The 46,194-nt window shown below is 73.3% G+C and carries 44 protein-coding genes and 1 pseudogene; 24 read left to right on the forward strand and 21 right to left on the reverse strand.

The window, feature by feature from the left end:
• From ABD067_RS21100 to ABD067_RS21110, 3 genes are all read left to right on the forward strand, one after another.
• Positions 1-469 (forward strand): creatininase family protein (locus tag ABD067_RS21100; protein WP_343897376.1); only part of this gene is annotated, 469 nt, incomplete at its 5' end.
• The gene (locus ABD067_RS21105) at positions 466-1,464 is read left to right on the forward strand and encodes a ketopantoate reductase family protein (RefSeq protein ID WP_343897377.1); all 999 of its coding nucleotides are present in this window, start codon (positions 466-468) and stop codon (positions 1,462-1,464) included. The genes ABD067_RS21100 and ABD067_RS21105, both read left to right, overlap by 4 nt.
• 256 nt (positions 1,465-1,720) lie before the next feature.
• Positions 1,721-1,990: a hypothetical protein gene (locus ABD067_RS21110; protein WP_343897378.1), complete on the forward strand. Its 270-nt coding sequence runs from the start codon at positions 1,721-1,723 to the stop codon at positions 1,988-1,990.
• A gap of 65 nt (positions 1,991-2,055) precedes the next feature.
• Here the strand turns inward: ABD067_RS21110 and ABD067_RS21115 are convergent, their stop codons facing one another.
• On the reverse strand, positions 2,056-2,976 hold the full coding sequence (locus ABD067_RS21115; RefSeq protein WP_343897379.1) for a hypothetical protein: 921 nt from the start codon (positions 2,974-2,976) through the stop codon (positions 2,056-2,058).
• Positions 2,977-3,007: 31 nt separating this feature from the next.
• On the opposite strand from ABD067_RS21115, the gene ABD067_RS21120 reads away from it, so the two are divergent.
• The 21 genes from ABD067_RS21120 (at position 3,008) to ABD067_RS21220 (ending at position 21,695) form a co-directional block, all read left to right on the forward strand.
• The gene (locus ABD067_RS21120; RefSeq protein WP_343897380.1) at positions 3,008-3,574 is read left to right on the forward strand and encodes a cytochrome b; all 567 of its coding nucleotides are present in this window, start codon (positions 3,008-3,010) and stop codon (positions 3,572-3,574) included.
• A gap of 67 nt (positions 3,575-3,641) precedes the next feature.
• A complete protein-coding gene (locus ABD067_RS21125; protein WP_343897381.1) occupies positions 3,642-4,103 on the forward strand; it encodes a DUF427 domain-containing protein in 462 nt (153 codons plus the stop codon).
• Between the two features lie 70 nt (positions 4,104-4,173).
• On the forward strand, positions 4,174-5,580 hold the full coding sequence (locus tag ABD067_RS21130; protein WP_343897382.1) for an FAD-binding oxidoreductase: 1,407 nt from the start codon (positions 4,174-4,176) through the stop codon (positions 5,578-5,580).
• A complete protein-coding gene (locus ABD067_RS21135; protein WP_343897383.1) occupies positions 5,577-6,590 on the forward strand; it encodes an NAD(P)-dependent oxidoreductase in 1,014 nt (337 codons plus the stop codon). Before ABD067_RS21130 ends, ABD067_RS21135 begins: the two co-directional genes overlap by 4 nt.
• Before the next feature lie 48 nt (positions 6,591-6,638).
• Positions 6,639-7,715, forward strand: a complete 1,077-nt coding sequence (locus ABD067_RS21140) for an amidohydrolase family protein (RefSeq protein ID WP_343897384.1) — start codon at positions 6,639-6,641, stop codon at positions 7,713-7,715.
• Positions 7,712-8,836 carry an amidohydrolase family protein gene (locus ABD067_RS21145; RefSeq protein ID WP_343897385.1) on the forward strand — a complete coding sequence of 375 codons (1,125 nt, stop codon included), beginning with the start codon at positions 7,712-7,714 and terminating at the stop codon, positions 8,834-8,836. The genes ABD067_RS21140 and ABD067_RS21145 overlap by 4 nt, the downstream gene beginning before the upstream one ends.
• Positions 8,833-9,273 (forward strand): Rieske (2Fe-2S) protein, encoded by a 441-nt coding sequence (locus ABD067_RS21150; protein ID WP_343897386.1) that lies wholly within the window; start codon positions 8,833-8,835, stop codon positions 9,271-9,273. Before ABD067_RS21145 ends, ABD067_RS21150 begins: the two co-directional genes overlap by 4 nt.
• Positions 9,274-9,425: 152 nt before the next feature.
• Complete coding sequence (gene rfbC, locus ABD067_RS21155; protein ID WP_343897387.1) at positions 9,426-9,992, forward strand: dTDP-4-dehydrorhamnose 3,5-epimerase; 567 nt, start codon at positions 9,426-9,428, stop codon at positions 9,990-9,992.
• A 68-nt stretch (positions 9,993-10,060) separates the two neighbouring features.
• A complete protein-coding gene (locus ABD067_RS21160; protein WP_343897388.1) occupies positions 10,061-11,377 on the forward strand; it encodes an NAD(P)H-dependent oxidoreductase in 1,317 nt (438 codons plus the stop codon).
• 89 nt (positions 11,378-11,466) lie between these two features.
• On the forward strand, positions 11,467-11,814 hold the full coding sequence (locus ABD067_RS21165) for a hypothetical protein (RefSeq protein ID WP_343897389.1): 348 nt from the start codon (positions 11,467-11,469) through the stop codon (positions 11,812-11,814).
• A 91-nt stretch (positions 11,815-11,905) separates the two neighbouring features.
• Complete coding sequence (locus ABD067_RS21170) at positions 11,906-12,208, forward strand: putative quinol monooxygenase (protein WP_343897390.1); 303 nt, start codon at positions 11,906-11,908, stop codon at positions 12,206-12,208.
• Between the two features lie 88 nt (positions 12,209-12,296).
• Entirely contained in the window at positions 12,297-12,848 is a 552-nt protein-coding gene (locus tag ABD067_RS21175) for a YcbK family protein (protein WP_343897392.1), read from the forward strand.
• A gap of 91 nt (positions 12,849-12,939) precedes the next feature.
• Positions 12,940-13,272 (forward strand): preprotein translocase subunit SecG, encoded by a 333-nt coding sequence (secG, locus tag ABD067_RS21180; RefSeq protein WP_343897393.1) that lies wholly within the window; start codon positions 12,940-12,942, stop codon positions 13,270-13,272.
• 189 nt (positions 13,273-13,461) lie between these two features.
• Positions 13,462-14,745: an SLC13 family permease gene (locus ABD067_RS21185; RefSeq protein ID WP_343897394.1), complete on the forward strand. Its 1,284-nt coding sequence runs from the start codon at positions 13,462-13,464 to the stop codon at positions 14,743-14,745.
• Positions 14,746-14,844: 99 nt separating this feature from the next.
• Positions 14,845-16,479, forward strand: a complete 1,635-nt coding sequence (locus tag ABD067_RS21190; RefSeq protein ID WP_343897395.1) for a CTP synthase — start codon at positions 14,845-14,847, stop codon at positions 16,477-16,479.
• Complete coding sequence (kdsA, locus tag ABD067_RS21195) at positions 16,476-17,318, forward strand: 3-deoxy-8-phosphooctulonate synthase (RefSeq protein WP_343897396.1); 843 nt, start codon at positions 16,476-16,478, stop codon at positions 17,316-17,318. The genes ABD067_RS21190 and kdsA overlap by 4 nt, the downstream gene beginning before the upstream one ends.
• Before the next feature lie 74 nt (positions 17,319-17,392).
• Positions 17,393-18,463, forward strand: a complete 1,071-nt coding sequence (locus ABD067_RS21200; protein ID WP_343897397.1) for an alpha/beta fold hydrolase — start codon at positions 17,393-17,395, stop codon at positions 18,461-18,463.
• Positions 18,464-18,619: 156 nt separating this feature from the next.
• Entirely contained in the window at positions 18,620-19,597 is a 978-nt protein-coding gene (locus ABD067_RS21205) for a hypothetical protein (protein WP_343897398.1), read from the forward strand.
• Positions 19,594-19,857, forward strand: coding sequence for a hypothetical protein (locus tag ABD067_RS21210; RefSeq protein ID WP_343897399.1), 264 nt, complete (start codon positions 19,594-19,596; stop codon positions 19,855-19,857). The genes ABD067_RS21205 and ABD067_RS21210 overlap by 4 nt, the downstream gene beginning before the upstream one ends.
• 108 nt (positions 19,858-19,965) lie before the next feature.
• Positions 19,966-21,243 (forward strand): phosphopyruvate hydratase, encoded by a 1,278-nt coding sequence (gene eno, locus ABD067_RS21215; protein ID WP_343897400.1) that lies wholly within the window; start codon positions 19,966-19,968, stop codon positions 21,241-21,243.
• A 122-nt stretch (positions 21,244-21,365) separates the two neighbouring features.
• Positions 21,366-21,695, forward strand: a complete 330-nt coding sequence (locus tag ABD067_RS21220) for an FtsB family cell division protein (RefSeq protein ID WP_343897401.1) — start codon at positions 21,366-21,368, stop codon at positions 21,693-21,695.
• 335 nt (positions 21,696-22,030) lie between these two features.
• Here the strand turns inward: ABD067_RS21220 and ligA are convergent, their stop codons facing one another.
• From ligA to ABD067_RS21320, 20 genes and pseudogenes are all read right to left on the reverse strand, one after another.
• Complete coding sequence (gene ligA / locus ABD067_RS21225) at positions 22,031-24,199, reverse strand: NAD-dependent DNA ligase LigA (protein WP_343897402.1); 2,169 nt, start codon at positions 24,197-24,199, stop codon at positions 22,031-22,033.
• Positions 24,196-24,642 carry a GNAT family N-acetyltransferase gene (locus ABD067_RS21230; RefSeq protein ID WP_343897403.1) on the reverse strand — a complete coding sequence of 149 codons (447 nt, stop codon included), beginning with the start codon at positions 24,640-24,642 and terminating at the stop codon, positions 24,196-24,198. Before ABD067_RS21230 ends, ligA begins: the two co-directional genes overlap by 4 nt.
• Positions 24,643-24,695: 53 nt before the next feature.
• Entirely contained in the window at positions 24,696-25,190 is a 495-nt protein-coding gene (locus ABD067_RS21235; RefSeq protein WP_343897404.1) for a GNAT family N-acetyltransferase, read from the reverse strand.
• A 26-nt stretch (positions 25,191-25,216) separates the two neighbouring features.
• Complete coding sequence (recN, locus tag ABD067_RS21240; protein WP_343897405.1) at positions 25,217-26,899, reverse strand: DNA repair protein RecN; 1,683 nt, start codon at positions 26,897-26,899, stop codon at positions 25,217-25,219.
• Positions 26,900-26,945: 46 nt separating this feature from the next.
• Entirely contained in the window at positions 26,946-27,797 is an 852-nt protein-coding gene (locus tag ABD067_RS21245) for an outer membrane protein assembly factor BamD (RefSeq protein ID WP_343897406.1), read from the reverse strand.
• Between the two features lie 100 nt (positions 27,798-27,897).
• A complete protein-coding gene (gene lpxC / locus ABD067_RS21250) occupies positions 27,898-28,857 on the reverse strand; it encodes a UDP-3-O-acyl-N-acetylglucosamine deacetylase (protein ID WP_343897407.1) in 960 nt (319 codons plus the stop codon).
• A gap of 149 nt (positions 28,858-29,006) precedes the next feature.
• The gene (gene ftsZ / locus ABD067_RS21255; RefSeq protein WP_343897408.1) at positions 29,007-30,596 is read right to left on the reverse strand and encodes a cell division protein FtsZ; all 1,590 of its coding nucleotides are present in this window, start codon (positions 30,594-30,596) and stop codon (positions 29,007-29,009) included.
• Positions 30,597-30,695: 99 nt separating this feature from the next.
• Positions 30,696-32,003, reverse strand: a complete 1,308-nt coding sequence (gene ftsA / locus ABD067_RS21260; RefSeq protein WP_343897409.1) for a cell division protein FtsA — start codon at positions 32,001-32,003, stop codon at positions 30,696-30,698.
• A complete protein-coding gene (locus ABD067_RS21265) occupies positions 32,000-32,935 on the reverse strand; it encodes a cell division protein FtsQ/DivIB (protein WP_343897410.1) in 936 nt (311 codons plus the stop codon). Before ABD067_RS21265 ends, ftsA begins: the two co-directional genes overlap by 4 nt.
• Positions 32,925-33,851 carry a D-alanine--D-alanine ligase gene (locus tag ABD067_RS21270; protein WP_343897411.1) on the reverse strand — a complete coding sequence of 309 codons (927 nt, stop codon included), beginning with the start codon at positions 33,849-33,851 and terminating at the stop codon, positions 32,925-32,927. Before ABD067_RS21270 ends, ABD067_RS21265 begins: the two co-directional genes overlap by 11 nt.
• Positions 33,848-34,765 (reverse strand): UDP-N-acetylmuramate dehydrogenase, encoded by a 918-nt coding sequence (gene murB, locus ABD067_RS21275; RefSeq protein WP_343897412.1) that lies wholly within the window; start codon positions 34,763-34,765, stop codon positions 33,848-33,850. The genes ABD067_RS21270 and murB overlap by 4 nt, the downstream gene beginning before the upstream one ends.
• A complete protein-coding gene (gene murC, locus ABD067_RS21280; RefSeq protein ID WP_343897413.1) occupies positions 34,762-36,225 on the reverse strand; it encodes a UDP-N-acetylmuramate--L-alanine ligase in 1,464 nt (487 codons plus the stop codon). Before murC ends, murB begins: the two co-directional genes overlap by 4 nt.
• The gene (gene murG / locus ABD067_RS21285; protein ID WP_343897414.1) at positions 36,225-37,358 is read right to left on the reverse strand and encodes an undecaprenyldiphospho-muramoylpentapeptide beta-N-acetylglucosaminyltransferase; all 1,134 of its coding nucleotides are present in this window, start codon (positions 37,356-37,358) and stop codon (positions 36,225-36,227) included. The genes murC and murG overlap by 1 nt, the downstream gene beginning before the upstream one ends.
• Complete coding sequence (locus ABD067_RS21290) at positions 37,355-38,542, reverse strand: FtsW/RodA/SpoVE family cell cycle protein (protein WP_343897415.1); 1,188 nt, start codon at positions 38,540-38,542, stop codon at positions 37,355-37,357. Before ABD067_RS21290 ends, murG begins: the two co-directional genes overlap by 4 nt.
• A complete protein-coding gene (gene murD / locus ABD067_RS21295) occupies positions 38,539-39,933 on the reverse strand; it encodes a UDP-N-acetylmuramoyl-L-alanine--D-glutamate ligase (RefSeq protein WP_343897416.1) in 1,395 nt (464 codons plus the stop codon). Before murD ends, ABD067_RS21290 begins: the two co-directional genes overlap by 4 nt.
• Before the next feature lie 2 nt (positions 39,934-39,935).
• A complete protein-coding gene (gene mraY, locus ABD067_RS21300; RefSeq protein ID WP_343897417.1) occupies positions 39,936-41,024 on the reverse strand; it encodes a phospho-N-acetylmuramoyl-pentapeptide-transferase in 1,089 nt (362 codons plus the stop codon).
• A complete protein-coding gene (locus ABD067_RS21305; protein ID WP_343897418.1) occupies positions 41,021-42,394 on the reverse strand; it encodes a UDP-N-acetylmuramoyl-tripeptide--D-alanyl-D-alanine ligase in 1,374 nt (457 codons plus the stop codon). The genes mraY and ABD067_RS21305 overlap by 4 nt, the downstream gene beginning before the upstream one ends.
• Positions 42,391-43,869 (reverse strand): UDP-N-acetylmuramoyl-L-alanyl-D-glutamate--2,6-diaminopimelate ligase, encoded by a 1,479-nt coding sequence (locus ABD067_RS21310; RefSeq protein WP_408871583.1) that lies wholly within the window; start codon positions 43,867-43,869, stop codon positions 42,391-42,393. Before ABD067_RS21310 ends, ABD067_RS21305 begins: the two co-directional genes overlap by 4 nt.
• Positions 43,856-45,847 carry a peptidoglycan D,D-transpeptidase FtsI family protein gene (locus ABD067_RS21315; RefSeq protein ID WP_343897419.1) on the reverse strand — a complete coding sequence of 664 codons (1,992 nt, stop codon included), beginning with the start codon at positions 45,845-45,847 and terminating at the stop codon, positions 43,856-43,858. The genes ABD067_RS21310 and ABD067_RS21315 overlap by 14 nt, the downstream gene beginning before the upstream one ends.
• Positions 45,844-46,194: pseudogene (locus tag ABD067_RS21320) on the reverse strand (hypothetical protein); the annotation flags it as partial. The pseudogene ABD067_RS21320 and the gene ABD067_RS21315, both read right to left, overlap by 4 nt.

Below are 46,194 nucleotides of genomic sequence, written 5' to 3' on the forward strand. Positions count from 1 at the left end.
CGCCGGCGGCCTCGCCGGGGGCGATGCGCTGCGGCAGGAGGTGGCGTTGGAAGCGGCCGCGCGGGCGCTGCGCCGCCGGCGCGGCGTCGTGGTGCCGGCCTTGCACCTCTGGCGCGCCGCCGCCGCCTTCCACGCCGGCCTCGGCGGGGACACTGCCAGCCTCGGGCACGGCGGCGACCCCGTGTGGTCGGTGGCGCTCCACCTGCGCCCGGACCTCTGCCGCCCGGAGCGCGCCCGGCCGACCGAACGCGCTCGGTCCGTCCTCGGCCTGCCCATATCCGGCTTCGGCCAGGTGCGGTGCGGCGGCGCGGAGTTCGCCGTGCCGACGGACGTGGAGGAGGCCGCCCCCGGCGGCGTTTCCGCGGCCGACCCGCGCGGCGGCGGCGCCGAGCACGGCGCGCGCCTCGTCGAAGAACTGGTCGCGGCCGGCGCGGCCATGCTGGTCCACCTGCGGGAGAACGTCGCGTGAAGGTCTGCGTCTACGGCGCCGGCGCCATCGGTGGCTACCTGGCGGGACGGCTGGCGAAGGGCGGCGCCGAGTTGTCCGTGGTGGCCCGCGGCCCGCACCTGGACGCTATCCGGGCGGAGGGCCTCACCGTGCGGACGGCGGAGGGCGCGCTGCACAGCCGCCCCGCCGCCTCCGACCGGCCCGCCGACCTCGGCCCGCAGGACGCCGTCGTGGTCTGCACCAAGGTCCCGGCGCTCCCGGACGTGGCGGAGGGCATAGGCCCGCTGCTCGGCCCGGGCACCGCCGTCGCCTTCGTGACCAACGGCATCCCCTGGTGGTACTTCGACCGCCACGGCGGCGAAGCCGAAGGCACGCGCCTGCCGGAACTCGATCCGGGCGACAACATCCGCCGCGCCGTCGGCGTCGAACGGACCCTGGGCGGCGTGGTCTACGCCGCGTGTTCGGTCGCGTCGCCCGGCGTGGTCGAGGTGTCCAGCCGAACCACCAAGCTGATCCTCGGCGAGCCGGACGGCGAACGCAGCCCCCGCGCGGTCGCCCTCGCCACCGCCTTCAAGGCCGGCAGCCTCCCGTGCAGCGTCAGCCCGGACATCCGCAGCGAGGTCTGGGGCAAGCTGCTCAACAACCTGGCGAACGGCCCGCTCTGCCTCCTGACCCGGCGCAACATCCGCGACACCTTCGCCGACCCGGTGGTGAACGAGGCGGCCTTGCGGGCGGTGGAAGAGGGGCTGGCGATCGCCCGCGCGATGGGCCGGCAGGTGTCTTCCACCGCGCAGGAGCGCATTGCCCTGTCGGCGCAGATCCCGCACAAGCCCTCCATCCTCCAGGACCTCGAACTCGGCCGCCCAATGGAGATCGACGCCCTCTTCACCGTGCCGCTCCGCTTGGCGCGGGGGCGGGGCGTGCCGACGCCGACGCTCTCGCTCCTGGTGGCTCTGGCGACGCAGGCGGCCGAGGCGGCGGGGCTGTACCGGCGGGGCGGGCCAGGAATCGCTTGACGACAGAGCGCCGGATTAGGAATATTGTCCGGGTAAACTCCTGGACCCGTGCCCGCCGCGCCGCTGGCGCCGCACCCCTTTCGTCCGGAAAGCGCCGGCGGACCCATGGTAGCCCACGACGTACAGCGCGCCGTCCCGTTGCCGCTCAGACGAGAGGCTTGCAACAGCGCTTGAAGAGGTCCGGAGCCAAGTCGTCGGCGCCGGTCGATGGCGCAAAAAGGCCCTTCAACGAAACAAAATTTTGGTATGAAGGGCTATGCCGATCCGTACCGCTGCGCTGCTTGTATGCTTCGTTGCCGCCTTGGTTCTGGCCCGTTCGCTGGGGTACAAGACGCTGGCCTCGTTGCTTCCGTTCTGCTTTCTGGGCGGCATGTCTGCATGGACCTTATGGAAGCACTATCGGTGGGGAGAGCCTCAAAAAGCGGTCAAGCAACACAAATTTCTTATTGCAATGTCAATGATCGCAGTGTTCGTTCTGTTTTATATTGATGACATTCTCGATTTGATTGAAGGCAAGTACGATTAAATATTCCAGTGAGGCGGTAAGATGGTAAAGAAGTAGACGGGCCGGAGCGCTCGGTCCGCGCCTCCTCAACCGCGCGGCAACGCCGTTTGCCCCAGCACCCAACCTTCCCAACGCCGCACCCAAGGGTCGTCCGGCACGAAGTCCGGCCGCGCCCCGTCCAGCACGCCGACCAAGCCGAGCAGCCCAACCACCGAGTCGAACCGGTCCTCGCCCGCCGCGTCCGCGCCGAACCCGTCGGCGACGGCCGCCGCCAGCGCGGGGGAGGACAGCACCCGCCGCGCATCCATCGCCGCGCGCAACGCCGGCGCCAGCGCCCTTCGCGGCCCCTGCGCCCGCTTGCTGCCGGGGAGGCGCAGCCCGCACTGGCGCAACGCCTCCGCCGGGTAGACCTCCGCCAGCGCCGCCCGCCCCGGCGCGAGCAGCGCGCGCAGCCCGCCCTCGAACGGCCAGAGCGACACGGGCAGGCCCGCGCCGAGCGCCGGCAGCAGCCAGTCCCGCCACGCCGCGATGGCCGCCTTGCCCGACTGGTTGGCGCCGAGCGTCCAGAACAGCGGCGCCCCCGCCGGCCGCTCCGCCGTCGCGCGGTCGCACAGGCGCGACAGGCCGAGTGGCCCGTCCATCCCGAGCGCCGCCGCGTGCGCCGCCCGCGTCATGCCCCGGACCCCGCGCGCCGGGTAGAAGGGCCGCTCCCGACTGACGGTGTCGAGGCCCGCGCTCACCGCGAAGAAGCCCGGCCGCGCCGCCAAGCCGCGCAGGAAGGCGGGGAAGTCCGGTTCGGGCAGGTGCCGCGCGTACTCCCGCGGCAGGCCGAGCGGCAGATCCAGCCCCAGCGCGACCGGCCCCCCGCCCTTCAGCAACCGCGGCAGCAGCGCCGCCACGTCGCCGACCGGGACCGGCGCCTCCGCCCGCCACGCTCCGCCGGACAGGCGGGCGACGGAGATCCAGCGCTTGCGCGGGTCCAGGCTCCAATCGGCGTGGGCGGCCACTGTCCCATCCGGGAGCGGCGCCGGATGTGCCATGGTGGTCGGGGACGACGGGAAGGGCGGGGCGATGGCGGCGGAGTCCTACAACAGCGTGTCCAAGTGGTTCCATTGGGTCACGGTCGGCTTGATGGCGGTGGCGCTGCCGCTCGGGTTCCTCATCAAGTACATCAAAGACAGCGACAAGATGCCCTTCTACGCCATCCACGAATCGGCCGGGCTGACCATCTTCCTCGTGGCCATCGCCCGCCTCGCGTGGCGGTGGACGCACCCGCCACCGCCCCTGCCGGACAGCGTCCCGCTGGCGATGCGGCGCGCGGCCGCCGCGAACCACTGGCTGCTCTACGCCGCGATGATCGTGCAGCCGACCCTCGGCTTCATCGCCACCAACGCCCAAGGCTTTCCGCTGCGGGGGGAGACCGCCTACCTCGGCTTCATAGACTTCCCCAAGTTCATGGAGGCGAACAAGGCGCTGGCCGACCCGGTCCAGGCCGCGCACACCGTGGTGGGAATCTCCATCGCGGTGCTCTTGGCGATCCACATCGCCGCCGCGATTTACCACCAGGCGATCCGCCGCGACGGCACGCTGCTGCGGATGGTGTAGCGGCCCGTCTGCGCGTCCGGCGCATCGCGGCCGCGGGCGGCCCGTCGAACGATGGAGGAGCAGCGTCGTGGAAAGCGTCTGGGACTACCCGCGGCCGCCCGCCCTGGAGCCGGTCGCGCGGCCGATCCGCATCGTCTTCGCCGGCCGCGTCGTCGCGGAGACGTCGGCGGCCTTCCGCGTGCTGGAGACCTCGCACCCGCCGGTCTACTACCTGCCCCGGGCCGCGTTCACCGGCTGCGACCTCGAACCCGCGCCCGGCCGCAGCGTCTGCGAGTGGAAGGGCGAGGCCCGGTATTGGACCATCCGCGCCGGCGGGCTGGTGGCGGAGCGCGCGGCCTGGGGCTACCCGGACCCGACGCCCCCCTTCGCCGCCATCCGCGACCACTTGGCGGTGTATGCCGGCGCGATGGACCGGTGCTTCGTCGGCGACGAGGCGGTCACGCCGCAGCCCGGCGGCTTCTACGGCGGCTGGATCACCGGCGACCTCGTCGGGCCGTTCAAGGGCGGACCCGGCAGCATGGGCTGGTGACGCCCCTGGCCCGTCCCGCCGCCGCCGCCCGGCCTTGAAGGGTCGCGGCGCCGGGCGGACACTGGCCGGCATGACGCACCTGCAAGCCCTGGCCGACGCGATCGGCGCCCGCAACGTGCTGCGCGACCCGCCGGACGTGGCGCCCTACGCCGTGGACTGGCGCGGCGCCTACCGCGGCGCGCCGCTGGCGGTGCTCCGGCCCGGCACGGTGGAGGAGGTTTCGGCCGCCGTGCGCGCCTGCGCGGCGGAAGGCGTCGCGGTGGTGCCGGCCGGCGGGCGCACGGGCCTGTGCGGCGGCGCCGTCGTCCCGGAGAACGGCCCGCCCGCCGTGGTGCTGAGCCTGGAGCGGCTGAACCGCATCCGCGACGTGGACGCGCGCGACTTCTCCCTCGTGGCCGAGGCGGGCTGCGTGGTGCAGCAGGTGCAGGAGGCCGCCACCGCCGTGGACCGGCTGTTCCCGCTCTCCTGGGGCGCGCAAGGCTCGGCGCAGGTGGGCGGCGCGCTGTCAACCAACGCGGGCGGCATCCGCACCATCCGCTGGGGCAACGCGCGGGACCTCGTGCTCGGCCTGGAGGTGGTGCTGCCGGACGGCCGCGTGCTGAACGACCTCCGCCGCGTGCGCAAGGACAACAGCGGCTACGCGCTCCGCCACCTGTTCCTGGGCGGGGAGGGCACGCTCGGCGTCATCACCGCCGCCGCGCTGCGCCTCGTGCCGGCGCTCAGGCGGGTGGAGACGGCCTTCGCCGCCGTGCCCTCGCCGGACACCGCGCTCTCGCTCCTCTCGCGCGTGCTCGGCAGCGGCGCCGAGGTGATCGCCTTCGAGCTGATCCTCCGCCGCTGCATGGAGATCGTGGACCGCTTCGGCCAGCGCACGCGCATGCCGATGGCGCTGGACAGCCCCTGGTACGTGATGGTCGAGATCGCCGCCGCCCACCCCGCGGTGCCGCTGCGCGCCATGCTGGAGGACACGCTGGCGGCCGCGATGGAAGTCGGCGAATGCACGGACGCCGTGCTCGCCGAGAACGAGGAGCACCGCGCGGCCTTCTGGCGCATCCGGGAGGACTACCCCGACTGCGTCCGCCAAGCCGGCCCTGCCATCTCCACGGATACCGCCGTCCCCGTCTCGGCGGTGCCCGCCTTTCTCGGGCGGGTGGAGCAGGAATTGGCCGCGCGCTGGCCGGAAGGGCGCATGGTCGCGGTGGGCCACGCCGGCGATGGGAACATGCACGTCGGCCTGCTGGCGCCGGAGGGCACCCCGCGCGAGGACTGGGTAGCGCGCGCCGCCGGCGCGGAGGCGGTGGTGAACGCCGTCGCCGTGGACCTCGGCGGCACCTTTTCCGCCGAGCACGGCATCGGCCAATCCAAGCGCCACGCCATGGCGACGCACAAGGACCCGGTGGCGCTCGACGTGATGCGGGCGGTCAAGGCGGCGATCGACCCGGCGAATCTGATGAACCCGGGGAAGATGCTCCCATGACCGCCGGCCGCCGCCTGCGCGCCTACCTGAGCCACTCGTCCGATGCCTTCGCCAACTACTACGGCGACGAGGCGCTGGCCGCCTTGCGGGAGGTCGCCGAGGTGCGGCGGAACGAGACCGGCCGCGACCTGTCCGGCCGCGAGCTGGCGGAGGCGGCGGAGGGGTGCGAGCTGATCGTCTCCTACCGCCTCTCGCATGGCCCGGCCGAGTTGTTCGAGAACGCGCCCGACCTCGTCGCCTTCCTGCGCTGCGCCGTGGACATCCGCGACGTGGACGTCGGGGCGGCCAGCGCCCAGGGCGTGCTGGTGACGCACGCCACGCCCGGCTTCATCCCGGCGGTGGCGGAACTCGTGCTGGGCCAGATGGTGGACCTCGCCCGCGGCATCTCCGCCGCGACCGAGCGCTACCACCGCGGCGAGGTGCCCGAAGCGCGGATCGGCCGCCAGCTCGAAGGCTCGACGCTGGGCGTCATCGGCTACGGTGCCATCGGCCGCCGCTTGGCGGAGATGGCGCTGGCGCTCAACATGCGCGTGCTGGTGACGGACCCGCACGCCCGCGCCCAGGACGGGCGCATCGCCCAGTTGGACATGCCGGAGTTGCTGGCCGCGTCCGACTTCGTCGTCTGCCTCGCCGTGGCGAACGAGCAGACCGAGAACCTGATGGACGCCGCCGCCTTCGGACGCATGAAGCCCGGCGCCTTCTTCCTCAACCCCGGGCGCGGCGGCTTGGTGGACGAGGTCGCCCTGCGCGCGGCGCTCGATAATGGCCGCCTCGCCGGCGCCGCCCTCGACGTCGGCCGCGCCCCGGACCAGATGCCCACGCCCGAACTCGCCGCCCACCCGCGCGTGGTCGCCACGCCGCACGTCGGCGGCCTGACCCCGCAAGCCACGCTGCACCAAGCCATGGACACCGTGCGGCAGGTTAGGGTGCTCGCGGCCGGGCGCCTGCCGGACAACGCGGTGAACGCCGACGCCGCGCACCGGCTGGCGCGGATCGGCGTCGGGCGCTAGCGCCCACGGCGCCAGCGGGGCAAGATCGGCCCCTCCGGGGAGGAATGGATGCCCACTGGCCTCGGCGCCATAGACTGCGACGTCCACCCGATGGTGCCCGCCATGTCGGCGCTGTCGCCGTACCTGGACGAGTTTTGGCGCGACCAGGTTACGGAGCGCGGCATCACCCAGCTCGACGGCCAGAGCTGGCCGGTCAACACGCCCAAGACCATCCGTGCCGACTGGCGGGACGCGAAGGGCAGGGGCGCCTCCACCGTCGCGGAACTCCAAACCCAGGCGCTGGGGCCCTTCGGCGCCGACCTCGCCATCCTGAACCCGCTTTACGGCGTGCAGATGGTGCTCAACGCCGACATGGCGGTCGCCTTCACCCGCGCCCTGAACGACTGGACCCGCGCCGAGTGGCTGGACCGCGACCCGCGGCTGCGCGCCTCCATCGTCCTGCCCTTGCAGGACATCGGCGCCGCCGTGGAGGAGATCGAGCGCCTCGCCCCCGACCGTCGCTTCGTCCAGGCGTTGGTGCTGGCCATGGGCGACGCGCCGCTCGGCAAGCGGCAATTCTGGCCCGTGTACGAGGCGCTGGTCCGCCACGGCCTGCCGCTCGGCGTCCACGCCGGCAGCGCCTACCGCCACCCGCAGACCTCGGTGGGTTGGACCTCCTGGTACCTGGAGGAGTACGTCGCCAACCAGCAGGCCTTCCAAAGCCAGCTCGCGAGCCTCGTCACCGAGGGCACGCTCGGCAAGTTCCCGGACCTCAAGGTGGTGCTGCTGGAATCCGGCGTGACCTGGCTGCCCGCCTTCTTGTGGCGCCTCGGCAAGACCTGGAAGGGCGTCCGCTTCGAGGTGCCCTGGGTGGACCGTTCCCCGGCCGAACTGGTCCGGGACCAGGTGCGCCTCTCCGTGCAGCCCTTCGACGCGCCTGAGGACGATCCGGGCGCCGTGCAGCGAATCCTGGACCACCTGCGTTCGGAGGACATGCTGCTCTGGGCGTCCGACTGGCCGCACTGGCAATTCGACGGGAACGCGGCCGTGCCGCCGGGCTTCCCGGAGGCTATGCTGCCCAAGCTCATGCGCGACAACGCGCTCGCCACCTACGGCCGTTTGCGAGGGGAGGAGGGTTCCCGATGAACGTCATCCAGGCGCCGCCGCCCAGGGCCGACGCCCGCCCCGGCCGCCCCGCGGCCGCGACGCTCGGGCTGGTGGACGTGGACATCCACCCCCGCGCCCACAGCCACGCCGACTTCAAGCCCTGGCTCAGCGAGCGCTGGTGGCGCTACGCCCAGGAATACGGTCCCCGCGCCCGCCACGGCTTCACCGGTGGCCAGCCCCCGTTCCCGAAGGCGCAGCCGCTCGCCTGCCGGCGCGACGCTTGGCCGCCCGGCGGCGGCACCCCGGCCTCCGACCTCGGCTTCCTCCGCAGCCACCATTTGGACGCCCACGGCATCGACATCGGCGTGCTGAACCCGCTCCAGCCTTCCGGCCAGGGCGACCGCAACAACGGCTTCTCCGCCGCGCTCTGCCACGCCGTGAACGAGTGGCAGCTCGAAACCTGGCTCCGGCCCGAGCCGCGGCTGCGCGGCAGCGTGGTGGTGCCTTACGAGGACGCCGCCGCCTCCGCCGCCGAGATCCGGCAGCGCGCCGGCGACCCGAATTTCTGCCAGGTGCTGATGATGAGCCGGACGGCCGAGCCCGCCGGCAATCCCCGGTACTGGCCGATCTACGAGGCGGCGGCCGAAGCCGGGCTGCCGGTCGCCTTCCACGCCTTCGGCTACTCCGGCTGGGCCATGACCAACACCGGCTGGCCCTCCTTCTACATCGAGGAGGTGAGCGAGCACGCCACCTCCTGCCAGAACCAGGTGACGAGCCTCGTCGTGGAAGGCGTGTTCGAGCGCCTTCCGACCCTCAAGGTGGTCCTGATCGAATGCGGCTTCGCTTGGCTGCCATCGGTTGCGTGGCGACTGGACCGCCACTGGCGCCATCTCAAGGGGGAGGTGCCGCACCTCCGCCGCGCGCCCTCCGAGTACATCCGCGACCACATCTGGGTCTCGACCCAGCCCATGGAGGAGCCCGAGGTAGGCCGGCACCTGCGGGACGTTATGGGCTGGATCGGCTGGGACCGCATCCTCTTCGCCACCGACTACCCGCACTGGGACTTCGACGACCCGCGCGCCGCCGTACCCGGCACGCTGCCCGAAGAGGTCCGCCGCGACATCTACGGCGGCAACGCGCGGAGGGTGTACGGCTTTTGAGCCAAGCGGCGGTACCGGCCGCCAAGCGGCGGTACGTGGTGGCGGCGGTGGGCGAGATCCCGCCGGGTGGGCGCAAGCTGGTGGAAGTCGCGGGCCGTAAGGTGGTGGTGTTCAACCTCGGCGGCGAGTTTTTCGCCCTGGGCGACCGCTGCCCCCACCAGGGCGGGAGCCTCGCCGCCGGTTGCCTGACCGGGGAGGTTTCATCGCCCGGGCCGGGGGAGTACCGCTACGCCCGCCGGGGCGAGATGATCCGCTGCCCTTGGCACTATTGGGAGTTCGACATACGTACCGGGCAATCGCGCTTCGACCCGGGGCGGGTCAGGACGCGCCGCTACGACACCCGGGTCGAGCCCGGCGCGGCGTTACAGGACGGCCCATATCGCGCCGAAACCTTCGCCGTTCATGTCGAAAGCGATTATGTTGTCGTTGACGCCTAGGGGCGCTAGCGGGTTTACTGGGCCTTAGGGGCATTCAACGCAAACCTAAAGTCGGCGATGCGGTTTCGCCGAAAAGTTGTATGCGACGGCATGCGATTCGAGGGGGACTCCATGGTTGACGGGGCGGTGTGGCATCGGCGGGGAGCCGCGCTGTGATCTTCCACGAGACCCCTCTCCAAGGCGCGTTCCTGATCGAGCCGGAGAAGCGGGGCGACGAGCGCGGCTTCTTCGCGCGCGTCTTCTGCGGTGATGAGTTCGCGGCCCATGGCCTGGAAACCCGCTTCGTCCAGGCCAACAACTCGCTGACCGGCAAGAAGGGTGCCTTGCGCGGCATGCACTACCAGCTCCCCCCGGCGTCCGAGGTGAAGCTGGTGCGCTGCATCCGGGGCGCCTTCCACGACCTGATCGTGGACCTCAGGCCCGACAGCCCGAGCTTCGGCAAGTGGTTCGGCGCCGACCTCACGGCCGAGAACCGCTTGATGATGTACGTGCCGCGCGGCTTCGCCCACGGCTTCGTCACGCTGACGGATGACGCCGAAGCCTTCTACTTCGTGAGCGCGCCCTACGCGCCGCAGCAGGAGCGGGGCCTGCGCTTCGACGACCCGTGGTTCTCCGCGAAGTGGCCGGTGCAGCCGACGGACGTCTCGGCCAAGGACGGCTCCTGGCCGGCCTTCGACCCCGAATACCACGCCATCGAGACGCTGCGCGGCCTCCGCTGAGGGCCCGCGCCTGGTCGCAACCGGGCGGCGCCGGAGGGCGGCGGCGCCTTGAGGGAAGTTCGGAAGACATGATCATCGTAGACAGGCTGCTCCGGCAGCGCGAGGCGGACGGCAAGCCGGTGCGGGTCGGGATGGTCGGCGCCGGCTTCATGGCGCGCGGCATCGCCAACCAGATCGTCAACTCCGTGCCCGGGATGCGGCTGGTCGCCATCGCCAACCGCACCCTCAACAACGCGGTGCAGGCCTACACGGAAGCCGGCGTCGAAGAGGTAGCCTTCGTCGGCAGCCAGAAGGCGTTGGAGAAGTGCATCGACACGAACCGCCCGGCCGTGACGCAGGACCCGATGCTGCTCTGCGCCGCCGACGGCATCGACTGCCTGATCGACGCCACCGGCGCCGTGGAGCACGGCGCGCAGGTCACGATGCAGGCCATCGCCTATGGCAAGCACGTGGTGACGATGAACGCCGAGCTGGACGCGACGGTCGGCCCGATCCTGAAGCGCCACGCCGACAAGGCCGGCGTTATCCTCACCGGCTGCGACGGCGACCAGCCCGGCGTGCAGATGAACCTGTATCGGTTCGTGAAGTCGATCGGCCTGACGCCGCTGCTCTGCGGCAACGTCAAGGGCCTCCAGGACCCCTACCGCAACCCGACCACCCAGAAGGGCTTCGCCGAGAAGTGGGGGCAGAACCCCTACATGGTCACGTCTTTCGCCGACGGCACCAAGATCAGCTTCGAGCAGGCGGTGGTAGCCAACGCCACCGGTATGACGGTGGTGCAGCGCGGCATGACCGGCATCGAGCACCCGGGCCATGTGGACGAGCTGACCAAGTCCTACGACGTGGACATGCTGCGCGAGCTGGGCGGCATCGTGGACTACGTGGTGGGCAGCAAGCCCGGTCCCGGCGTGTTCGTGCTCGCCACCCACGATGACCCGAAGCAGCGCCACTACCTCAATCTCTACAAGCTGGGCGAAGGGCCGCTCTACTCCTTCTACACCCCCTACCACCTCTGCCACTTCGAGGTGCCGCTCTCCGTCGCCCGATTGGTGTTGTGCGGCGACGCCGTGATGCAGCCGATCGACGGGCCACGGGTGGACGTGGTCACCACCGCCAAGACCGACCTCAAGGCCGGCACGGTGATCGACGCCCTCGGCGGCTACCACAGCTACGGCCAGGCCGAGACCTACGACGCCTCGCGCGCCGAGCGGCTCCTGCCCATGGGCCTCGCCGAAGGCTGCAAGCTGCTGCGCGACGTGAGGAAGGACCAAGTGCTCACCTACGCCGACGTGGAGGTGCCGGAAGGCCGCCTCGTGGACCAGCTCCGCGCCGAGCAAGACGAGGCCTTCCCGGGCGACGCGCAGGGGGTGCGCGCGGCGGCGTAGCGACCCGAGCCTCGGCCCGTTGCGGGCGGAGGGCCGGAACACCGGTCGCCGTTAACTTTCCATTTGGAAACTTCGGCTAGGGGCGGGCGATGCCAAGCAACCCGCCCGGCTCCCCGTGTCCCTACGACGAGGTGCGCCGCGAGGCGACGTTGATGGCCGGCGGCATACACGACCTTGCGCAAAGGGCAGGCGTCTACCACCACCTCTTCGTGCATTCGGGCCGGAACCACGTTTTCCCGTTGCTCGCCGCGCACGGCGCGTTGTGGGCGAGGGGGCATTTCCAGAAGGGGATGCGCTTGGGGTGGCCCGAGGTGGAACACGCCATGCGCGACTACCGCATCATGCCTGAGCGCTTTTTCGAGGACTCGGTGGCGTGGCTCGCGGAGGTTCGAGAGGCTTTGGGCTTCGCGCGGCGGTGCGCGCCGGCGCCGCCTTGAGCCCCGGTCGGACCGGCGGGCGCCCCTGCCCTGGACCGGCGGCTCTCCCTCCCGTTCAATCCGCGCCGGACAAGAACGGGAGGGAAGCCGCATGGCCCGCGTCGCCATCGTCGTCGAGTTCAAGCTGAAGGCCGGCCAGCACGCCGCCTTCGACCGCCTGATCCGCGAGCACGCCCGCGAGACGCTGGAGGAGGAACCAGGCTGCGAGCGCTTCGACGTGCTCCAGCCCTTCGGCCGCGACGGCGCGCCCGACGAGGGCCGCGTCATGCTGTGCGAGGTCTACCGGGACCAAGCCGCGGTGGACGCGCACGCCAAGAACCCGCGCTTGGCCACCGTGCGCGACGCCTACGCCCCGATGGTCGAGGACCGGCGCCTCACCCTTTGCGCCATGTGAGCCCGGCGGCGGCCGGTGCTAAACCTATAAGTTGAAAACTAAACTGTTTTCTTTCACGCGATAGTGAAAAGAGGTAAGTTCCGGTCCCATGACCGGCCGACGCCCCTTCCTGCTCGGTGCCGCCGCGGTGGCGGCCGGCGGGGCGTTGCCGGCCGCTTGGCAACGCGCCTCGGCCGCCGCTACGACCCCGGCGGAGCGTTGGATCTGGGCGAAGAACCACGCGGGGGAGGAGGTCGCCACCGCCTACCGCGCGGGCGATGCCTACCACCCCCAAGCGGTGGCCCGCCTCCGCCACCTGTTCCGCGACCTGCGCGAAGAGGTCCAAGGGCCGTTGCCGCCGCTGCTCGTGGACATCCTGTCGGTCCTCCAGGAGCAATGGGGCTACACGCGGCCCCTGCTGGTCGGCTCCGGCTACCGCACCCTCAAGACCAACATGTCGCTCGAGGGCGCCGCCCCGGCGAGCTTCCACTTGCGGGGCTGGGCCGCGGACATCTCGGTGAAGGGCATCCGGCCGCTGGACCTCGGCTTGTCGGTGTGGACCCTGTCGCAACGGTTCGGCTTCATGGGGGTGGGCCTCTACCCCGGCTTCGTCCACCTGGACGTCGGCCCGCGGCGGGCCTGGACGCGCTTCGCGTCCTGACGCCGCCCGGCCCGGTTGAGGCAGGGCGGTTCCAGCGGCGGGCGATTTGCCCTAGGAAGCGGCCTCCGCACCGGATCGCCGCCCGTACCCCATGACCACCGTCCTGCTCGTCATCCACCTGTTCGTCACCCTGGCGCTGATCGGGGTGGTCCTCCTCCAGCGCAGCGAGGGCGGGGGCCTCGGCATCGGCTCGTCCCAAGGCATGGGCTCCTTCATGACCGGGCGCGGCACCGCGAACCTGCTGACGCGCGCCACGGCCTTCCTCGCCGTCGCCTTCTTCGCGCTGTCGCTGACGCTCGCCTACCTGTCGCGCGGCACCGGCCAGCCCCGCTCCATCCTGGACGCGCCGGCCGTCAACCCGGGCGCCCCCGCCGCCCCGGCGGCGCCCGCCACGCCTCCGCCGCCGGCGGTGCCCACGAACTAGCGGCCGGCGGGCGCCTTCCGCGTCCGGGGAATACCCGAGCCGGGAAGCGCGCAACGCGATGCGGGCGGCCACGGGACGGACGGCGGGCGATGGCGGTCCCGCCCGGAGGTCCACAGGCCGAAGCCTGGCGCTTGGTCCGCGGCCCCGCCATCCCGGCGTGCCGCCCGGGAGCGGAGCACGACGCCGCCGATGCCCCTGTCCGTCGTCGCCTTCCTCGTGCTCATGGCCGTCTTCGCCTGGGGCGCCGCCACGCCGGTCAACGCCGGCTTGGCGGCGATCGTCGCGGCCTACGCCATCGGCGTCCCGCTGGCCGGGCTCTCCGTCGAGGAGGTGACGGCGCGCTTCCCGGCGGGCCTGTTCTTCACCCTGCTCGGCACCACGCTCCTGTTCTCCATCCTGCGCGCCGCCGGCACCATCGACCTGCTCGCCCACTGGGCCGGGCGGCTGGCGCGGGGAAGGCCGGGCCGGGCCCCGCTCCTGATGTTCGCCTTGGCCGCCGCCCTTGCCACGGCCGGCGCCTTCACGCCCGCGGCGGTCGCCGTAGTGGCGCCGGTCGCACTGGCGCTCGGGGCCCGGTTCGGCGTCGGCGAAATCGCCATGGGCTTGGTGGTCGTGCAGGGGGCGAACGCCGGCGCCTTCTCGCCGGCCAACCCCTTCGGCGTGATCGCGGGCCGGATGCTGGACCAAGCCGGCGCGCCGGGCGGCGGCGCCTTCGCCCTCTACGCCGGTTGCTTCCTGTTCAACGCCGCCCTGGCGGCCACCGTCTTCGCGGTCGCCCAGCGGTGGGCCGGCGGCCCGGCGGCAGGGGAGGCCGCGCCCGCGCCACCGGCTGCACCTGCCGAAGCCCATCCACCGTCGGGCGCACCGCCGGTCCGGCTGGACGCCTTCCGGGCCATGACCCTCTTGGCCGTGGTTTCGCTCCTGGTCCTGACGCTCGGCTTCGGGCTCGACGTCGGCGTCGCCGCGCTGTTCGCGTCCCTCGCGCTGGTCGCGGCGCGGCCGGCGGTCCAGAAGCCCGCGCTGGCAGGCGTCCCCTGGTCCGCGATCCTGCTCGTCACCGGCGTCGTCACCTATGTCGGCGTGCTGGAACGGATCGGCGCCGTGGCCGAAGCGCAAGCGCTGGTGGCAGCCATGGGCGACGGCCCGGCCGCGGCCCTCGTCGTGTGCTACCTGGTGGCCTTCGTGTCGGCCTTCGCGTCCACCACCGGGACGCTCGGCGCCGCGACCCCCGTGGTGGCGGCGATCGCGACCGATCCCTCCGTGTCGCCTCTTGGCGTCGTGACCGCGGTCGGCGTGGCGGCCTCCGTGGTGGACATCAGCCCGATGTCCACCAGCGGCGCCCTGCTGCTGGCGAGCGCCCTGCCGAAGAACGAGGCGCTGTTCTTCCGGGCGCTGCTCGCCTACGCCGCTGCGATGGTCGCGGTCGCGCCCCTGTTGGCTTGGCTGGCCTTCGTCCGTTCGGGCCTGTTCTGACCGTTGGGGGCGGCCGGCTGAGGCGCCCGCGCCACAACGGCGCGACGGCGGCGCCACACGGGTAGCCCTCGCGCCGCCGCGGGAGTATGACGGACGCCCATGGCGCGGTTCGTATTCATCACCGGCGGCGTGGTCTCCTCCCTCGGAAAAGGCATCGCGGCGGCGTCCCTCGGGGCGCTGTTGCAGGCCCGCGGGCACAGGGTCCGGCTCCGCAAGCTCGACCCCTACCTGAACGTGGACCCGGGGACGATGTCCCCGACCCAGCACGGCGAGGTCTTCGTCACCGACGACGGGGCGGAGACCGACCTCGACCTCGGCCACTACGAGCGGTTCACCGGCGTCCACGCCTCGCGCGCGGACAACTGGACCACCGGCCGCATCTACGCCGACGTGATCGCGGCGGAGCGGCGGGGCGATTACCTGGGCGGCACCGTCCAGGTGATCCCGCACATCACCGACAAGATCAAGGAATCCATCCAGGCCGAGACGGACGGCTACGACTTCGTCCTGGTCGAGATCGGCGGCACGGTGGGCGACATCGAGAGCCTGCCCTTCCTGGAGGCCATCCGCCAGCTCGCCAACGAGTTGGGGCCGCAGCGCAGCCTGTTCATGCACCTCACCCTGGTGCCGTACATCCCGACCGCCGGCGAGCTGAAGACCAAGCCGACCCAGCATTCGGTGAAGGAGCTGCTGGGCTTGGGCATCCAGCCGCAGATCCTGCTCTGCCGCTGCGACCGGCCGATCCCGGACAACGAGCGGCGCAAGATCGCGCTGTTCTGCAACGTGCGCCCGGAAGCGGTGATTCCGGCGCTCGACGCCGGCACCATCTACAACGTGCCGCTCCAGTACCACGCCGAAGGGCTGGACCAGGAGGTGCTCCGCCATTTCAACATGTCGGCCTGGGGCAGGCCCGACCTCCGGCGCTGGGAGCGGATCGTCCAGGCGGTGCGCCAGCCGGAAGGCGAGGTGACGATCGCGGTGGTCGGCAAGTACACGAACCTCCTCGACAGCTACAAGTCGCTGAACGAGGCGCTCACCCACGGCGGCATCGCGCACAACGTCCGCGTCCGCCTCGACTGGGTGGAGAGCGAAATATTCGATGGCGCCGATGGCGCGCTGGAGCGCCTTTCCGGCGTCAACGGCATCCTGGTGCCCGGCGGCTTCGGCGAGCGCGGCACGCCTGGCAAGATCGAGGCCGTGCGCTTCGCCCGCGAGCGCCGCGTGCCGTTCCTGGGCATCTGCTTCGGGATGCAGATGGCGGTGATCGAGGCGGCGCGGAACCTGGTGGGCCTGCGCGACGCCTCCTCCACCGAATTCGGCGCCTGCCCGGAACCTGTGGTCGGCCTGCTGACTGAGTGGATGCGCGGCAACGCGCTGGAGCGGCGCACCGCCGCCGGCGACCTCGGCGGCACCATGCGCCTCGGCTCCTACCCGGCGAAGCTGGCCGAGGACTCGCTCGTGCGCTCGGTCTACGACGGCGCCGGCGAGATCACCGAGCGCCACCGCCACCGCTACGAGGTGAACGTGAACTACAAGGACCGGCTGGAGGAGGCGGGCCTGCGCTTCTCCGGCATGTCGCCCGACGGCGCCCTGCCGGAGATCGTGGAGTACCCGGACCACCCGTGGTTCATCGGCGTGCAGTTCCACCCGGAGCTGAAGTCCAAGCCCTTCGACCCGCACCCGCTGTTCCGCGGCTTCGTCGGCGCCGCGGTGCGCCAGGCGCGGCTGGTATGACGGCCGCCGCCCGCACCGTCCGCGTCGGCGGCGTCGAGTTCGGCAACCGCTCGCCGCTCGCCTTCATCTCCGGCCCCTGCCAGATTGAGAGCCGCGCGCACGCGCTGGAGACCGCGCACGCCTTGCGGGAGATGGCGGCCTCGGCCGGGGTGCCGCTGGTCTACAAGTCGAGCTTCGACAAGGCCAACCGCACCAGCCTGAACGCCGCGCGCGGCATCGGCCTGTCGGAAGGCTTGGCCATACTCGCCGAGGTGCGCGAGGCCACCGGATTGCCGGTGCTCACCGATGTCCACGCCGCCGAGCAGTGCGCCCCGGCGGCGGAGGCGGTGGACTGCCTCCAGATCCCCGCCTTTTTGTGCCGGCAGACGGATCTGCTCTTGGCCGCGGGCGAGGCGGGCAAGCCGGTCAACATCAAGAAGGGCCAGTTCCTCGCGCCCTGGGACATGCGCAACGTCGCCGCCAAGGTCGCCAGCACGGGCAACGAAGCGGTGCTGCTGACCGAGCGCGGCGCCTCTTTCGGCTACAACACACTGGTCAGCGACATGCGCGCCCTGCCGATCATGGCCGAGACCGGCTACCCCGTGGTGTTCGACGCCACCCATTCCGTGCAGCAGCCCGGCGGGCAGGGGAGCAGCAGCGGCGGCCAGCGGGAATACGCCCCCGTGCTCGCCCGCGCCGCGGTGGCGATCGGTGTCGCCGCGGTGTTCATCGAAACCCACCCCGACCCCGACCGCGCCCCTTCGGACGGGCCGAACATGATCCCGCTCCGCGAGATGCCGGCCCTGTTCGCGCGGCTGAAGGCCTTCGACGTGCTGGCGAAGGGCCACGCCGCGTCCTGACCCGCCGGGCTTGGTGGGCCGCTCGGCCGCCGTATAGGCTCGCGGCGGAAAAACGGCCCGCGGAGGGAGTCGCCATGCCTACAGGCCCGACCGTGTCGCGGCGCGCCGCCCTGCTCGGCGGCTTGGCGCTCGTGGCCCTGCCCGCCGCGGCGGCAGCGACCGAGTTCCCGGCGCCGCGCGAGGCGAGCTGGGTGGCGCGCGACTTCCGCTTCCACACCGGGGAGGTGCTGCCGGAGCTGCGGCTGCACTACACGACCGTCGGCGACCCGGGCGGGCAGCCCGTGCTGGTCCTGCATGGCACCGGCGGCTCCGGCCGCGGCATGCTGACCCCCGCCTTCGCAGGCGAGCTGTTCGGCCCCGGCCAGCCGCTGGACGCCGCCCGGCACTTCATCATCCTCCCCGACGCCCTCGGCGCGGGGAGGTCCGCGAAGCCGTCGGACGGGCTGCGCGGCCGCTTCCCGCGGTACAACTACGACGACATGGTGCTGGCGCAGCACCGCTTGGTGACGGAGGGCCTCGGCCTGCGCCGCCTCCGCCTCGTGATCGGCAACTCCATGGGCGGGATGCACGCCTGGTTGTGGGGCGTGACCCATCCGGACGTCATGGACGCCATCGTGCCCATGGCGTCGCAGCCCACCGCGATGGCGGGCCGCAACTGGATGCTGCGCCGCCTCATGGTCGAGACGATCCGCCGCGACCCCGCCTACAAGAACGGCGACTACGCCGAGCAGCCGCCGTCGCTGCGCACGGCCGGCGTCTTCTACAACACGGCCACCAACGGCGGCACGCTCAACCTCCAGGCCGCCGCCCCGACGGGCGAGGCCGCCGACCGTTTGGTGGAGGCGCGGCTCGCCGGGCCGGTCGCCCCCGACGCCAACGACTTCGTCTGGCAGTGGGACTCCTCGCGCGGCTACGACCCGAGCCCGGGGCTGGAGCGCATCAAGGCGCGGGTGCTGGCCATCAACTCAGCCGACGACGAGCGCAACCCGCCCGAAACCGGCCTCATGCAGGCGGCCATGAGGCGCGTGGCGCACGGCCGCCTGCTGCTGATCCCCGCCAGCGCCGAGACCCTGGGCCACGGCACCACCGCCAACGTCCGGTTCTGGCGCGACGCGCTGGGCGCCTTCCTGCGCGAACTGCCGTAGCCCAGGCCCCGCCTTGCCCCTGCGGCCGTCCCGTCCTATCCGGCCCGCGCCCTTCCCAGGGACGGGCACGACTCCGCCGCCGGGCGTGCCCGTCCCGCCGGAGGCGCCCGACGCGCCCGCCGAGCCACCGGACACGAACACCAGAGGAAACGCCGCATGACGCCGACCCAGCGCCGCACCCTCCTGCTGTCCCTGGCGCCCTTGGTCGCCGCCGGCTGCGGCGGGCGTCACCGGATGCACCACCGGGCGGAAGGCACGGTCCGGCGCTTCGCCGCCGCCCTGGACGGCGCGGAAGAGGCTGTGGACGGGCTGATCTCCCGCATGGACGCCTTCGAGCGGGACGCGGCGGCCGAGGAGGAGGCCATCGCCTTCGCTACCGGCGGCGCCGGTGGGCGCGGCACCGGCGGCCGGGCGTCGCGCGGCGAGCAGGGCTCCCGCTTCACCCCGGCCCCGGCGGGCGCCGCCGACGCCGCCGGCCGGGTGCTCGACGCGGCCTTCGCGGCGCTGGAGGACTACAGCGAGGTGCTGGCCCAGGCCGCCTCGGGCCGGCGCGTGGTGGACGCCGAAGGCCTGAACGGCCAGCAGCTCGCCCGGGCAACCGAGTCGGCGCTGGACGCGCTGCGCCGCAGCGGCGGCGGTTCGATCCCGGACGCGGAGCGCCGCGCCGGCCTGCAAGGCATCGCCGCCCTGGCCGACCTGCCGCAAGCCATCGCCCGGCAAGGCCGCCGCCCGACGGAAAGCGCGGTGGTGGCGGAAGCGCAGCCGCACGTCGCCGCCACCGCCGCCCTGCTGCGCGCGGCCATCGGCGCCGGGCCGGGGCAGGGCGCCCGCGGCGCCATCGCCGTCCGGCAGAGCCGGCTGGACGCCAGCCAAGGGCGTCTCCTCGCCGCGATCCGGCGCGACCGGAGCCTCGGCCCGACCGCCCGCTACGAAGCGTTCCGCAGCATCGCCGAAGCGCGCGACGACGACCCGGACGAGGAGGCCTTCGACGCGCTGCTGGCGATGATCGCCGCCACGGAGCAGGCCCATGCGGCGTTGGGCACCGGCGGCCCGGACGCGGAGGCGAAGGTGGCGGCGTTCGAGTTGGCCGTGCTAGCTTTGCGATCCTACAACGAAGCAAGCCGACGGGGGTGAGCATGACGCCGGGCAGAGGGCGCTCACGCTTCTGGCGCCATGCGGCCGGGTTCCTGGCGGTGCTGGGTGTCGCGCTGGCCGGTGTCGCCATCGTCGGCGACCAAGCCGGGTTCGGCTGGATTTCGGGCCCCGCAGCCATAGGGGCAATCAGCGCCTTGCTGCTGGCCTTCGCCACTTTCACCAATTTGCCGGCCGCGACTGCCGAAAGGGACATGGGGCATCACGTGCCCCTTCCGACGCGCTCCGCCGATCCAGACTGACCTTCCGCTGATCGCGCGCCTCCATGGCGGCTCCCCTTCTTGCCCCGGCGCCGGCACCGGCCTAATCGCCCCGCCAAACCGACCGACCCCCACCCGGAGCCCCCCCGCATGTCCGCCATCGTCGACATCATCGCCCGCGAGATCCTGGACAGCCGCGGCAACCCCACGGTGGAGGCGGAGGTGGTGCTGGACAGCGGCGCCTCGGGCCGCGCCGCCGTGCCCTCCGGCGCCTCCACCGGCGCGCACGAGGCGGTGGAGCTGCGCGACGGCGACAAGGCCCGCTACGGCGGCAAGGGCGTGTCCAAGGCCGTGGACAACGTGGAGGGCGAGATCTTCGACGCCCTCTCCGGCCTCGACCCCGCCGACCAGGTCAAGATCGACGAGATCATAATCGAGCTGGACGGCACGCCCAACAAGGCGCGCCTCGGCGCCAACGCGATCCTGGCCGTATCGCTGGCCTGCGCCAAGGCCGCCGCCGAGGACTCGGGCGTGCCGCTCTACCGCCACGTCGGCGGCGTGTACGCCCGCACCCTCCCGGTGCCGATGATGAACATCATCAACGGCGGCGCCCACGCCGACAACCCGATCGACATCCAGGAATTCATGGTGATGCCCGTGGGCGCCGGCACGGTGGCCGACGCCGCCCGCATGGGCGCCGAGGTGTTCCAGGCGCTCAAGAAGGCGCTGCACGACGCCGGCCACTCCACCAACGTCGGCGACGAGGGCGGCTTCGCCCCCAACCTGAAGTCCGCCGACGAGGCGCTCTCCTTCATCGCCAAGGCCAGCGAGGCCGCCGGCCACCGCGTCGGCGAGGACATCGTCTTCGCCCTCGACTGCGCCGCCACCGAGTTCTTCAAGGACGGCCGCTACGCCATGGAGGGCGAGGGGAAGACCTTGGACGCCGGCGGCATGGTGGACTACCTCGCCGCCCTCTGCGCCAAATGGCCGATCGTCTCCATCGAGGACGGCTGCTCCGAGGACGACTGGGACGGCTGGAAGCTGCTGACCGACAAGCTAGGCGAGAAGGTCCAGCTCGTGGGCGACGACCTCTTCGTCACCAACCCCGAGCGCCTGCGCCAGGGCATCGAGAAGGGCGTTGGCAACGCCATCCTGGTCAAGGTCAACCAGATCGGCACCTTGTCCGAGACCCTGGAGGCGGTCGAGACAGCGCACCGCGCCGCCTACAAGGCGGTCATGAGCCACCGCTCCGGCGAGACGGAGGACGCGACCATCGCCGACCTCGCGGTCGCCACCAACTGCGGCCAGATCAAGACCGGCTCCCTCAGCCGCTCCGACCGGCTGGCCAAGTACAACCAGCTCATCCGCATCGAGCAGCAACTCGGCCCGGCCGCGCGTTACGCCGGGCGGACCATCCTGCGGCGCTGAAGCCCCTGGCGGCCGAATTGAACGCCACAAGGCACGGAATCCCTTGCAAAACCTTTCGGCTCCTGATTCTGTGAGCCGACCGCGCAGGGGGGCCTGGCGCGGCCAAAGGGGATAGGGAAGCCATGTCCTTGGGTCGCGAGATGAAGCGGCGTGTGCGTGACGCCCTGCCGCCGCTCTTCTTCGCCGCGTTGTGCGGCTACTTCGCGTGGCACTCCGTCCACGGCAACTACGGCCTGATGGCGCGCGAGGCGAAGCTCCAGGACATCGCCCAGGCCCGCGCCGTGCTCGCCCGCGCCGAAGGGGAGCGCGACGCCATGGAGCGCCGCATCGCCGGCCTCCGCGGCGAACGCATCGACCGCGATCAACTCGACGAGCGCGCGCGGATGCTGCTGAATCTGGTCGGCAAGGACGAACTGGTCATCCCCTACGAGCCGGGCAAGCGGCTGTTCTAGGCGCGCTGCAACGGCGCGGCGGAGGAGCCGAGCCCTCCCGGCGAAGGCTGCCCAACTCGCAAAGCCAAGCGGCGGCTTCGCTCCCTGCTGGCCGGAACCGCCGGCGATCCTTCCGCACGGCTTGACAACGCCGCCCACGACGCGGCAGGGCCTGGGATGATCTACTGAGCACATCCCGGGTGACGAACGCGGCCGAGCGCGGGAGTATTGTCCGGATGAACTACTGGACCTGCGCCTGCTGCCGGCCCCACTCCATCAATGCTTTGATCCGAAGAGCAAGCACGGAGCAGGTAGGGAAGTAAGGAACAAAGCTCACCCGGCGAGACGCCGTCCGGTCAGCCCAGGCCCGCCATCCCGCGCCACTCCGCCTCCGTCAGCACCCGCACGCCCAGCTCCGCCGCCTTCGTCGCCTTGCTCCCCGCGTCGGCGCCGACCACCACGAAGTCCGTCCGCTTCGACACGCTCTTGGCCACCTTGGCGCCCAGCCGCTCCGCCACGTCGCCCGCCTCGTCGCGCGTCATGGTCTCCAAGCTGCCGGTGAACACCACCGTCTTGCCCGCGAACGGCCCGTCCGCTGCGGCCGGCGCCGCCACGGGCTCCGGCGGCGCCTCCCCCGCGAGGTCGTCCAGCGCGGCGAGGTTGCGCTCCTCGCCGAAGAACTCCACGAGCGCCTCGGCGATGGTGGGGCCGATGCCCTGGATGGAGCCCAATTCCTCCCGCGCCTCGGAGCCGATCACCCGCGCCGCGAGCATCTTTTCCCGCCATTCGGCGAACGAGTGGTAATGCCGCGCCAGCAGCTTGGCGTTGACCTCGCCGATGCGGCGGATGCCCAGCGCGAAGATGAAGCGGTCCAGCGGCGGGCGCCGCCGCGCCTCGATGGCGGCGAGCAGGTTCGCCACCTTGCGCGACTCCTCCGTCCCCTTCTTGGAACGCGAGCCCCAGCCTTCCCAGCCCCGCATCCGCTCCGCGTGCCGGGACAGGCGGAAGATGTCGGCCGGGCTGCGGACCAGCCCTTCGTCGTAGAGCTTCTGGATGTTCTCTTCGCCCAGGCCCTCGATGTCCATCGCGTTGCGCGAGACGAAGTGCTTCAGCCGCTCCACCGTTTGCGCCGGGCAGATGAGGCCGCCGGTGCAGCGCCGCACCACCTCGCCGGGCGGGCGGACGGCGTGGCTGCCGCAGGCGGGGCAGGTCTCGGGGAAGGCGAAGGGCGCGGAGTCTTCCGGCCGCTTCTCCGGCACCACGGAGACCACCTGCGGGATCACGTCGCCGGCGCGCTGGATGACCACGGTGTCGCCCACGCGCACGTCCTTGCGGGCGATCTCGTCCTCGTTGTGCAAGGTCGCGTGCTGCACCATGACGCCGCCGACGTTCACCGGCTGCATCACCGCGCGCGGCGTCAGCGCCCCGGTGCGGCCGACCTGGATCTCGATCTTGAGCAGCGTGGTGGTGGCCTGCTCGGCCGGGAACTTCCACGCCACCGCCCAGCGCGGCGCCCGGCCGACGAAGCCGAGCCGCGCCTGCCAGTCCAGCCGGTCCAGCTTGTAGACCACGCCGTCGATGTCGTAGCCGAGGCCGGCGCGCTCCGCCGTCATCTCCGCCTGGAACGCCGCAGCGGCTTCCGCGTCGGGCAGCAGGCGCGAGAGGGGGTTCACCGCGAAGCTCCACCCGCGCAACACGCCCAGCCAGTCCCAATGCGTCGCCGCAGGCGCCTCGCTCGCCGCGCCCATGGCGTAGGCGAAGAGCTTGAGCGGGCGCCCCGCGGTGATCTTCGGGTCGAGCTGCCGCAGCGAGCCGGCGGCGGCGTTGCGCGGGTTGGCGAAGACGCGCGCCCGCTCGCCGATGCGCTCGCCGGCCGCGGCGCGGCGTGCCTGCTCCTCCACCAGCGCCGCTTGCTTGGCATTGAAGGCCAGGAACTCGGCCTTCTCCATGAACACCTCGCCGCGGATCTCGATGCTCCGCGGCGCTATGCCCTCCAGCCGATCCGGCAGGTCGCGGAGGGTGCGGAGGTTGGCGGTGATGTCCTCGCCGGTCGTGCCGTCGCCGCGGGTGGCCCCGCGCACGAAGCGTCCGTCCTCGTACAGCAGGTTGACCGAGAGCCCGTCGATCTTCGGCTCGCCCACGAAGCGCAGCGGCTCCTCCGCCGGCAGGCCGAGGAAGCGGCGGATGCGGGCGCAGAACTCGGCGAATTCCGCCTCGTCGAACACGTTGCCGAGCGAGAGCATCGGCACGCCGTGGCGCACCGTGGCGAAGCCCTCGACGGGCTTGGAGCCGACGCGGCGGGACGGGCTGTCCCCGCGGATCAGCTCCGGGAAGCGCCCCTCGATCGCCTGGTTGCGGCGCACCAGCGCGTCGTACTCGGCGTCCGAGACCTCGGGCGCGTCCTTCTCGTGGTAGGCGCGGTCGTGGTGCGCGATCTCGGCGGCGAGGGCCGCCAGCTCCGCCGCCGCCTCCTCCTCCGTCAGCGCCTCGGGCGGGCGTGTGCGAAGGGCGTCGTGTCCGGTCATCCAGTCTCCGCAGTGTCCGCCAGCGCGTCGAAGGCGGGGCCGACGAGGATGCGCCCGGTGAAGCCGCCCTCGTCGCCCGCGCCGAGCGAGTCGTAGAAGCGCGACGCCTCGACGTCGGGCAGGTCCACGCCCCACCAGAGGCACACCGCGCCGCGCCGCCGCGCCTCGGCGGCCAGCGCCGCCACCAGCGCCCGCCCGGCCCCGCGCCGCCTCGCCTCCGGGGCCACATAAAGGTCGTTCAGGAACACGCAATCCGCGGCGCGCGCCGAATCGTACAGCGTGTTGCCGGTGGCGAAGCCGACCACCGCGCCGCCCAACTCGGCGACGAACAGTGTGGCGCGCGGCGAGGGGCCGAGCAGGTCGCGCCGCGCGATCTCCGCGGTCATCCGAACCGGCGGGGGCGGGCCGTCCATGCTGTTGATGGCGTTGAACAGCTCCGCCATTGCCGCGGCGTCCTCCGGTCGCGGCGGGCGCACCCGCACGGGGGAATCGCCGCTCACCGCGCCGCGCCCGCGGTCAGGTCGCCGAAAGCCGCGCCGGCGAGCGCGAACGCGCGCAGGTCCTCGCCGGCCCCGCCGACGGAGGCGTAGAACCTGTGCGCCGCCGCGTTGCCCGGCAGCGCCGTCCACCACAGGAAGCTACCGCCGCGCGCCCGCGCCCCGGCCGCCATCGCCGCCACCAGCGCGCGGCCGACGCCGCGCCGCCGGTGCCCCGGCGAGACGTAGAGGTCGCCCATGTAGAAGCCGCGCGCCGCGAACTCGGTCTCGTAGGTCGCGTGCCCGGTCGCGTAGCCGACCGGCTCCGGCTCTGGCCCCGCCGCGTCCGTGCCGGGCGCCGCGACGAGCAGGAAGCCCCACGCCCCGGCGCCGAGGAAGGAGGCGCGGAGTTCCGCCGCGTCCGGCGCCGTGGCGGGGTCGTGGCCCTCCTCGCGGTTCAGCCCCGCCACCATCGCGGCGACGGCCTCCGCGTCCCCGGCCTCGAAGGGCCGCACGCGGCACCCGCCGCCGGAAGCGGGAGTCACAGCAGCCCGCCCGTCAACAGGCTGTCGGCGGCAGCCCGCGCCGCATCCGTCACCCGCTCGCCGGCCAGCATCCGCGCGATCTCCTCGCGCCGCTCGCGCCGGTCCAGCGGCTCCACCAGCGTCGCCGCGCGCTCGCCCTTCACCTTCTTGGCCACGCGGAGCTGCTGCGCCGCGCGGGCCGCGACCTGCGGGCTGTGCGTCACCACCAGCACCTGCAACCGCTCCGCCACGCGCGACAGCCGCTCGCCCACCGCGGCGGCGGTGGCGCCGCCGATGCCGGCGTCCACCTCGTCGAACACCAGCGTCGGCACCGGCGAGCCGCGCGCCAGCACCACCTTCAGCGCCAGCATCAGCCGCGACAGCTCGCCGCCCGAAGCGATCTTCTCCAGCCGCCCCGGCGCCTGGCCGGGGTTGGTGGAGACCAGGAAGGTGACACGGTCCATGCCGTCCGGCCCCCAGCCGGATTCCTCGCGCAGGGCGATCTCCACCACGAAGCGGGCGCGATCGAGCTTGAGCGGCGGCAGCTCCTTGGCGAGCGCCGCTTCCAGCCGCTTCGCCGCCTCGCGCCGCGCCGCGGAGAGGGCGCCGGCCGCCTCGGTGTAGGCGGCGCGCGCCTGCTTCGCCTCGGCTTCCAGCGCGGCGACACGGCCGGTGCCGGCGTCCAGCGCGCCGAGCCGTTCCTTCAGGTTCTCCAGCAGCGTCGGCAGCTCCACCACCGCGACAGAATGCTTGCGGGCGGCGGCGCGCAGGCCGAACAGCCGGTCTTCGAGCACCTCCAGCCGGCGCGGGTCCGGCCCGCCTTCCTGGAGCAGCCGCTCCAACAGGGCCTCGGCCTCGGCCACCGCGTCCTGGGCGGTGCCGAGCAGGGCGAGGATGGGCTGCGCCTCCTCGTTGGGTGGCGGCAGGCGCTCCAGCGCGCGGGCGGCGCCGCGCAGCGCGTCGGCCGGGCCGCCGCGGCGGCGGTCGCGCGGCTGCATCTCGGCCAGGGCGCCGGAGATGATCTCCGCGCGCCGCTCGCCCTGTTGCAGGATCTGGCGCTCGCGCGACAGCTCCTCCTCCTCGCCCTCCTCGGGGGCAAGGGCGGACAGCTCCTCGACCGCGTGGCGGAGGAATTCCTCGTCGCGCTGCGCCGCCGCGATGGCCTCGCGCGCCGCCGCCAGCGCCCGTTCGGCGCCGCGCCACGCCGCGAAGGCGGACGCGGCGGCGACCCGCCTGCCTTCCAGCCCGCCGAAAGCGTCGAGCAGGCCGGCGTGGGTCGCCGGGTCGGCGAGGCCCACTTGGTCGTGCTGCCCCTGCACCTCCACCAAGGTCGCCGACACGCGGCGCAGCAGGCCGGCCGCCACCGGCTGGTCGTTGAGGAAGGCGCGGGAGCGGCCGTCGGCCTGCACCACGCGGCGCAGCACCAGCGCGTCGTCCTCCAGCCCGATCCCTTGCTCGTCCAGGATCGCCAACGCGGGGTGCCCAGCGGGCGGCAGGAAGGTCGCGGCGACCGAGCACTGCGCTTGCCCCGCGCGCACCAGCCCGCCTTCCGCCCGCGCGCCGCAAGCGAGGCCGAGGCTGTCGAGCAGGATGGACTTGCCGGCGCCGGTTTCGCCCGTCAGCACGGTCAGGCCCGGGCCGAACGAGAGGTCCAGGCGCTCGATCAGCACCACGTCGCGTATGGCGAGGGAGGCGAGCATCGGTTGGCGGCTCAGCGGCGCCGCGCCCCGGCGGAGGCGGCGGCCGTCAGAACACCGCGTTCCAGGCGCGGCGCAGCAGGCCGGCGCGCTGCGGTTCGGCCCCCGGCGCCCCCTCCACCAGCAGCGCGTAGCTGTCCTGGTACCACGGGCTGCCGGGGAAGTTGTGGCCGAGCACGGACGCGGTCTTCCGCGCTTCCTCCGTGACGCCGAGCGCGAGGTAGATCTCGGTCAGGCGGTGCAGCGCCTCGGGGACGTGGTTGGTGGTCTGGTAGTCCTCGACCACGCGGCGGAAGCGGCCGATCGCCGCGCCGTACAGGCGCTGGCGCTGGTAGAAGCGGCCGATGTTCATCTCCTTGCCCGCCAGGTGGTCGCGCGCGAGGTCGATCTTGAGCCGCGCGTCGCGGGCGTAGGCGGTGTCGGGGAAGCGGTTCACCACGTCCTGGAGCGCGACCATCGCCTGTTCCGTGCCGCGCTGGTCGCGCTGCGCGTCGGCGATCTGCTCGTAGTAGGAAAGGGCGCGGAGGTAGTAGGCGTAGGCGACGTCCCGGTGCGCCGGGTGGAGCTGGATGAAGCGGTCCAGCGCCCCGATGGCCTCCGTGTAGCGGTTGCGCATGTAGTCGCCGTAGGCCGCCATCAGCTTCGCGTTGGTGGCCCAGGTGGAGTAGGGGTGGTCGCGTTCCACCCGGTCGAACAGGTCCACGGCCTGCTGGAAGCGCCGCGCCTGCAGGTTCTCCACGCCGGCGGCGTAGAGGCCCTCCGGGGAAGCGTCCACGGTGGCGCTGGCGCCCCGGCGGGACGAGCCGAGGGAATCGGCGGTGCCGTCCCAGTTGGACGAGCAGCCCGTCGCGGCGGCGAGGGACAGTGCGAGCAGGGGAGCGGCGGCGGCGCGTCGGATCATCAGAACCCGTGTGGTTGGCAGGGCCGCTCTATAGCACGGCCGCGCCGGGTTCCAGATGGGGGAGGGGAGGGCGCTGCGGAGAAGGCGGCGCCCGTCGTCCTCAGGCGGCGGCGGGCGCCGCCGCGGCCGGGAGGCGGACGGAAGCCGCGCCTTCGGCCGCCGGGACGGCCGGGGCGAAGCGCCAGTTGGCGGCCTCGGCGAACAGGGCGTGCAGCAGCCGGTTGTTCAGCCGGTGGCCGGAGCGGTGGCCGGCGAAGCGGCCGCGCAACGGCGCCCCGGCCAGCGCCAGGTCGCCCACCGCGTCGAGCAGCTTGTGGCGGACGAACTCGTCCGGTCGGCGCAGCCCGCCGGGGTTCAGCACCAGCGGCCCGTCCACCACCACCGCGTTGGCCAAGCTGCCGCCCCGCGCCAGCCCGGCGGCCCGCAGCGCGGCGACCTCCTCGGCGAGGGTGAAGGTGCGCGCTTCGGACAATTCCTCGCGGAAGCCTTCCGGCGTGATCCGCATGGCGAAGGACTGCCGGCCGATGGCCGTGGACGGGAAGTCGATGGTGAGGGAGGCTTCCAGCCCGCCCCGGGACACGGCGGGAGCAAGCTCGGCCCAGGCCGCGCCGTCTTCCACCCGCACCGGGCGCAGCACCTCGATGGCTTGGGCAGGGGCGCCGGCGCGGGCCACGGTGCCGGCGCAGTCGATCAGGAAGACGAAGGGCGCGGCCGAGCCGTCCAGGATGGGCGCTTCCGGGCCGTCGATCTCGACCAGGGCGTCGTCCACGCCGCAGCCGGCCAAGGCGGCCATGACGTGCTCCACCGTGGCGATGCTGCGGGCGGGGTCGCCGCCGGGCTCGCCGAGGGCGGTGCAGAGCCGGGTGTCGACCACCCGGTCGAACAGGGCGGGGACCTCGAAGCCGGTGTCGGTGCGGCGGAACCGGACGCCCGCCCCCACGGGCGCCGGGCGCAGCACCAGGGAAACGCGACGGCCGCTGTGGACCCCGATGCCGACGCAGCCGATGGCGCTTCTCAGCGTTCGGCGGCGACCCGAATCCAGCGGAAAATACCCGTCCATCTGCGACCCCATTCCCCCTTTGGGACGCCGCCGATTCGGCAGCACCCACGGAATGATGTCGCACTTACGAAAGGCAATCTCCAGTCAAGCCTTGTTTCGTCATATTACGCTGCAAGGCTTTGAAATGACAGCAATTGGGCGCTGCACAATCAGTTGTTTGACTGCCGGCGCAGAAAGGTCGGGATGTCGAGGCCGATCTCGTCAGGTTGCGCCGCCGGGCGCTGCTGCGCCGGCTGCGCGGCTTGGCGGGGCGCCGCCGGCCCGGGGTAGTGCTGCTGCGGCGAAGGGGCCGCCGGCGACGGGGAGGCCGGCTGCGGGTCGCGGCGCATCATCCCGCCGCCGGTCATCTCCCGGAAGATGCGGCGGAGGCCGTTGCCGACGTTGGGCACCGTGGACGCGGCCGCGCCGACAGGGCCCACCGCCGGGCGCCGCGCGGGCTCCACAGTCGGGGCGGACGGGTACCCGGCCTGCTGCTGCGCCATGCCTTCGGCCTCTTCCGGCGAAGGCACGGCGACCGGGCCGAGCGACGCGGCGGTCGGCGAGGCGTGCGACGCGGGCGCCCGCAGCACCATCGGAGACGCCGCGGCGGAGACGCCGCCGATGCCGACCCGTCGCGGTCCGGCCGCGGAGGGCGGCACGATGGGCGACGTCATCACCGGCGGGCGCCCGACCACGGGGCGGCTGCCGCCCGGGACCAGCGTGAGCGTTTCGGGACGCTGCTGCGCGGGGGCCGCCGCCGCTTGCGCCGCCGGCTGCGAGGCGACCGACGCCGCGTCGATGCCGGTGGCGACCACGGACACGCGGATGCGGCCGTTCAGGTCGTCCTCGACGGAGGAGCCGAAGATGATGTTGGCGTCCTCGTCCACCTCCTTGCGGATGCGGTTCGCGGCCTCGTCCACCTCGAACAGCGTCATGTCGAGGCCGCCGGTGATGTTGATGAGCACGCCCCGGGCGCCGCGCAGGCTGGTGTCTTCCAGCAACGGGTTGCTGATCGCGGCCTCGGCGGCCTTCACCGCACGGTCGTCGCCGTCGGCCTCGCCGGTGCCCATCATGGCCTTGCCCATTTCCGCCATCACCGTGCGGATGTCGGCGAAGTCGAGGTTCACCACGCCGGGCTTGACCATCAGGTCGGTCACGCCCCGCACGCCCATGTGGAGGACGTTGTCGGCCATCTTGAAGGCCTCGGCGAAGGTGGTGCGCTCGTTGGCGATCCTGAACAGGTTCTGGTTCGGGATGACGATGAGCGTGTCCACGAACTGCTGCAACTCGTCCAGGCCGGCGTCGGAGGCGCGCTTGCGCTTGGCGCCCTCGAAGTCGAAAGGCTTGGTGACGACGCCGACGGTGAGGATGCCGCGCTCCCGCGCCATGCGGGCGATGACGGGCGCGGCGCCGGTGCCGGTGCCGCCGCCCATGCCGGCGGTGATGAAGACCATGTGCGAGCCGTCCAGGTGGCGGGCCAGCTCTTCGGTGGCCTCTTCCGCGGCGGCGCGGCCGATCTCGGGCTTGGCGCCGGCGCCGAGGCCCTGCGTCAGGTGCGGGCCGAGCTGCACGCGGCGTTCGGCGCGGGAGTGCAGCAACGCTTGCGCGTCGGTGTTGGCGACCACGAACTCCACGCCGTCCAGGCCGGCGGCGATCATGTTGTTGACGGCGTTTGTGCCGCCGCCGCCGACGCCGATCACGGTGATGCGCGGGCTGAAATCGGTGTGCTGGGCAACGGGAAGAGTGAGATTCAACGTCATGAAGAGGGCCTCCTCTGCATTTCTATAAACATGCCAAGCGATTCGTGTCCCAGGAATGGTTTCGTTCCGGCGCGACTTTCCGCGTCCTTCCGCGGCGCGTCACGCACGGTCCCGCAACCAATCCACGAGACGGCGGAACTTCCCCGGCGGCCGTTCCGCGCCGGGGGACAGGTCAAAGAGCGGGCGGCCTTCGCCGGCGCCCCAGGCGATCAGCCCGAGGGTGGCGGCGAAGGCGGGGCCGGAAGCGGTGTCGGGCAGGCCGCGCACGGCGTGCGGCCTGCCCAGGCGCACCTGCCGGTCCAGCACGCGCGCCGCCAACTCGCGCGCGCCTACGAGCTGGCTGGCGCCGCCCGTCAGCACCACGCGCCGGCCCAGTTCCTGGGTCAGCCCGGCGGCGGCCAAGCGGTCGCGCGCCAGTTCGAAGGTCTCCTCCAGCCTGGGTTGGATGATGTTCACCACCATGGCGCGCGGGATGCGCGCGATGTGGTCCTCGTCCTCGCCGACGAGCGGCACGGGCAGCCATTCCTTCTCGTCGTCGGGGGCGGAGAGCACGCCGCCGTGCAGCGTCTTCAGCCGCTCGGCGTGGACCAGCGGCGTGGACAGGCCGCGCGCGAGGTCGTTGGTGACGTTCCAGCCGCCGACCGGGAGCTGCGCCGTATGCAGCAGGTGCCCTTCGCCGAACACCGCCATGGTGGTGGTGCCGCCGCCCATGTCGATCACGGTGGCGCCGAGCTGCTTCTCGTCCTCGACCAATGTGGCCAGCCCGGCGGCGAAGGGGGCGGAGACCAGCTCTTCCACCTCCAGGTCGCAGCGCAGCAGGCAGGCGCCGAGATTCCGCAAAGAGGTCTGCGCCGCGTCCACCGTGTGCAGCCGGGCGGACAGCCCGTCGCACACCATGCCGCGCGGGTCCTCGACGCCCGGCGTCCCGTCCACCGTGAAGCCGAGCGGGAAGGCGTGGACGGTTTCGCGCCCGTCCTCGAAGCTGCGGCGCTGGCCCTCGCCGATGACGGCGCGCAGGTCCGCTTCCGTGACCGGCCGGCCGCCGATCGTCCATTGGACGCGCTGGTGGCGCGACTCCGGGTGGCCGCAGGACAGGTTGACGATGGCGCCGCGGAGCTGGACGTCAGCCATCTCCTCCGCTTGGCCCACGGCGGCGCGGATGGCGGCTTCCGCCTCCTCCAGGTCCACCACGCTGCCGGCGCGGACGCCGCGCGCGCGCTGCCAGCCGAAGCCGAGCGCCCGCGGCTCCGGCCGTTCGCCGCCGTTGCCGCCCTCCATGCGGGCGATCACGCAAACGATCTTGGAGGAGCCTATGTCGAGCACGCCGAAGGTGCCGCCGCGCCCGTTGCGGCGGCGGGACGACGGCGGCGCCGAGTCGATCGGCGGGCGAGGGGACATCTGGTTCATCCGCGCCCCCCGCTCCGTCCGCGCTGCGCCGCCGGGGGCTCCGGCTGCGGCGGTTGCGACCCCGGGGGCGGCGGCGGCGGGCGCAGCACCAGCTTGTCCGGCTGCCGCATGTCGATGGCGAGCAGCGGCCGGTCGAGCAGGGCCTTGCCGGCCTGCAACTCCGCCAAGCGGGCCACCGCCTGCGCCTCGTGGCCTTCGGGCAGCAGCACCTCGGCGCCGTTGCGCAGCTTCAGGTTCCAGCGCCGCTCGCCGACGCGGACCAGCGCTTCGACCCGCTGCTCGACCTCGCCGGAGCGCCGCAGCAGGTCGATCATCGCCGCGGCGCCGCGCTCGGCGCCGGCGCCCACCACCAGGGGGAGGCGGCCGAAGCTGCGGATGTTGTCGGTGGCGACGACGCGGCCCTGGCGGTCAATCACCGCGAAGCGGTTGTCGCGCTGCCAGATGGCGAAGGGCTCGCGCTCCTTGATGCTGACGCGGATGGTGCCGGGCAGGTGCCGCTCCACATGCGCGCTCTCGACCCAGGCGATGGTCTCCAGCCGCTCCCGCGCCTCCTGCGGCGAGAAGGCCAGCGTCGAGTCGCCGGCGCGCACCGACAGCGCCTCGCGCACCAGTTCGGGCGGGGTGTGGCGGCCGCCTTCCAGCGTCACCTCGCGCACCACGAGCCCGGCCTTGGCGCCGAGGTTGGCGATGCCGTCGCCGAAGAAGGAACCGCGGTCGTGGCCCCGGTCGAGGGTGTCGCGGCCGCTCAGGCGCAGGCCGCCGGCGGACATGACGCCGAAGCCCGCGGCGCCGACCGCCACGGTCGCCAACAGCGCGAAGGCCGCCGGGCGCGCGAGGTTGCGGCGCCGCTTGAACCAGAGCCGCACCTTGGACGGGCGGTCGAGCGCGCCCTGGCCCGGGGCGCGGTGGCGGCGGACGGTTTCACGCGCCATGGCGGGCCTGCTCCACCATCCAGGCGCAGAGGTCGGGGAAGGGGATGCCGCAGTGCGCGGCCTGCTCCGGCACCAGGGAGGTGCGGGTCATGCCGGGCTGGGTGTTCACCTCCAGCAGCACCAGCCTCCCGGGCTCGCCCGCGGTGTCGTCGTAGCGGAAGTCGGCGCGGGAGACGCCGCGGCAGCCGAGCGCGCGGTGCGCCGCGAGCGCGATCCGCATGGCCTCCGCCGCCGCGTCCGGGTGGATGGGCGCAGGCAGGGTGTGGACGCTGCCGCCGTCGGCGTACTTCGCCTCGTAGTCGTAGAAGTCGAGGTGCGTGGCGATCTCCGTGACCGCGAGCGGCCGGTCGCCCATGACAGCGACGGTCACTTCGCGGCCGGGCACGAAGGGTTCGGCCATGATGTGTTCGCCGAAGGTCCAGTCGCGGGCGATCTGCGCCCGCCGGTTGTCGCCGCCGCGGACGATGTGGACGCCGACGGAGGAGCCTTCGCTGGCGGGCTTGAGCACGTAAGGCAGCGGCAGCGGATCGGCGGCCTCCAGCTCGGCGGGCGTGACCAAGCGGTGCGGCACGACCGGCAGCCCGGCCGCCGCGAACATGGCTTTGGCCGCCGGCTTGTCCATGGCCAGCGCGGACGCCCGGAGGCCCGATCCGGTGTAGGGCAGGCCGAGCCAGTCCAGCACGCCCTGGATGCAGCCGTCTTCGCCATAACGGCCGTGCAGGGTGTTGAACACCGCGTCCGGCCGCGCTTCGCGCAGCGCGGCGATGAGCGCGCCGAGGTCGGCGCCGACCTCGATCGGCGCGACGACGTAACCGGCCTCGCGCAAGGCCGCGACGCACTGCTTGCCGGAGGCGAGGCTCACCTCGCTCTCGGCCGAGGTGCCGCCGTAGAGGACCGCGACGCGCTTGCTGCTCATCGGACCGCCTCCACCCCGATGCGCTTGATCTCCCATTCCAGGGAAACGCCGCTGTGCGCGAGCACGCGGGCGCGCACCTCCTCGCCCAACGCCTCCAGCTCGGCGGCGGCGCCGCCGCCGGTGTTGAGCAGGAAGTTGCAGTGCTTCTCGCTGACCTGCGCCGCGCCGAGGCGGAGGCCGCGGCAGCCTGCGGCGTCGATCAGTTCCCACGCCTTGCGACCGGGCGGGTTCTTGAAGGTGGAGCCGCCGGTGCGGGCGCGCACGGGCTGCGTCTCCTCGCGCGCGGCGCGGATGGCGGCCATGCGCGCGGCGACCGCGGCGCGGTCCGCGGCGCGGCGGGCCTTCAGGCGGGCGCGGACCACCACGGCGCCCTCGGGCAGTTCGGCGCGGCGGTAAGCCAAGCGGAGAGCGGCGGCGGGCAGGCGCTCCACGCCGCGCGCGGTGGCGACCTCCGCCCAATCCAGCACGTCCGCGGTTTCCACGCCGTAGGCGCCGGCGTTCATGGCCACGGCGCCGCCGACGCTGCCGGGGATGCCGCAGAGGAATTCGAGGCCGGCGAGGCCGGCGGCGGCGGCGTGCTCGGACACGGCGGCATCGAGCGCCGCGGCGCCGGCCACCACGCCGTCCTCCTCCACCGAAACGCCGCCGAAGGCCCCGCCGAGCCGCACCACGAGGCCGGGCACGCCGCCGTCGCGGACGATGAGGTTGGAGGCGGCGCCGATCACGGTGAGCGGCTCGTTCGCCGGCCGGGCGGCGAGCAGCGCGACCAGGTCGCCGGCGTCCGCGGGCCGCGCCAGCCGCTCCGCCGGGCCGCCGGTGCGGAACCAGGTGAATGGCGCGAGCGGCGCGCCGTGCTGCATCCGGCCGCGGAAGGCCGGCGCGGCGTCCGGCGGGAGGGTCTGCGCGGCGCTCACGTCCCGCCGCTCCCCGACGCGCGCCGCAGCGACCGCACGCGGGCGGCGGCGGAGGTGCCTTGCAAGGCGGCGAGCTGGCCCGGCAGGGCGTGCGCCCAGCCGGTGATGTTGCCGGCGCCGAGGCAGACCACGTAGTCGCCCGGCTTGGCGATGGCGTGGACCATCTCGGCCAGGCTGTCCGGGCCGGGCAGGGGCACCACGCTGCGGTGGCCGCGCGCGCGCAGGCCCTCCACCAGCGCGTCCTTGTCCATGCCCTCGATCGGCTGCTCGCCGGCGGCGTAGACGTCGGCGACGACCACCGTGCCGGCGTCGTTCATGCAGGTGCAGAAGTCGTTGAAGAGCGCCTGGAGGCGGCTGTAGCGGTGCGGCTGCACCACCGCGATCACATCACGCGCGCCCGCCTGCCGCGACGCCTTCAGCACCGCCGCGATCTCGACGGGGTGGTGGCCGTAGTCGTCGATCACCGTGATGCCGCCGGCCTCGCCGACGCGGGTGAAGCGGCGCTTCACGCCCTTGAAGGCGGCGAGCGCCGAGCGGATCGTGTCCTCGTCGATCTCCATCTCCACTCCCACCGCCACCGCGGCCAGCGCGTTCTGGACGTTGTGGGCGCCGAGCATGGGCAAGCGGAAGGGCTTCATGGTCCGCGCGCGGCCGGTGGCGCGGTCCTGCACGGTCACCTCGAAGGTGGCGCCCATGCGGTCGGTCAGCAGCTTCTCGGCGCGCACGTCGGCCTGGGGGGAGAAGCCGTAGGTGATGATCCTGCGGTCGAGGCGCGGGATCATGGCCTGCACCTCCGGGTGGTCCAGGCAGAGCACCGCGAAGCCGTAGAACGGGATGTTGGAGACGAACTGGGCGTAGGCCTCCTTCATCGCCTCCGCCGTGCCCCAGTGGTCCAGGTGCTCGGGGTCCATGTTGGTGACGACGGCGACGCAGGAGGGCAGGCGGAGGAAGGAGCCGTCGCTCTCGTCCGCCTCCACCACCATCCAATCGCCGGCGCCCAGCCGGGTGTTGGTGCCGTAGGCGTTGATGATGCCGCCGTTGATCACGGTGGGGTCGAGCCGCGCCGCTTCCAGCACCGCCGCGACCAGGGAGGTGGTGGTGGTCTTGCCGTGGGTGCCGCCCACCGCGATGGCCCAGCGCAGCCGCATCAACTCGGCCAGCATCTCGGCGCGGCGCACCACGGGGATGAGCTTCTGCCGCGCCGCTTGCACCTCCGGGTTGTCCTTGCCGACGGCGGTGGAGACCACCACCACCTGCGCGTCGCCCAGGTTCTCGGCGTCGTGCCCGACCGAGACCGGGATGCCCGCTTCGCGCAGCCGGGCGACGTTGTAGTTCTCGGCGATGTCGCTGCCCTGCACGCGGTAGCCGAGGTTGTGCAGCACCTCGGCGATGCCGGACATGCCGATGCCGCCGATGCCGACGAAGTGGATGGGTCCGATGGAAACGGGGAGGGCGCGCATCAGCGGGGGGACACCTGTTCGGTCGAGGGGCGGACCAGGGAAAGCACGAGGTCGGCGAGGCGGCGGGCCGCGCCCGGCTGGGCCAGGCGCGCGGCGGCGGCGGCGGCGGCGGCCAGCCCGGCCGGGTCGGCGAGGAGTTCCGACAGGCGCGCGGAAAGCCGCCCCGGGGTGAACTCCCGCTGGGGCATGATCCAGGCGGCGCCGGCGCCGGCGAGCGTGCGGGCGTTGGCGCTCTGGTGGTCGTCGATCGCGTGCGGCAGCGGCACCAGCACCGAAGGGCGTCCGGCGCAGGCCAGCTCGGCGATGGTGGAGGCGCCGGCGCGGGCCACCACTAGGTGCGCGGTGGACAGGCGCCCGGCCACGTCGGGGAAGAAGGGCGACAGCTCCGCCGGCACGCCGGCGGCTTCGTAGGCTTCGCGCACGCGGCCCATGTCCTCCGGCCGGCACTGCTGAGCGACCAGCAGCCGCCCGCGCAGAGCCAGCGGCAGCGCCGCGACCGCGCCCGGCACCACGTCGGCGAACACGCGGGCGCCGAGGGAGCCGCCCAGCACGAGCAGGCGCAGCGCGCCGCCGTTCTCCAGGTCCGGGTAGCCGCGGCCCGCGAGCGCCGCCAGCGCCGGACGCACCGGGTTGCCCACCACCTCGACGCGGGCGGAGGCCGGCACCGCCGCGGTATCGGCGAAGGACAAGGCGAGCGCGCTGGCGCGCGTCGCCAACAGCCGGTTGGCGCGGCCGAGCACGCCGTTCTGCTCGTGCAGCACCGTGGCGGGGCGCCGCCCCATGGTGAGCGCGGCGAGCAGCGGGGGGACGCTCGGGTAGCCGCCGAAGCCCACCACCGCCGAAGCGTTCAGCCGGTCCAGCAGGCCGCGCGCCTGCACGGTGCCGGCGGCCAGCGCCAGGGCGCCGGCCGCGGCGCGCAGCGGCCCCCGCCCGGACAGGCCGGAGCCGCGCAGCACGAAGCGCTCGGCGTTGGCGAAGGCGGCGCTGTCGAAGGCGGAGGAGCGCGCGTCCGTCATCAAGGCCACGCGCTCGCCGCGCGCCAGCAGCTCCGCCGCCAGGGCCTCGGCGGGGAAAAGGTGGCCGCCGGTGCCGCCGGCGGCGATGACGATGGAGCGGACGGCCGGGCCCCTCATGCGACCCCTCGCTCCAACCTGGGGCCGCGACGCCGCGTCAGCGCCAGCAGCATCCCCATGCCGAGCGCGATCGCCAGCACGGAAGAGCCGCCGTAGGACACGAAGGGCAGCGTCATGCCCTTGGTCGGGATCAGGTGCAGGGAGGAGGCCATGTTGACGAAGGCCTGCAGCCCGAACTGCGCCAGCAGGCCGGTCGCGGCCAGCACCACGAACATGTCGTGCTCGGCCACCAGCCGGAGCAGGCCCCGCACCACCACGAAGGCGAAGAGCGTCAGGATGACCGCGCAGATGACGAAGCCGAACTCCTCGCCGGCCACGGCGAAGACGAAGTCGGCGTGGGCGTCCGGCAGCGCGTTCTTGACGCGGCCCTCGCCGGGCCCGCGGCCGAACAGCCCGCCGTTGCCGAAGGCCTCCATAGCCTTGGTGATCTGGAAGGTGTCGCCCGAGGACGGGTCGAGGAAGCGGTCCACCCGGCTGCGGACGTGCGGCAGCACGAAGTAGGCGCCGACGCCGCCCAGCGCCACCAGCGCGCCGGTCATGCCGACCAGGATCACGTTCAGCCCGGCGACGAAGAACTGCGCCAGGAACACCGAGAGCACCACCATCAGCATCCCGATGTCGGGCTGCGACTTCAGCACCACGGCAACGACGCCGATCAGCGCCACCGCCGCCGCCGGCCAGTAGAGCTGCGGGTGCAGCAGGCCGAGGCCGCGCCGCGCCTCCGCCAGGCGTTCCGCCGCCGCGGCCTTGCCCTGCGCCAGCATCCAGGCCGCGACCACGGCGAGGCAGGGCTTCAAGAACTCCGACGGTTGCATGGTGCCGAGCACCGGGATGTTCAGCCAGCGCCGCGCGCCCTTGGTCTCGAAGCCGATGGCCAGCGTGGCCGCGGTGAGCAGGAGCGCGCCGAGGCAGCCCAGCGCCGCCACCCGCCGCACGGCGCGCGGCGAGAGCATGGACACCGCCATCATCAGCGCGGCGGCGAGGCCGAGGAACACCACCTGCTTGGCGAGCAGCAGGCTGCGCGAGGCCGAGCCGATGACGCGCTCGGCCACGGCGGGGCTGGCGGCCAGCATCATCACGTAGCCGAAGCCGATCAGCGCCAGCAGCGCCGCCAGGGTCCAGCGGTCCACCGTCCACCACCAACGGCCGACGACCGAAGTATCCGCGCGCGAGACGGACATCATGCGGCGGCGGCCCTCCCCGAGCCGAACTGGCCCACCAGGGCGCGGAAGCGGTCGCCGCGCTGGTCGAAGCCGGTGAACTGGTCCCAAGAGGCGCAGGCGGGCGAAAGGAGCACCACCGGCGCGGCGCCCGCGCGCGCCGCCGCCGCGGCGGCCGGCACGGCGGCGTCGAGAGTGCCCGCGACCTCGTGCGGCACGCCGTGCGCAGCGAGCGTGGCGGCGAGCAGGGGCGCGTCGCGGCCGATCAGCACGGCGCGGGCGACGCGCGGGAAGAGCGGGGCCAGGCCCTCGATCCCGCCATCCTTCGCCATGCCGCCGGCGATCCAGACCACGCGGTCGTAGCTGGCAAGCGCGCGGGCGGCGCTGTCGGCGTTGGTGGCTTTGCTGTCGTTGACGAAGGAAACGCCGCCGATCTCGCCCACCTTCTCCTGCCGGTGCGGCAGGCCGGGGAAGCTCCGCAGCCCGGCCGCGACCTGCGCGCGCGAGAGGCCGAGGTCCAGCGCCACCGCGGCCGCGGCCGCGGCGTTCTGCGCGTTGTGGCTGCCGGGCAGGGCGGGGGCTTCGGACAGGTCGAGGATCGGCCCGGCGTCGTCCCGCAGCGTGCCCGCCTCGGCCCAAACGCCGCCGGGCTGGGGCGTCGCGCCCGAGACGGGCCGGACCCGCGCGACGACGGCGCCGCGCATCGCCCGGCTGCGCTCGTCGTCCATGCCGAGCACGGCCAAGTCGTCCGGCCGCTGCCGCGCGAAGATCGCGGCCTTGGCGGCGGCGTAGCCGTCCATGTCGCCGTGCCGGTCCAAGTGGTCCGGCGAGAGGTTCAGCATCGCCGCGGCATCGAAACGGACTGACAACGTCCGCTCGAGCATGTAGGATGACATCTCCAGCATGTAGGTGCCGCCATCACCCAGCAGGTCGAGGGACAGCGCCGCCGGGCCGAGGTTGCCGCCCGCCGCCGACTCCCGCCCCGCCGCGCGCAGCATGTGGTCGAGGAGCGCCGTCGTGGTGGACTTGCCGTTGGTGCCGGTGATGCCGACGAAGCGGGCCTCCGAACCGGCCGCCCGCACGGCGCGGAACAGCCAATCCACGTCGCACAGGACCGGGGCGCCTGCCGCCCGCGCCGCTTCGGCCGCCGGGTGCGCGCGGGGCAGGCGGTGCGGGATGCCGGGCGAGAGCAGCAGCGCGTCCCAACGGAAGCGGCCGGGAGCGGCGGGATCGGCGAGCGCCAGGCCGGCGGCTTCCGCGGCGGCCCGCGACTCCGCGTTGTCGTCCCACACCGACACCTCGGCGCCCCAGGAGGCGAGGCGCCGCGCCGCGGGCAGCCCGGCGCGGCCGAGGCCGACCACGGCGACGCGCTCGCCGGCGAAAGGAGTGAAGGGGCGGTCGGCGGTGGGCGCCATAGTCAACGGATCTTCAACGTGGAAAGGCCCACCAGCGCCAGGACCATCGCTATGATCCAGAAACGGATCACGATGGTCGGTTCGGCCCAGCCCTTCTTCTCGAAATGGTGGTGCAACGGGGCCATGAGGAACACCCGTTTGCCGGTGCGCTTGTACCAGAACACTTGAATGATGACACTAACCGTCTCAACCACGAATAGGCCGCCGACGATGGCCAAAACAACCTCGTGCTTGGTCGCCACCGCCACCGCGCCGAGCGCGCCGCCGATGGCGAGCGACCCCGTGTCGCCCATGAACACCGCGGCCGGCGGGGCGTTGAACCAGAGGAAGCCCAGGCCCGCACCGATCAGCGCGGCGCAGAACACCGCCAACTCGTTCACGCCCGGCACGTAGTGGAGTTGCAGGTACTCGGAAAAGATGCGGTTGCCGACCAAGTATGCGATCAAGGCGAAGACGCCCGCGGCGATCATCGCGGGCACGATCGCCAAGCCGTCCAGCCCGTCCGTGAGGTTCACGGCGTTGGACGAGCCCATCATCACCAGCATGCCCAGCACCGGCATCAACGGCCCGAGCGGGACCAGCACGTCCTTGAACACCGGCAGCGCCAGGCCGCCGGAGATCGCCGGCGGCAGCAGCCAGGTGATCCAGAGCGCGCACACCAATCCGAGCCCGGCCTGCACCGCCAGCTTCATGCGACCGGACACGCCGCGGGTGTTGCGCTTCGTCACCTTCAGCCAGTCGTCGGCGAAGCCGAGCAGCCCGTAGCCCACGGTCAGCACCAGCGTCGCCCAGACGAGGCCGCTGCGGAGGTCCGCCCAGAGCAGCGTGGCGAGCACCAGCGCCAGCAGGATCAGCAGCCCGCCCATGGTCGGCGTGCCGCGCTTCTCGATCAGGTGGCGCTCCGGCCCGTCGGCGCGGATGGGCTGGCCGCCGCGCTGGAAACCGCGCAGGCGGCGGATCATCTCCGGCCCGAGCACCAAGGAGAACACGAAGGCGGTCAGGCAGGCGGCGCCGGCGCGGAAGGTGGTGTACTGGACCAGGTTGAAGAGCGCGAAATCCTTGGCGAAGGGCGCGAACAGGTTGAAGATCACGAGCGGTCCCCCCGAAGCGCGAGGAGGACCCGCCCCATCAGCACCGCCTTGCTCCCCTTCACCAGCACCGCGTCCCCGTCCCGGACCGCGTCGGCCACCATCGGCGCCAACTCGGCCGAGTCCTGCGTGTGGGCCGCTACGAGGCCCGGCGGCAGGGCTTCCGCCAAGTGGCGCATCAGCGGGCCGCAAAGGAAAACCAAGTCGGCCGCGTCCCGCACGTGCGGCGCCAGCGCCCGGTGCTCCTCCGCCGCGAAGTCGCCCAGCTCGCCCATCTGGCCGAGCACCGCCACGCGCCGCGACGCGGGCAGGAGGCGGAGCAGGGCGAGCGCGGCGCGGACCGAAGGCGGCTGGCCGTTGAAGCTCTCGTCGATGACCGTGGCGGAGCCGCCGTCCGGCGTGCGGACCCGCTCCTGCGCGCCGCGGCCCTGCATGGCCCGCACCTCGCGCAGGCGCGGCGCCACGGCGGCCGGGTCGGCGCCGAGCGCCGCCACCGCGGCCAGGGCGCAGAGGGCGTTGCGGGCGATGTGGGCGCCGGGCGCGCCGAGGCGGAACTCGACGGGGCGGCCGGCGATCTCGGCCGAAACCGTGCTGCCCTCCGCGTCCGTCGAAACCGCCATGGCGCGCGCGTCGCCGCCTTCGCCGAAGGTCAGCACGCGCGCCGCGCCGGCCGCGCGGCGCAGGACATCCATATAAGGGGTGTCGGCCGGCAGCACGGTGACGCCGCCCGGCTCCAACCCTTCGGAGATCGTCGCCTTCTCGGCCGCGATCGCGTCCAGGCCGCCGAGGTGGCCGATGTGCGCGGCGCCGATGGCGGTTACGACGGCGACGTGCGGCCGGGCGAGGCGGGACAGGGGCGCGATCTCCCCCGGGTTGTTCATGCCGATCTCGACCACGGCGTAGGCGGCGCCACGCGGGCAGCGCGCCAGGGTCAGCGGCACGCCCCAATGGTTGTTGTAGGAGGCGACGGCGGCGTGGGTCTCGCCGAGCGCGCCCAGCAAAAGCCGCAGCATCTCCTTGGTGCCGGTCTTGCCGACGCTGCCGGTGACAGCGACCACGCGCCCGCCGAACCGCGCCCGCCCGGCCGCGCCGAGCGCCGTCAAGCCGCGCAGGGTGTCGGCCACGCGGAGCAGCGGCGCGTCGGCCGGCACGCTCGGCGGATCGCGGTCCACCAGTGCGCAAGCGGCGCCTCGCGCGAGGGCGTCGGCGACGAAGGCGTGGCCGTCGCGGGCGTCGCGCAACGCCACGAAGAGGTCGCCGGGCTGCACGCTGCGGGAGGCGATGGAAACGCCTGAAACGACCGCGTCGCGGGCAAGGCTCCCGCCGGTCGCGGCGCGCAGCTCGTCGGCGGTCCAGAGGGGGGCGGCGCTCATGCGGCGCTCCCGACCGCCGCGCGCACCACGGCCGCGTCGTCGAAAGGATGGGTCACGGCGCCGATCGTCTGGCCGCTCTCGTGCCCCTTGCCGGCCACCGCCAGCACGTCGCCGGGGCGGAGGTCGGCCGCCGCGCGCGCGATGGCGCCGGCGCGGTCGCCGGCGTCGATGCCACCGGGGCAACCGGCCAGCACGGCGGCGCGGATGGAAGCCGGGTCCTCGCTGCGGGGGTTGTCGTCCGTGACCCAGCAACGATCGGCGAGGCGGGCGCAGGCGGCGCCCATCAGCGGGCGCTTGCCCGGGTCGCGGTCGCCGCCGGCGCCGAACAGCACGTGCAGCCGCGCGCCCGGGCCTACGTGCGGGCGGAGGGCCGCCAGGAGGCGTTCCAGCGCGTCCGGCGTGTGCGCGTAGTCCACGTAAACCGCCGCGCCGTTCGGCAAGCGCGCGGCGAGCTCCATCCGGCCGCGCACGCCGGAAAGGCCGGGCAGCAGGTCCAGGGCGCGCTCCGCCGGCATATTGCATGCAATCGCCAGGCACAGCGCGAGAAGGGCGTTGTCGGCCTGGAAGCGGCCGGGCAGGGACAGGCGCAACTCGCGGCGGAGGCCGAAGGCTTCGAGTTCCAACTCCTGCCCGTCGGGCAGCGGCGATTGGCGGAGCAGGCGCACCGCCTCGCCGGCCTCGCCCACCGTCAGCAGCTTGAGCCCTCTCGCCTCCGCCACGCCGCGCAGCGCGCCGAAGGTTTCCGGGTCCATGTCGGCGTTGGCCGCGACCGGCGTGGCGGGCGGCAACAGCGCGTCGAACAGGCGCAGCTTTGCGGCGCGGTAGGACGCCATGTCGCCGTGGTAGTCGAGGTGGTCGCGCGTCAGATTGCTGAAACCGGCGGCGGCGATCCGAAGCCCGTCGAGGCGGCGCTGCTCGATGCCGTGCGAGGAGGCTTCCAGCGCCGCCTTCCGCACGCCGGCGCGGGCCAGCCCGGCGAGGGAGGCGTGCAGCGCCACCGGGTCGGGCGTCGTGAGCGACGGGCCGGGCGGCACGCCATCGGCGACCAGCCCAAGGGTGCCGAGCGACGCCGCGCGCTCGCCAGCCGCGGTCCAGAGCTGGCGGAGGAAATCAACGGTGCTGGTCTTCCCGTTGGTGCCGGTGACGGCGACCACGGTTTCGGGCTGCGCGCCGGCGAAGGCGGCGGCCATCCGCGCGAGGGCGCGGCGCGGATCGGCGGAGAGCAGCAGCGGGCGCTGGGGCACGCCTTCCGGCCAAGCCGTCCCTTCCGGCGCCAGCACGGCGGCGGCGCCGCGCGCGACGGCTTCGGCGATGAAGGCGCGGCCGTCGGCGCGGGCGCCGGGCAGGGCGGCGAAGAGGAATCCGGGGCGGACCGCGCGGCTGTCGGCCGTCAGGCCGAGGATGGGCGTCGCGCCCGGGGCCCCGGGCGCGCCGACGCAGCCGCCGCACTCCCGCAAGGCGTCATCGAGGCGCACTTGCGGCCTCCGGCGGCGCGGCCGCGAAGAGGCGCGGGCCGGCGACCTCCGTGCGCCGCAATTCCGGCGGGGCCGGCATCGCGGTCGGCACCGGCATCGAGCGCGGCGGCTTGGTCGGGGCCGCGGGGGTGGCGGGCGCGCGGGGCGGCTTGGGCGGTTGCAGCGGGATGGAGATGGCCTGCTGGATCTGCGGGATGCGCTCCTGCTCCGGAACCATGCCGAGGATCGGCGCGACGCGGCGGATCACGGCGCCGGCGGCGGGCGCGGCCACCCAGCCTGCGGTGGCGTAGCCGTGGCTCTTCGCGTTGGGGCGCGGCTCGTCCACCATGACGTAGATGGCGTAGCGCGGAGCGTTCAGCGGGAAGGCGCCGACGAAGGCCGCGATGCGCTTGTCTTCCAGGTAGCCGCCGCGCGGGCCGGTCTTCTGCGCCGTGCCGGTCTTGCCGCCGACGAAGTAGCCCGGCACCTCGGCGCCTTTGCCCGAGCCGTCCGTGACCACGAGGCGCATCAGCTTCCGCATCGTCTCCGAGGTGCGCTCGGAGATCACCCGCGTGCCCTCGCGCTCCGCGCCGGGCGGCTGCGCCACGATGGTCGGCTGCCGCAGGACGCCGCCGTTGGCGAGCGCGGCCACGCCCGTGACCACGTGCAGCGGCGTCACCGAGATGCCGTGGCCGAAGCCGATGGTCATGGTGTTGATCTCGCGCCAGCTCTGCGCGGAGGGCGCGAGGGGCCGCGCCACCTCCGGCAGCTCCAGGCCCGAGCGCTGGAGCATCCCGAAGCGGCCCATGTACTCGCGGTGGCGCTGCACGCCGGACGCCACCGCCATGTGCGCGGTGCCGATGTTGGACGAGAAGGCGACGATCTCCGGCACCGCCAGCCAGCGGTTCTTGCCCTTGAAGTCGTCGATCTGGAAGCGGCCGTAGCGGATCGGCTTGGAGGCGTCGAAGCCGTTCCAGATGTTCACCACGCCGCTGTCGAGCGCCATGGCGGCGGTGAACAGCTTGAAGGTGGAGCCGGGCTCGTAGAGGCCGACGGTGGCGCGGTTGAACACCGGGTCCTGGTCGGGCCGCGCCGCTTGGCCGGGTTTCGGCGGCTTGCGGATCAGGCTGGTCGGGTCCGAGATGTCGAAGTCCGGCAGGCTGACCATGGCCAGCACCTCGCCGGTGTGGATGTCCATCACCACGCCGGCGCCGCCGATGCCGGTGAAGTCGGCGATGGCCTTCCCCACCGCCTCGCGCAGCGCCACCTGCACGCGCACGTCGATGGACAGGCGGAGCGGCTCGCGGCCGTTCCGCAGCTTCTCGTCGAAGGAGCGTTCCACGCCGGCGATGCCGCGGCCGTCCACGTCCACCGTGCCGAGCAGGTGCGCGGCGGCGCTGCCCTGCGGGTGGAAGCGGCGCTCGGCGTCGCGGAAGTGGAAGCCGGGGATGCCGAGGTCGTTCACCGCTTGCCGCTGCCGGGGCGTGAGATTGCGGGCGATGTAGGCGAACTGCACCGGGCGTTCGGTGCCGGGCACGGTGCGCTGGGTGATGCGCTCGACCAGCCGCTCCCGGTCGAGGTCGGGCAGCACCGCCAGCAACTTTTCGGCGGCCTCGACCGGGTCGTTGATCTCCATCGGGTTGGCGTAGAACTCCGTCACCGGCAGGGACAGCGCCAGCACCTCGCCGTTGCGGTCGGTGATGGAGGCACGGGCGACGACGGCGGAGGTTTCGCCGGTCGGCACCCGCGGAGCGGCGCGCAGCTTGGGCGTCACCGGGTCGATCACCGTGGCGAGGCCGAGCTTCAGGCCCACGGCGCCGAACAGCGCCGCGAAGCCGCAGGCGGCGACCACCAATCGCCCGCGAGTCTTCTCGATCTGCCCCCGGCGGGCCAGCTCCGGCGCGGCGCGGCGCGCGGTCGTCGTCGTCAGCGCGCGCGACGCGGAGCCGGGCGGGGGCGGCGGAGGGTGCAGCTCGTCCAGCCGCGGGTCATGGCTCATCGAAACGACGCGCCGCCGGAGCCGAAGGCCACAGGCGGCGGCAACGCCGCGCGGGCGCTGCCGAGCGCCGAGCCGCCGGCGCCCAGCGACGGACGGAAGGAGCCCAGCGAAGTCGCGGCCGCTTCGGGAGCCCGCGGGGGCGTCACCGAAGCCACGGCCACCTGCGCGGGCGGGCGCGGCGAAGCGATGGAAGCGACCGCCACCGGGGCCGGGGCCTGCGGGCGCGGGGCGGCGACCGACGGCTCCGGGGCCGGACGGGGCGGCGCGGCGGTGATGCGTTGTTGATGCGGCGCCGGGGACGGCGGCGACGCTGCCGGACGGGCGGCGGCGGCGGCGGAGGCGGCCGG

It is taken from the genome of Craurococcus roseus (assembly GCF_039523795.1).
GTDB lineage: Bacteria > Pseudomonadota > Alphaproteobacteria > Acetobacterales > Acetobacteraceae > Craurococcus > Craurococcus roseus.

Excerpts from the sequence above, each read along its gene's own strand:
- ABD067_RS21110 (WP_343897378.1), top strand. The coding sequence starts at position 1,721 with ATGCCGATCCGTACCGCTGCGCTGCTTGTATGCTTCGTTGCCGCCTTG.
- ABD067_RS21120 (WP_343897380.1), top strand. The coding sequence starts at position 3,008 with ATGGTGGTCGGGGACGACGGGAAGGGCGGGGCGATGGCGGCGGAGTCC.
- ABD067_RS21130 (WP_343897382.1), top strand. The coding sequence starts at position 4,174 with ATGACGCACCTGCAAGCCCTGGCCGACGCGATCGGCGCCCGCAACGTG.
- ABD067_RS21135 (WP_343897383.1), top strand. The coding sequence starts at position 5,577 with ATGACCGCCGGCCGCCGCCTGCGCGCCTACCTGAGCCACTCGTCCGAT.
- ABD067_RS21140 (WP_343897384.1), top strand. The coding sequence starts at position 6,639 with ATGCCCACTGGCCTCGGCGCCATAGACTGCGACGTCCACCCGATGGTG.
- ABD067_RS21145 (WP_343897385.1), top strand. The coding sequence starts at position 7,712 with ATGAACGTCATCCAGGCGCCGCCGCCCAGGGCCGACGCCCGCCCCGGC.
- ABD067_RS21160 (WP_343897388.1), top strand. The coding sequence starts at position 10,061 with ATGATCATCGTAGACAGGCTGCTCCGGCAGCGCGAGGCGGACGGCAAG.
- ABD067_RS21165 (WP_343897389.1), top strand. The coding sequence starts at position 11,467 with ATGCCAAGCAACCCGCCCGGCTCCCCGTGTCCCTACGACGAGGTGCGC.
- ABD067_RS21170 (WP_343897390.1), top strand. The coding sequence starts at position 11,906 with ATGGCCCGCGTCGCCATCGTCGTCGAGTTCAAGCTGAAGGCCGGCCAG.
- ABD067_RS21175 (WP_343897392.1), top strand. The coding sequence starts at position 12,297 with ATGACCGGCCGACGCCCCTTCCTGCTCGGTGCCGCCGCGGTGGCGGCC.
- secG (WP_343897393.1), top strand. The coding sequence starts at position 12,940 with ATGACCACCGTCCTGCTCGTCATCCACCTGTTCGTCACCCTGGCGCTG.
- ABD067_RS21185 (WP_343897394.1), top strand. The coding sequence starts at position 13,462 with ATGCCCCTGTCCGTCGTCGCCTTCCTCGTGCTCATGGCCGTCTTCGCC.
- ABD067_RS21190 (WP_343897395.1), top strand. The coding sequence starts at position 14,845 with ATGGCGCGGTTCGTATTCATCACCGGCGGCGTGGTCTCCTCCCTCGGA.
- kdsA (WP_343897396.1), top strand. The coding sequence starts at position 16,476 with ATGACGGCCGCCGCCCGCACCGTCCGCGTCGGCGGCGTCGAGTTCGGC.
- ABD067_RS21200 (WP_343897397.1), top strand. The coding sequence starts at position 17,393 with ATGCCTACAGGCCCGACCGTGTCGCGGCGCGCCGCCCTGCTCGGCGGC.
- ABD067_RS21205 (WP_343897398.1), top strand. The coding sequence starts at position 18,620 with ATGACGCCGACCCAGCGCCGCACCCTCCTGCTGTCCCTGGCGCCCTTG.
- eno (WP_343897400.1), top strand. The coding sequence starts at position 19,966 with ATGTCCGCCATCGTCGACATCATCGCCCGCGAGATCCTGGACAGCCGC.
- ABD067_RS21220 (WP_343897401.1), top strand. The coding sequence starts at position 21,366 with ATGTCCTTGGGTCGCGAGATGAAGCGGCGTGTGCGTGACGCCCTGCCG.
- ligA (WP_343897402.1), bottom strand. The coding sequence starts at position 24,199 with ATGACCGGACACGACGCCCTTCGCACACGCCCGCCCGAGGCGCTGACG.
- ABD067_RS21230 (WP_343897403.1), bottom strand. The coding sequence starts at position 24,642 with ATGGCGGAGCTGTTCAACGCCATCAACAGCATGGACGGCCCGCCCCCG.
- recN (WP_343897405.1), bottom strand. The coding sequence starts at position 26,899 with ATGCTCGCCTCCCTCGCCATACGCGACGTGGTGCTGATCGAGCGCCTG.
- ABD067_RS21245 (WP_343897406.1), bottom strand. The coding sequence starts at position 27,797 with ATGATCCGACGCGCCGCCGCCGCTCCCCTGCTCGCACTGTCCCTCGCC.
- lpxC (WP_343897407.1), bottom strand. The coding sequence starts at position 28,857 with ATGGACGGGTATTTTCCGCTGGATTCGGGTCGCCGCCGAACGCTGAGA.
- ftsZ (WP_343897408.1), bottom strand. The coding sequence starts at position 30,596 with ATGACGTTGAATCTCACTCTTCCCGTTGCCCAGCACACCGATTTCAGC.
- ftsA (WP_343897409.1), bottom strand. The coding sequence starts at position 32,003 with ATGAACCAGATGTCCCCTCGCCCGCCGATCGACTCGGCGCCGCCGTCG.
- ABD067_RS21265 (WP_343897410.1), bottom strand. The coding sequence starts at position 32,935 with ATGGCGCGTGAAACCGTCCGCCGCCACCGCGCCCCGGGCCAGGGCGCG.
- ABD067_RS21270 (WP_343897411.1), bottom strand. The coding sequence starts at position 33,851 with ATGAGCAGCAAGCGCGTCGCGGTCCTCTACGGCGGCACCTCGGCCGAG.
- murC (WP_343897413.1), bottom strand. The coding sequence starts at position 36,225 with ATGCGCGCCCTCCCCGTTTCCATCGGACCCATCCACTTCGTCGGCATC.
- murG (WP_343897414.1), bottom strand. The coding sequence starts at position 37,358 with ATGAGGGGCCCGGCCGTCCGCTCCATCGTCATCGCCGCCGGCGGCACC.
- ABD067_RS21290 (WP_343897415.1), bottom strand. The coding sequence starts at position 38,542 with ATGATGTCCGTCTCGCGCGCGGATACTTCGGTCGTCGGCCGTTGGTGG.
- murD (WP_343897416.1), bottom strand. The coding sequence starts at position 39,933 with ATGGCGCCCACCGCCGACCGCCCCTTCACTCCTTTCGCCGGCGAGCGC.
- ABD067_RS21305 (WP_343897418.1), bottom strand. The coding sequence starts at position 42,394 with ATGAGCGCCGCCCCCCTCTGGACCGCCGACGAGCTGCGCGCCGCGACC.
- ABD067_RS21315 (WP_343897419.1), bottom strand. The coding sequence starts at position 45,847 with ATGAGCCATGACCCGCGGCTGGACGAGCTGCACCCTCCGCCGCCCCCG.